General features: G+C 73.9%; 55 protein-coding genes and 1 pseudogene (1 of these 56 running past the window's edge). 39 read left to right on the top strand and 17 right to left on the bottom strand.

What is annotated here, in order from left to right:
• The first annotated feature begins 44 nt into the window (after positions 1-44).
• From rplU to AMOR_RS11540, 7 genes are all read left to right on the top strand, one after another.
• Positions 45-350 carry a 50S ribosomal protein L21 gene (gene rplU / locus AMOR_RS11570; RefSeq protein WP_248361189.1) on the top strand — a complete coding sequence of 102 codons (306 nt, stop codon included), beginning with the start codon at positions 45-47 and terminating at the stop codon, positions 348-350.
• 26 nt (positions 351-376) lie between these two features.
• Positions 377-634 (top strand): 50S ribosomal protein L27, encoded by a 258-nt coding sequence (gene rpmA, locus AMOR_RS11565; RefSeq protein ID WP_248361187.1) that lies wholly within the window; start codon positions 377-379, stop codon positions 632-634.
• A gap of 77 nt (positions 635-711) precedes the next feature.
• Positions 712-1779, top strand: a complete 1068-nt coding sequence (gene obgE, locus AMOR_RS11560; protein ID WP_248361185.1) for a GTPase ObgE — start codon at positions 712-714, stop codon at positions 1777-1779.
• The gene (locus AMOR_RS11555) at positions 1776-2486 is read left to right on the top strand and encodes a TrmH family RNA methyltransferase (protein WP_248361183.1); all 711 of its coding nucleotides are present in this window, start codon (positions 1776-1778) and stop codon (positions 2484-2486) included. The genes obgE and AMOR_RS11555 overlap by 4 nt, the downstream gene beginning before the upstream one ends.
• A 110-nt stretch (positions 2487-2596) precedes the next feature.
• Positions 2597-3370 carry an NUDIX hydrolase gene (locus AMOR_RS11550; RefSeq protein ID WP_248361181.1) on the top strand — a complete coding sequence of 258 codons (774 nt, stop codon included), beginning with the start codon at positions 2597-2599 and terminating at the stop codon, positions 3368-3370.
• A 42-nt stretch (positions 3371-3412) separates the two neighbouring features.
• Positions 3413-4498: an SPFH domain-containing protein gene (locus tag AMOR_RS11545; protein WP_248361179.1), complete on the top strand. Its 1086-nt coding sequence runs from the start codon at positions 3413-3415 to the stop codon at positions 4496-4498.
• Between the two features lies 1 nt (position 4499).
• Positions 4500-5402, top strand: a complete 903-nt coding sequence (locus AMOR_RS11540) for an NAD(+)/NADH kinase (protein WP_248361177.1) — start codon at positions 4500-4502, stop codon at positions 5400-5402.
• A gap of 17 nt (positions 5403-5419) precedes the next feature.
• Here AMOR_RS11540 and AMOR_RS11535 read toward each other — a convergent pair whose 3' ends face one another.
• Both AMOR_RS11535 and AMOR_RS11530 read right to left on the bottom strand, forming a co-directional pair.
• Positions 5420-5788 (bottom strand): hypothetical protein, encoded by a 369-nt coding sequence (locus tag AMOR_RS11535; protein ID WP_248361175.1) that lies wholly within the window; start codon positions 5786-5788, stop codon positions 5420-5422.
• Positions 5785-6816, bottom strand: a complete 1032-nt coding sequence (locus AMOR_RS11530; RefSeq protein WP_404800955.1) for an RluA family pseudouridine synthase — start codon at positions 6814-6816, stop codon at positions 5785-5787. Before AMOR_RS11530 ends, AMOR_RS11535 begins: the two co-directional genes overlap by 4 nt.
• Here AMOR_RS11530 and AMOR_RS11525 point away from each other — a divergent pair.
• A complete protein-coding gene (locus AMOR_RS11525; RefSeq protein ID WP_248361171.1) occupies positions 6815-7546 on the top strand; it encodes a PEGA domain-containing protein in 732 nt (243 codons plus the stop codon). The two genes, AMOR_RS11530 and AMOR_RS11525, sit on opposite strands and share 2 nt — an antisense overlap.
• Here AMOR_RS11525 and wecB read toward each other — a convergent pair.
• Complete coding sequence (gene wecB / locus AMOR_RS11520) at positions 7543-8649, bottom strand: non-hydrolyzing UDP-N-acetylglucosamine 2-epimerase (RefSeq protein WP_248361169.1); 1107 nt, start codon at positions 8647-8649, stop codon at positions 7543-7545. The genes AMOR_RS11525 and wecB overlap by 4 nt on opposite strands.
• Positions 8650-8842: 193 nt before the next feature.
• On the opposite strand from wecB, the gene kdsB reads away from it, so the two are divergent.
• From kdsB to AMOR_RS11440, 16 genes are all read left to right on the top strand, one after another.
• Positions 8843-9577 (top strand): 3-deoxy-manno-octulosonate cytidylyltransferase, encoded by a 735-nt coding sequence (gene kdsB / locus AMOR_RS11515; protein WP_248361168.1) that lies wholly within the window; start codon positions 8843-8845, stop codon positions 9575-9577.
• A 14-nt stretch (positions 9578-9591) separates the two neighbouring features.
• A complete protein-coding gene (locus tag AMOR_RS11510; protein ID WP_248361167.1) occupies positions 9592-11259 on the top strand; it encodes a CTP synthase in 1668 nt (555 codons plus the stop codon).
• A gap of 5 nt (positions 11260-11264) precedes the next feature.
• A complete protein-coding gene (gene kdsA, locus AMOR_RS11505; protein ID WP_248361166.1) occupies positions 11265-12092 on the top strand; it encodes a 3-deoxy-8-phosphooctulonate synthase in 828 nt (275 codons plus the stop codon).
• Positions 12089-12598, top strand: coding sequence for a KdsC family phosphatase (locus AMOR_RS11500; protein WP_248361165.1), 510 nt, complete (start codon positions 12089-12091; stop codon positions 12596-12598). Before kdsA ends, AMOR_RS11500 begins: the two co-directional genes overlap by 4 nt.
• Positions 12599-12675: 77 nt before the next feature.
• On the top strand, positions 12676-13653 hold the full coding sequence (locus tag AMOR_RS11495) for a lysophospholipid acyltransferase family protein (RefSeq protein ID WP_248361163.1): 978 nt from the start codon (positions 12676-12678) through the stop codon (positions 13651-13653).
• Positions 13654-13727: 74 nt separating this feature from the next.
• Positions 13728-14258 carry an LptA/OstA family protein gene (locus AMOR_RS11490; protein WP_248361161.1) on the top strand — a complete coding sequence of 177 codons (531 nt, stop codon included), beginning with the start codon at positions 13728-13730 and terminating at the stop codon, positions 14256-14258.
• A complete protein-coding gene (locus tag AMOR_RS11485) occupies positions 14255-14824 on the top strand; it encodes an LptA/OstA family protein (protein ID WP_248361159.1) in 570 nt (189 codons plus the stop codon). Before AMOR_RS11490 ends, AMOR_RS11485 begins: the two co-directional genes overlap by 4 nt.
• The gene (gene lptB, locus AMOR_RS11480; protein WP_248361157.1) at positions 14821-15576 is read left to right on the top strand and encodes an LPS export ABC transporter ATP-binding protein; all 756 of its coding nucleotides are present in this window, start codon (positions 14821-14823) and stop codon (positions 15574-15576) included. The genes AMOR_RS11485 and lptB overlap by 4 nt, the downstream gene beginning before the upstream one ends.
• Positions 15573-17078, top strand: a complete 1506-nt coding sequence (gene rpoN / locus AMOR_RS11475) for an RNA polymerase factor sigma-54 (protein WP_248361155.1) — start codon at positions 15573-15575, stop codon at positions 17076-17078. The genes lptB and rpoN overlap by 4 nt, the downstream gene beginning before the upstream one ends.
• A gap of 297 nt (positions 17079-17375) precedes the next feature.
• Positions 17376-17933, top strand: coding sequence for a ribosome hibernation-promoting factor, HPF/YfiA family (gene hpf / locus AMOR_RS11470; protein WP_248361153.1), 558 nt, complete (start codon positions 17376-17378; stop codon positions 17931-17933).
• Between the two features lie 153 nt (positions 17934-18086).
• Positions 18087-18545 carry a PTS sugar transporter subunit IIA gene (locus tag AMOR_RS11465; RefSeq protein WP_248361151.1) on the top strand — a complete coding sequence of 153 codons (459 nt, stop codon included), beginning with the start codon at positions 18087-18089 and terminating at the stop codon, positions 18543-18545.
• A gap of 172 nt (positions 18546-18717) precedes the next feature.
• Entirely contained in the window at positions 18718-18945 is a 228-nt protein-coding gene (locus AMOR_RS11460) for a sulfurtransferase TusA family protein (RefSeq protein ID WP_248361149.1), read from the top strand.
• 16 nt (positions 18946-18961) lie between these two features.
• Complete coding sequence (locus AMOR_RS11455) at positions 18962-20932, top strand: 4Fe-4S dicluster domain-containing protein (protein ID WP_248361147.1); 1971 nt, start codon at positions 18962-18964, stop codon at positions 20930-20932.
• The gene (locus AMOR_RS11450) at positions 20932-22452 is read left to right on the top strand and encodes a hydrogenase iron-sulfur subunit (RefSeq protein WP_248361145.1); all 1521 of its coding nucleotides are present in this window, start codon (positions 20932-20934) and stop codon (positions 22450-22452) included. The genes AMOR_RS11455 and AMOR_RS11450 overlap by 1 nt, the downstream gene beginning before the upstream one ends.
• Positions 22449-23933: a Ni/Fe hydrogenase subunit alpha gene (locus AMOR_RS11445; protein ID WP_248361143.1), complete on the top strand. Its 1485-nt coding sequence runs from the start codon at positions 22449-22451 to the stop codon at positions 23931-23933. The genes AMOR_RS11450 and AMOR_RS11445 overlap by 4 nt, the downstream gene beginning before the upstream one ends.
• 67 nt (positions 23934-24000) lie before the next feature.
• A complete protein-coding gene (locus AMOR_RS11440) occupies positions 24001-24462 on the top strand; it encodes a hydrogenase maturation protease (RefSeq protein WP_248361141.1) in 462 nt (153 codons plus the stop codon).
• Between the two features lie 58 nt (positions 24463-24520).
• On the opposite strand, the gene AMOR_RS11435 is transcribed toward AMOR_RS11440, so the two are convergent.
• Positions 24521-25072 (bottom strand): SH3 domain-containing protein, encoded by a 552-nt coding sequence (locus AMOR_RS11435; protein WP_248361139.1) that lies wholly within the window; start codon positions 25070-25072, stop codon positions 24521-24523.
• A 201-nt stretch (positions 25073-25273) separates the two neighbouring features.
• Here AMOR_RS11435 and AMOR_RS11430 point away from each other — a divergent pair.
• Positions 25274-26825 (top strand): annotated as a pseudogene (locus AMOR_RS11430) (ATP-dependent DNA ligase).
• A gap of 227 nt (positions 26826-27052) precedes the next feature.
• Here the strand turns inward: AMOR_RS11430 and lepB are convergent.
• The 10 genes from lepB to AMOR_RS11380 form a co-directional block, all read right to left on the bottom strand.
• Positions 27053-27742, bottom strand: coding sequence for a signal peptidase I (lepB, locus tag AMOR_RS11425; protein WP_248361137.1), 690 nt, complete (start codon positions 27740-27742; stop codon positions 27053-27055).
• Positions 27743-27758: 16 nt separating this feature from the next.
• Positions 27759-28994 carry an ABC transporter permease gene (locus tag AMOR_RS11420; RefSeq protein ID WP_248361135.1) on the bottom strand — a complete coding sequence of 412 codons (1236 nt, stop codon included), beginning with the start codon at positions 28992-28994 and terminating at the stop codon, positions 27759-27761.
• A complete protein-coding gene (locus tag AMOR_RS11415; RefSeq protein WP_248361133.1) occupies positions 28991-30253 on the bottom strand; it encodes an ABC transporter permease in 1263 nt (420 codons plus the stop codon). Before AMOR_RS11415 ends, AMOR_RS11420 begins: the two co-directional genes overlap by 4 nt.
• Positions 30250-30978, bottom strand: a complete 729-nt coding sequence (locus AMOR_RS11410; protein ID WP_248361130.1) for an ABC transporter ATP-binding protein — start codon at positions 30976-30978, stop codon at positions 30250-30252. The genes AMOR_RS11415 and AMOR_RS11410 overlap by 4 nt, the downstream gene beginning before the upstream one ends.
• Before the next feature lie 5 nt (positions 30979-30983).
• On the bottom strand, positions 30984-32354 hold the full coding sequence (locus AMOR_RS11405) for an efflux RND transporter periplasmic adaptor subunit (protein WP_248361126.1): 1371 nt from the start codon (positions 32352-32354) through the stop codon (positions 30984-30986).
• On the bottom strand, positions 32355-33695 hold the full coding sequence (locus tag AMOR_RS11400) for a TolC family protein (protein WP_248361123.1): 1341 nt from the start codon (positions 33693-33695) through the stop codon (positions 32355-32357). It lies immediately after the preceding gene.
• Between the two features lie 12 nt (positions 33696-33707).
• The gene (locus tag AMOR_RS11395) at positions 33708-34322 is read right to left on the bottom strand and encodes a YIP1 family protein (RefSeq protein ID WP_248361120.1); all 615 of its coding nucleotides are present in this window, start codon (positions 34320-34322) and stop codon (positions 33708-33710) included.
• Positions 34323-34740: 418 nt separating this feature from the next.
• Complete coding sequence (locus AMOR_RS11390) at positions 34741-35247, bottom strand: DoxX family protein (protein ID WP_248361117.1); 507 nt, start codon at positions 35245-35247, stop codon at positions 34741-34743.
• 63 nt (positions 35248-35310) lie between these two features.
• A complete protein-coding gene (locus AMOR_RS11385) occupies positions 35311-36279 on the bottom strand; it encodes an N-acetylmuramoyl-L-alanine amidase-like domain-containing protein (protein WP_248361114.1) in 969 nt (322 codons plus the stop codon).
• Positions 36280-36430: 151 nt separating this feature from the next.
• Positions 36431-37936, bottom strand: coding sequence for a Ppx/GppA phosphatase family protein (locus AMOR_RS11380; RefSeq protein WP_248361111.1), 1506 nt, complete (start codon positions 37934-37936; stop codon positions 36431-36433).
• Between the two features lie 270 nt (positions 37937-38206).
• Here AMOR_RS11380 and AMOR_RS11375 point away from each other — a divergent pair, with 270 nt between their 5' ends.
• Genes AMOR_RS11375 through AMOR_RS11345 form a run of 7 tightly spaced genes read left to right on the top strand, consistent with a single transcriptional unit; the run spans position 38207 to position 46161 of the window.
• A complete protein-coding gene (locus tag AMOR_RS11375; RefSeq protein WP_248361108.1) occupies positions 38207-39508 on the top strand; it encodes an inositol-3-phosphate synthase in 1302 nt (433 codons plus the stop codon).
• Positions 39509-39535: 27 nt separating this feature from the next.
• Positions 39536-40297: a CDP-alcohol phosphatidyltransferase family protein gene (locus AMOR_RS11370; protein WP_248361106.1), complete on the top strand. Its 762-nt coding sequence runs from the start codon at positions 39536-39538 to the stop codon at positions 40295-40297.
• Positions 40294-41433 carry a glycosyltransferase family 4 protein gene (locus AMOR_RS11365; RefSeq protein ID WP_248361104.1) on the top strand — a complete coding sequence of 380 codons (1140 nt, stop codon included), beginning with the start codon at positions 40294-40296 and terminating at the stop codon, positions 41431-41433. The genes AMOR_RS11370 and AMOR_RS11365 overlap by 4 nt, the downstream gene beginning before the upstream one ends.
• Positions 41430-42146: a 1-acyl-sn-glycerol-3-phosphate acyltransferase gene (locus tag AMOR_RS11360; RefSeq protein WP_248361102.1), complete on the top strand. Its 717-nt coding sequence runs from the start codon at positions 41430-41432 to the stop codon at positions 42144-42146. Before AMOR_RS11365 ends, AMOR_RS11360 begins: the two co-directional genes overlap by 4 nt.
• Positions 42143-42895, top strand: coding sequence for a lysophospholipid acyltransferase family protein (locus tag AMOR_RS11355; protein ID WP_248361100.1), 753 nt, complete (start codon positions 42143-42145; stop codon positions 42893-42895). The genes AMOR_RS11360 and AMOR_RS11355 overlap by 4 nt, the downstream gene beginning before the upstream one ends.
• Positions 42892-43596 carry a metallophosphoesterase gene (locus AMOR_RS11350; RefSeq protein WP_248361098.1) on the top strand — a complete coding sequence of 235 codons (705 nt, stop codon included), beginning with the start codon at positions 42892-42894 and terminating at the stop codon, positions 43594-43596. The genes AMOR_RS11355 and AMOR_RS11350 overlap by 4 nt, the downstream gene beginning before the upstream one ends.
• A 57-nt stretch (positions 43597-43653) precedes the next feature.
• A complete protein-coding gene (locus AMOR_RS11345) occupies positions 43654-46161 on the top strand; it encodes an MMPL family transporter (protein ID WP_248361096.1) in 2508 nt (835 codons plus the stop codon).
• A 13-nt stretch (positions 46162-46174) separates the two neighbouring features.
• Here AMOR_RS11345 and AMOR_RS11340 read toward each other — a convergent pair whose 3' ends face one another.
• Positions 46175-46543 (bottom strand): response regulator, encoded by a 369-nt coding sequence (locus tag AMOR_RS11340; protein ID WP_248361094.1) that lies wholly within the window; start codon positions 46541-46543, stop codon positions 46175-46177.
• A 91-nt stretch (positions 46544-46634) separates the two neighbouring features.
• Positions 46635-47273, bottom strand: coding sequence for a DedA family protein (locus tag AMOR_RS11335; RefSeq protein WP_248361092.1), 639 nt, complete (start codon positions 47271-47273; stop codon positions 46635-46637).
• Positions 47274-47398: 125 nt separating this feature from the next.
• Between AMOR_RS11335 and AMOR_RS11330 the strand changes: the two genes are divergently transcribed.
• The 3 genes from AMOR_RS11330 to AMOR_RS11320 are packed head-to-tail and all read left to right on the top strand — an operon-like array spanning position 47399 to position 49514.
• Positions 47399-47758: an encapsulin-associated ferritin-like protein gene (locus AMOR_RS11330; RefSeq protein ID WP_248361091.1), complete on the top strand. Its 360-nt coding sequence runs from the start codon at positions 47399-47401 to the stop codon at positions 47756-47758.
• Complete coding sequence (locus tag AMOR_RS11325) at positions 47758-48594, top strand: family 1 encapsulin nanocompartment shell protein (RefSeq protein WP_248361090.1); 837 nt, start codon at positions 47758-47760, stop codon at positions 48592-48594. The genes AMOR_RS11330 and AMOR_RS11325 overlap by 1 nt, the downstream gene beginning before the upstream one ends.
• The gene (locus AMOR_RS11320; RefSeq protein ID WP_248361089.1) at positions 48591-49514 is read left to right on the top strand and encodes a hypothetical protein; all 924 of its coding nucleotides are present in this window, start codon (positions 48591-48593) and stop codon (positions 49512-49514) included. The genes AMOR_RS11325 and AMOR_RS11320 overlap by 4 nt, the downstream gene beginning before the upstream one ends.
• Here the strand turns inward: AMOR_RS11320 and AMOR_RS11315 are convergent.
• A complete protein-coding gene (locus tag AMOR_RS11315) occupies positions 49511-50551 on the bottom strand; it encodes a phosphatase PAP2 family protein (protein WP_248361088.1) in 1041 nt (346 codons plus the stop codon). The genes AMOR_RS11320 and AMOR_RS11315 overlap by 4 nt on opposite strands.
• Before the next feature lie 273 nt (positions 50552-50824).
• Between AMOR_RS11315 and AMOR_RS11310 the strand changes: the two genes are divergently transcribed.
• The 4 genes from AMOR_RS11310 to AMOR_RS11295 all read left to right on the top strand — a co-directional run.
• On the top strand, positions 50825-51406 hold the full coding sequence (locus tag AMOR_RS11310; RefSeq protein WP_248361086.1) for a DUF2378 family protein: 582 nt from the start codon (positions 50825-50827) through the stop codon (positions 51404-51406).
• Positions 51407-51496: 90 nt separating this feature from the next.
• The gene (locus AMOR_RS11305) at positions 51497-53083 is read left to right on the top strand and encodes an alpha-amylase family glycosyl hydrolase (protein WP_248361084.1); all 1587 of its coding nucleotides are present in this window, start codon (positions 51497-51499) and stop codon (positions 53081-53083) included.
• A 141-nt stretch (positions 53084-53224) separates the two neighbouring features.
• The gene (locus AMOR_RS11300) at positions 53225-54316 is read left to right on the top strand and encodes an ABC transporter ATP-binding protein (protein WP_248361082.1); all 1092 of its coding nucleotides are present in this window, start codon (positions 53225-53227) and stop codon (positions 54314-54316) included.
• A 27-nt stretch (positions 54317-54343) separates the two neighbouring features.
• Positions 54344-55463, top strand: the 5' portion of a protein-coding gene (locus tag AMOR_RS11295; RefSeq protein ID WP_248361080.1) for an extracellular solute-binding protein. The gene runs 89 nt beyond the window's last position; 1120 of the gene's 1209 nt are visible here — the first part of the coding sequence; the start codon lies at positions 54344-54346; its stop codon lies off the right edge, out of view.

Genomic DNA, 55463 nt, shown 5'->3' with positions numbered 1-55463 from the left:
TCGCGCGCGGCAGAGAAACCTCCCCAGATTCCAGGAGAAGCGCGATGTACGCGGTGATTCGGACCGGCGGAAAGCAGTACCGCGTCGCTCAGGGCGACCGGGTCAAGATCGAGAAGCTCGCCGGCGACGTCGGCGGGAAGGTGAACTTCGACGTGCTGCTCGTCGGCGGTGACGGCGAGGCCAAGATCGGCAAGCCGGTGATCTCCGGCGCGGCGGTCGAGGGCGAGATCGTCGCCCAGGGCAAGCACAAGAAGGTCATCCACTTCCGGAAGAAGAAGGAAGGCTGGACCAAGAAGCGGGGCCATCGCCAGCCCTACACCGAGGTCCTCATCACGACCGTCCGGGCGTAACCGCCCCGGTCTCGACGGAGTAGATCATGGCTCACAAAAAAGGACAGGGCTCGTCGCGCAACGGCCGCGACTCTCCTGGCCAGCATCGCGGCGTCAAGGTGTACGGGTCCGAGAAGGTCGTGGCGGGGAACATCCTCGTCCGCCAGGTCGGCACCCTCTTCCACCCCGGCGAGAACGTCGGGATGGGGAAGGACTTCACCCTGTTCGCGCTCATCGACGGCAAGGTGAAGTACGCGCGCGCCCGCGGCGATCGCCGCATCGTCTCGGTCCTTCCCGAGGCGTAGGCAGCGCGAGTCACCAAAGAGCACGGCGCCGCGGGCCCCGAGGGTCCGCGGCGCGTCTCGTTTCTGGAGCGCCCACGATGAAGTTCGTCGACGAGGTCCGGATCCACGTGAAGGCCGGCGACGGCGGCGACGGCGCGGTCGCCTGGCGGCGGGAGAAGTTCATCCCCCGCGGTGGCCCGGCCGGCGGCGACGGCGGGAACGGCGGCGACATCGCCCTCGTCGTCGACCCGCAGCTCTCGACGCTCCTCGACTACCGGTACGTGCGCGAGCACAAGGCCCGGAACGGCGAGAAGGGCGGCGGCTCGGACATGAACGGGAAGGACGGCGCGGACCTCGAGCTGCGCGTGCCGCCCGGTACCGTCGTGAAGGACGCCGCGACCGGGGAGACGATCGTCGACCTCGGCACGCCCGGCGAGCGCTTCGTCATCGCGAAGGGCGGGCGCGGCGGCCTCGGCAACATGAACTACGCGACGTCGACGAACCAGTCACCCCGGTTCGCGCAGGACGGCACGCCGGGCGAGGAGAAGGACCTCGTCCTCGAGCTGAAGCTCCTCGCGGACGTCGGCATCGTCGGGTACCCGAACGCCGGCAAGTCCACCCTCATCAGCCGCATCTCCCGCGCGCGGCCGAAGATCGCCGACTACCCGTTCACGACGCTGGTCCCGAACCTCGGCGTGGTCTCCTGGCGCGGGGAGCGGAGCTTCGTCGTCGCCGACATCCCGGGCCTCATCGAGGGCGCGCACTCGGGCGCGGGCCTCGGCCACCAGTTCCTGCGGCACGTCGAGCGCTGCCGGGTGCTCGTCCACCTCGTCGAGGGCGCGAACCCGGAGCCCGGCCGCGAGCCGAAGAAGGACCTCGACGCCATCGACCGCGAGCTCGCGCTCTACTCGCCGGTGCTCGCGAAGAAGCCGCAGATCATCGTGGTGACGAAGGTCGACGTGCCGGAGGCGCGCGCCGCGGGCGAGAAGCTCCGGAAGGCGCTCGCCCGGCGGAAGAAGCCGGTCCACGTGCACCTCGTCTCGGCGGTGACCGGCGAGGGGCTCGAGGAGCTCCTCGACGCCGTCGCGCGGGTCCTGTTCAAGAGCGCCGCGCCGCGCCGCGAGGGGCGCGGGAAGAGGCTCGCGAAGCCGAGGGCGGAGAAGTGAGCGAGGCGGGGCGCGCGGGAGACGAGCCCCGGCTCGGCGATCCGGGCTTCCTCGTCCCGGAGCGGAAGGCGCGCATCGACGCGGTCGTCGCGAACCGCACCCGGACGCTCACCGTCGTGATGGAGGCGTTCGCGGATCCGCAGAACGTGAACGCGGTGCTCCGGACGTGCGAGGCGTTCGGGATCCAGGCGCTGCACGTGGTCGAGGGGCCGATGAAGCCCTACGACCGGAACAAGAAGATCAGCCAGAACGCCGACAAGTGGCTCGACGTCACCCGCTGGCGCTCGACCCGCGAGTGCCTCGAGCGCCTCAAGGCGGACGGGTTCGCGATCTACGTCACCCACCTCGACGAGGGGGCGCGGCCGCTCGCGGAGCTGTCGTTCGCGGGCAAGGTCGCCCTCGTGTTCGGGAACGAGCACCGCGGGGTCTCCGACGACGCCCTCGCCCTCGCCGACGCGAGCTACGCCATCCCGATGCGCGGGTTCGTGCAGTCGCTCAACGTCTCGGTGGCCGCGGCGATCTCGATCGCGAAGGCGGTCGAGCGTCGCGAGATCGACCGCGGCCGGCACGGCGACCTCCCCGAGGCGGACGCGGCGGCGCTGCGCGAGCGCTTCTACCTGCTCGCGGTGAAGCAGCGCGCGCGCATCGCCAAGGCCGAGGCGGCGGTCCTGCGCCGCGAGGCGCGGCGCGGCCGCACGTCCTCGTAGTCTCGAACCGCAAGACCGGTGCCGATTCGCCGCGCTCCGCCGCGCGCCATGGCCTCGCCTTGACTTAGATGCCACATGCATATATTCATGAAGCATCGAAGGGAGGCGCGATGACCGGGACGCGGCGCAGGAGGACCGGGGCGGAGGCGGACGGAGGCGAGCGGGCCTTCCTCGCCGGCTACGACGCGCGCCGGTACCCGCACCCGTCCCTGACGACGGACGTCGTGCTCGTCTCCGCGGCGGAGGGCACCCTCCACACGCTCGTGGTCCGCCGCGGCGACCACCCGGACAAGGGCAAGTGGGCGCTGCCGGGCGGCTTCGTGCGGCTGGAGGAGGGGCTCGACGCCGCGGCCGCGCGGGTCCTCGCCGACAAGGCCGGGCTCGAAGGCGTCTTCCTCGAGCAGCTGTACACGTTCGGCGAGCCGGGCCGCGACCCGCGGACCCGCGTGGTCACCGTGGCCTACTACGCCCTCGTCGACCACGGCCGCTTCCTCGAGGCGAGCCGCCGGTCTTCCGACGTGGTCGTGGCGCGCATCGAGGTGCCCTGGGACGGCGAGACCGGCGGGCCGGTGGCGCTCGCGGGCCCCGACGGCGGCGCGCTGCCGCTCGCGTTCGACCACGCCGAGATCGTCGGGATGGCGGTGAAGCGCCTCCGCGGGAAGCTCGACTACACGCCGGTCGGGTTCCAGCTGCTCCCCGCTGCGTTCACGCTGCTCGAGCTCCAGCGCGTCCACGAGACCGTGCTCGGGCGTCCGCTCAACAAGGACTCCTTCCGCCGCCGCATGCTCGCGTCGGGTGAGCTCGAGGCGACCGGCCGCAGCGAGCGGGAGGTGGACCACCGGCCGGCGGAGCTCTACCGCTTCGCGCGGCGGCGGGCGATCTGACGGCTCCCGGGCGAGGCGCCCGGGACGACGAGGAGGACGGCCATGGCGGAGATCACGAACCTCGGCTTCATCCGGCACCTGCGCGCGGACGCGAGCGTCCACGTGCTCCACTTCCGCGGCGCGCGGCTCGTGCGCGAGGGGCGCGGCCTCTCGTTCCTGTTCGCCCCCCACACAGCCTCGATCGTCGAGGTCCCCGCGGATGACCGCGAGATGGCGCTCGTCTTCCACGGCCGCTCGGCGGACTACCAGGACGTGACGGCACAGGGCGTCCTCTCGTACCGGGTGACGGACCCGCGCACGCTCGCCGATCGCGTCGACTTCACCATCGACCTCCGCACCGGTGCGCTCCGCCGCGAGCCCCTCGAGAAGCTCGCGCTCCGGTTCTCGCAGCTCGCGGAGCAGCACGCGGCCGGGTGGGTGGCCCGCACGCCGCTCCGCGACGTCCTCGCGCTGGGGCCGGAGCGGATCCGCGCGGCGATCGAGACAGGCCTCGCCGCCGATCCGTCCGTGCCGGCGATGGGCCTCGAGGTGGTCTCGGTCCGGATCTCGTCGGTCCGGCCTGCGCCGGATCTCGAGAAGGCGCTCGAGGCCCCCACGCGCGAGCGGATCCAGCAGGCCGCGGACGAGGCCGCGTTCGGGCGCCGCGCGCTCGCGGTCGAGAAGGAGCGCGCCATCCAGGAGAACGAGCTCAAGAACCGCATCGAGCTCGCGCGCCGCCGCGAGGAGCTCATCCTGCAGGACGGCCAGAACGCGCGCCGGGAGGCGACGGAGCAGGCCGAGGCGAGCCGGATCGCCGCGGAGGCCGAGGCCGCGCGGGGCGCCATCGCGGCGCAGGCGGCGGCCCACGAGCTCCGGACGCGCGCGGACGCGGAGGCGCACCGGACGCGGGCGCAGGGCGATGCGGACGCCACCGCGCTGCGCCTGTCCGAGGAGGTCCGCACGGCGGCCGAGGCGGCGCGCATGGCCGCGGTCCGCGAGGTGCCGCCGGCGGTGCTCCTCGGGCTCGCGGCGCAGGCGATCGCGGGCAAGCTCGAGAAGATCGAGCGCGTGAGCGTCGGACCGGACGCGCTCGGCCCGGCGCTGGAGCGGCTCCTCGACGCCGGCGCGACGCGGCTCGCGGGAGGGTGACGTGGCCTCCCCGGTCCCGCGGGTCGTGGTGGTGACGCGTGCGAGCGAGCTCGAGGCCCTCCTCGCGCGCCACGGCACCCGCGAGCAGGCCCGCTTCTTCCTCGAGCGGCGCGGCGACTCGATCGCCGGAGTCGAGGAGCGGCACCGGCGCCGCGAGGAGGCGCTCCGGGCTGTCTCCCAGGCGATCCCCACGCCCTGGCGGCGCGTGCGGATCGATCGCGGCGATCTCGCGACGTTCGTCTTCGAGCCCGGCGATCTCGTCGTCGCCGTCGGACCGGACGGGCTCGTCGCGAACGCGGCGAAGTACCTCTCCGGGCAGCCGGTGGTGGGCGTGAACGCGGACCCGGAGCGCTACGACGGGATCCTCGCCCCGCACCGGCCCGGCGGCCTCCGCGCGCTGCTCCCCGCCGTGGCGGCCGGGCGCGCGCCCGTCGAGGAGCGGACGCTCGCGGAGGCGCGCCTCGACGACGGCCAGCGGCTGCTCGGCGTGAACGAGGTCTTCGCCGGCCACCGCTCGCACCAGTCGGCGCGCTACCGCATTCGCCTCGGCGAGGTCGAGGAGCAGCAGTCCTCCTCGGGCGTGATCGTCACGACCGGCACCGGCGCGACCGGCTGGGCCCGCTCCATCAACGGCGAGCGCCGCCGGCCGCTCGCGCTGCCCGCCCCGGAGGAGCCCCGGCTCGCGTTCTTCGTGCGCGAGCCGTTCCCGAGCGTCGCGACGCGGACCTCCATCGACGGCGCCCTGCTCGCGCCGGGCGCGGGCCTCGAGCTCGTCTCGGAGATGAACGAGGGCGGCGTCGTGTTCGCGGACGGGATCGAGGACGACCGCCTCGACTTCGGCTACGGCGCGCGCCTCGTCGTGGCGCCGGCGCCGGAGCGGCTCCACCTCGTCCGGCCTGCGTGACGCAGGCGGCCCCCGCGTCAGCGCGCTGCGGCGGTCGGCCCGCCGCTCGCCGCGGTCTCCTCCGCCGGCGCGGGCGCCGGCCGCCGCCGCGCCACCCGCCACGTCACGACGGCGCCGAGCACGAGCGCGACGCCCGCCAGCGGTCCGGTCACGTGATCGACGGCACGCCGGAACGGCGCGAGCTCGGCGACCCAGAAGAGCGCCGCGCCTTCCGCGGCCAGGACGCCGCCGCCCGCCGCGAGCCCGCGCGCGACGCGCCCCTTCCCCGGACGGCGACCGGCGACCGCGAGGCGAAGCGCCGCGAAGATCGCGACGAGGACGCCGGCGAGGAACAGCGCCGCCCCGCCGAGGCCGCCCGCGAGGCCGGCGAAGTCGTACACGCTCACGCGATCCTCCGCGCGCGCTCGCAGGCGTCCCAGAAGGCGGCGAGGTCGCCGGGCAGCGCCGCCTCGAGCGCGACGGCGGCGCGCGTGACGGGGTGCGGGAGCTCGAGCTTCCAGGCGTGCAGCGCGTGGCGCGGCAACCGGAGGCGCGCGCGATCGTCGTCGGTCATCTCGCGGCGGGTGAAGCGATCGAAGATGTGCTCGTCCGGCCCGTAGATCTTGTCGCCGACCATCGGGAGGCCAGCATGGAGGAGGTGGGCGCGGATCTGGTGCTGGCGGCCCGTGCGCGGGCGGCAGGCGAGGAGCGCGACGGGAGCGCCATCCGGCGCGGTGCGGCGCTCGAGCACCTCGAAGGCGGTGGTTGAGGGAAGGCCCGCGGCGTCCACGTGCATGCGGACCCTCACCGCGGACGCGCCGGTGAGCGCGAGCGGCGCGTCCACCACGAACCGGTCCTCCGCCGGCGCGCCATGCGCGAGGGCGAGGTACGTCTTCGCGACCCGGCCGTGCGCGAAGTCGCGCTTCAGCACCCGGGTGACCTCCGGCGCGGAGCCGCAGGCGAGCAGGCCGGAGGTCTCGCGGTCGAGCCGGTGCGCGGGATCGACCTTCCGGTCCGGGAAGCGCAGCTTCGCGACCGACGTGAACGTGTGCGCGGCGTAGCGGGCGGTCGGGTGGACCGGGAGGCCGGCCGGCTTGTCCACGACGAGGAGCGCGCCGTCGTCGTGGACCACCTCGAAGTCGAGCGGCGTCTCCGGCTCGGGCTCCTGATCCTTGAGCAGCGCGAAGGTGAGCCCCGGCTGGACACGGGTCGAGGGCTTGAGGCGCCGCCCACCCTCCGCCTCGAGGCGGCTCGAGATGAGGTGCTGGATCCGCTCCCGCGAGAGCCGCCGGATCTTCTCCTGGAGGTACCGATCGAGGCGCCAGCCGGCGTAGTTCGGCTCGACGGTGAACGTCACCCTGACCACCTGCGTCGCCACGGCGCGAACATACCACTTGAAGCGCCCCACCCTCCTTGCCAGGATCGAGGCCTCCATGCGCACGCTCGTCTGCCTCGCCACCCTGCTGGCGTCCGGCATCGCCTCGGCCGCCGCGCCGACCCCGCGGCTCGCCGTCGTCTCCCTGGACGCGCCGCCCGATCTCACCTTCACCGGCAAGAGCCTGTCCGACGCCATCGCGGACGAGGCCCGTCACGGGGGCGGGTTCGAGGTGATGGGCCCCGACGCGGTCGAGCGGACGCTCGGGCGCGAGGGGACGGTCGCGCTCGTGCGCTGCGCCGACGACGCACGGTGCGTCGCCGATCGCGCGGCGCGGCTCGGGGTCGAGCACGTCGTGGCGGGCTGGATCCAGGCATCGCAGGATCGCTACAGCGTCACGCTCGTGCACGTGGACGTCGGCGCGCACCGGCGGGTCGCCTGGGTCCGACGCGACGTCCCGATCGCGTCCCGGAAGCTCCGCGCGGACGTCCTCGCGGCGGTGCCGGGGCTCCTGTCGGGCGAGGCGGACCGCCAGGGCACGCTCGACGTGGAGGCGAGCGTGAAGGACGCCACCGTCACGGTGGACGAGCGGATCGCCGGGACGACGCCGCTCCACCAGCAGCTCCCGCCCGGGCGCCACAAGGTGCAGGTGTCGAAGGCCGGCTACGCCGCCGCGGATCCGGTCTGGGTGGACGTCCCCGCCGGCGGCCGCGCCCAGCACGTGCAGCGGCTGTACGAGATCCCGCCGCGGGACCGCCCGAACAAGACGAGCACCGCCGCGGCGCACTAGCCCGCGCCGTCCCGCGCCGCGAGCGCGAGCACCGCGTCGGCGGCGCGCTCGCCGGCGCGCCCGTCCCAGAGCGCCGGGATCCGGCCGCGCTTCCCGGCGCCGGAGAGCGCCCGGTGCGCGGCGCGCACGATCCGCTCCGGGTCGGTCCCGACCACCTCGTTCGTCCCCTCGGCCACCGTGACGGGCCGCTCCGTGTTCTCGCGGAGCGTGAGGCACGGCACGCCGAGCGCGGTCGCCTCCTCCTGCAGGCCGCCCGAGTCGGTGAGGACGAGCCGCGCCGAGGACGTGAGCGACAGGAACTCGAGGTAGCCCTGCGGCTCGATGAGGCGCAGCGCGCTCGCGGCCTCGGCGAGCCCCGGCCCGGCGAGGCGCGCCCGCGTCCGCGGGTGGACCGGGAAGACCACCGGCAGCTCGCGCGCGACGGCGGCGAGCGCGCCGAGGAGCCGTCCCAGCGTGTCGGGATCGTCCACGTTCGACGGGCGGTGGAGCGTCACGACGGCGTAGCCGCCCGGCTCGAGGCCGAGCGCCCGGGGGACCCCGAGGGCCCGCGCCTTCGGCAGGTGCGTGCGGAGCGTGTCGATCATGAGGTTCCCGACGCGGGCGATCCGCGCGGCGCCGATCCCCTCGCGCGCGAGGTTCTCGTCCGCGTCGGCGCTGGGCGTGAGGAGCAGGTCCGCGAGGTGGTCGGTGACGATCCGGTTCAGCTCCTCCGGCATCGTCCGGTCGAAGCTCCGGAGCCCGGCCTCGAGGTGGGCGACCGGGACGCCGAGCTTCGCGGCGGCGAGCGCGGCGGCGACCGTCGAGTTCACGTCGCCCGGGACCACCACGGCGGAGGGTCGCGGAGCGCTCTCGAGCAGCACGCGCTCGAAGGCGACGAGGATCTTCCCCGTCTGCTCGCCGTGCGAGCCGGAGCCCACGCCGAGGTCGACGTCGGGGCGGGGCAGCCCGAGCTCCTCGAAGAAGACCCCGCTCATCCTCTCGTCGAAGTGCTGGCCGGTGTGGACGAGCCGCTGGGAGACGCCGCGCCTCGCGAGCGCGGCCATGAGGGGCGCCACCTTCATGAAGTTCGGACGCGCCCCGACGACGTGGAGGACGAAGGCCATCGTGCCTTCAAGGTGCGGTCGCGGGCCCGCCGTGCCGACGCCCGCCTTTGGGAACGCCGGACCGGCCGCCGCCTCCGCCGGGGGACTCCCCGGCGAGAGCGGCGCGCGCCCCTCGGAAAAGCGGTGCCACTTCGATCCGTTGCGAACCTGCCATTGACGGGCCCGCCGGCGGCGCGTACTTAGTGGCCCCGGCTTGAGACACGTCGCGGTCATCATCCCGGCCCGGTACGGCGCGACGCGCTTTCCCGGAAAACCCCTCGCCGAGCTGGCAGGACAGCCCCTCATCGCCCACGTCATCGGGCGCGCCCGGGCGGCGCGCGGGGTGGACGTCGTCGCCGTCGCGACGGACGACGAGCGGATCGCCCGCGCCGCCGAGGCGGCGGGCGCCCGGGCGATCATGACGGGGGACGCCGCCACCGGGACGGACCGGGTCGCCGAGGCGGCGCGAAGGCTCTCGCCCCGGCCGGAGCTCGTCGTGAACCTGCAGGGCGACGAGCCCCTCATCGAGCCCGCCGCGGTCGAGACGCTGGTGGAGGCCATGGTCGCGAGCGGCGCGGACATGGGGACGCTCGCCCGCCCGCTCGAGGAGGGGGAGCTCGAGCGGACGCAGGTCGTGAAGGTCGTGACGGATCTCCGGGGAGACGCCCTCTACTTCTCGCGCGCGGCGATCCCGCACCGTCGCGCCGGCGGGACGAGCCCGCTCGCGCGGGCGCACGTGGGCATCTACGCTTTCACCGCGGCGTTCCTGGAGAAGTTCACCTCGCTCCCGCCCGGGCGGCTGGAGGCCGAGGAGTCGCTCGAGCAGCTGCGGGCGCTCGAGCATGGCTTTAGGATCCGCGTGGCCGACACGGGCTACCGCGGTTTCGGGATCGACACGCCGGAGGACCTGGAGCGGGCGAGGGCGCTCCTCGGTCCGGCGCGTCCTTGAACCAGGGGGAACCCATGGTGAAGCGCGGCAAGAAGACGAAGTTCCTGTTCGTGACGGGCGGGGTCGTGAGCTCCCTCGGCAAGGGCCTCGCGGCGGCGTCGATCGGCGCGCTCCTCGAGAACCGCGGCCTCGAGGTCCAGCACCTCAAGCTCGACCCGTACATCAACGTGGACCCGGGCACGATGAGCCCGTTCCAGCACGGCGAGGTCTACGTCACCGACGACGGCGCCGAGACCGACCTCGACCTCGGCCACTACGAGCGGTTCACCACCGCGAAGATGACCCGGAAGAACAACTACACCACCGGGCGCATCTACCAGAACGTCATCCAGCGCGAGCGCCGGGGCGAGTACCTCGGGAAGACCGTGCAGGTGATCCCGCACATCACCGACGAGATCAAGGCGGTGATCCGCGAGGCCGCCGGCGGCGCCGACATCCTCATCGTCGAGGTCGGCGGCACCGTCGGCGACATCGAGTCGCTCCCGTTCCTCGAGGCGATCCGGCAGATGAAGTACGACGTCGGCGAGGAGAACGCGGTCTACGCGCACCTCACCCTCGTGCCGTTCATCGCCGCCGCCGGCGAGCTCAAGACCAAGCCCACCCAGCACTCGGTGAAGGAGCTCCGGGAGATCGGCATCCAGCCGGACCTCCTGCTCTGCCGCTCGGATCGCGAGATCTCGCGGGAGATGAAGGACAAGATCGCGCTGTTCTGCAACGTCGACCCGTCCTCCGTGTTCACCGCCCTCGACGTGAAGTCGATCTACGAGGTGCCGCTCGAGCTCCACAAGGAGGGGCTCGACGACAAGCTCGCCGAGCTCTTCAACATCTGGAGCCGCGCGCCGCGCCTCGAGAAGTGGGAGCAGATCGTCGCGAAGGTGAAGACGCCGAAGCACGGCGAGGTGCGGATCGGGATCGTCGGCAAGTACGTCGAGCTCGCCGAGAGCTACAAGAGCCTCAACGAGGCGCTCGTCCACGGCGGCATCGCCAACGACGTGAAGGTGAAGCTCGTCTTCATCGACTCGACCAAGATCGAGGAGGGCGACTCCTCCGAGCTCGGCAAGGTGGACGCGATCCTCGTCCCGGGCGGCTTCGGGATCCGCGGCACGGAGGGGAAGATCCTCGCCGTGAAGTACGCCCGCGAGAACAAGGTCCCGTTCTTCGGGATCTGCCTCGGGCTGCAGATGGCGGTCATCGAGATGGCGCGGAACGTCCTCGGCCTCGAGCGCGCCAACTCCCTCGAGTTCGACGAGCAGACGCCGCACCCGGTCGTCACGCTGATGGAGGGGCAGCGGGGCGTCACCGACAAGGGCGGGACGATGCGGCTCGGCACCTACCCGTGCGCGCTCAAGGAGGGCACCAAGGCGCGCGAGCTGTACGGGCAGGAGCTCGTCCAGGAGCGGCACCGCCACCGGTTCGAGTTCAACAACGCCTACCGGGCGCAGTTCGAGGCGGCCGGGATGATCTTCTCCGGCGTGAACCCCGACCTGAACCTCATCGAGATGATCGAGGTGAACAACCACCCGCACTTCGTCGGGTGCCAGTTCCACCCCGAGTTCAAGTCGAAGCCGTTCGCCCCGCACCCGCTCTTCGCCGGGTTCGTGAAGGCCGCCCGCGAGCACCGCGACGTGCACCAGCGGCAGCCCGCGGCGGTCACCAAGCTCCCCGTCGAGCGGAAGGCTTGAGCGAGATGGCCCAGGTCCAGGCCCGCGTCGGCGGACACCTCATCGGCGACGGGCAGAAGCTCCTCCTCATCGCGGGTCCCTGCGTGATGGAGGGCGAGGCCCACGCGCTCGCGCACGCGCGCCGCGTGAAGGCGCTCGCCGAGAAGCACGGGCTCCCCGTCGTCTTCAAGGCGAGCTTCGACAAGGCGAACCGGTCGTCGGGGAGGAGCTTCCGCGGCCCCGGGCTCGAGAAGGGGCTCGCCGCGTTCGAGGTGGTGAAGCGCGAGACGGGCCTGCCCTGCCTCACCGACGTCCACGAGACCTGGCAGGCGGAGCCGGCCGGGAAGGTGGTCGACGTGCTCCAGGTGCCGGCGTTCCTCTGCCGGCAGACCGACCTCGTCATCGCCTGCGCGAGGGCCGCGAAGGCGCTCAACGTGAAGAAGGGGCAGTTCCTCGCGCCGAAGGAGATGCGCCACGCCATCGCGAAGGCGCGCGAGGGCGGCAACGAGAACGTGTTCCTCACCGAGCGCGGCGCCACCTTCGGCTACGGCAACCTCGTGGTCGACATGCGCGCCCTCGTGCAGATGCGCGAGCTCGGCGTGCCGGTCTGCATGGACGCGACGCACTCCGTCCAGATGCCGGGCTCGGGCGGCGACACCACCGCCGGCGACCGCCAGTTCGTGGCGCCGCTCGCCCGCGCCGCCGCCGCCGTCGGGATCGACGCGCTGTTCATGGAGATCCACGAGGATCCGGCGCTGGCGAAGTCCGACGGGCCGAACTCGCTCGACTTCGACATGGCCGACCGGCTGCTCTCCGAGGTGCTCGCCGTCCGCCGTGCGCTGGGCTGGAAGTGACCTCGCGCGCCCTCCCGCGAGACGAGCTCCTCCGCCGCGCGGCGGCGATCCGTCTCGTCCTCCTCGACGTGGACGGCGTCCTCACCGACGGCCGGCTCTACTACGGCGCCGACGGCGAGGCGCTCAAGGCGTTCGACGTGAAGGACGGGCACGGGATCGTGCTGCTCCGGGATCACGTGGACTTCGGCGTCGTCTCCGGCCGGCCGGGGAAGGCCTCCGAGAAGCGGCTCCAGGAGCTCCGCGTGAAGCACCTCGTGTTCGGCGAGCGGGACAAGCTCGCGGGCTACGCGAAGCTCGCGCACCTCGGCGTCCCGGACGGCGCGGTGGCCTACATGGGCGACGACGTGAACGACGTGCCGCTCCTCGAGAAGGTCGGCCTCGCGGCGGCGCCGGCGGACGCGCGCGAGGAGGCCCGCGCGGTCGCCCACCTCGTCACGGCGGCGCCGGGCGGCCGCGGCGCCGTGCGAGAGCTCTGCGATCTGATCCTCCGCGCGAAGGGGCTGTAGGACCGGCGCCTCCGCCCTCCGGTGTCAACTCCGGGGAGGCCCTCCATGCGCCGGTAACCCGTGATACTTTCCCCGCCGTGGCACCCCCCCTCCGCAAGCAGATCAAGCGGCGCGCGCGATCGGTGCTGGTGCGCTTCGCCGTCCGGCTCCTCGGGTTCCTCCCGCTCGGCCCGGCCCTGGCGCTCGGCGGGTTCGCAGGAGCGGTGGCCCATCGCCTCGCCTGGAAGACCCGCGGCGTCGCCCTCGCGCACCTCGCGCTGGCGTTTCCGGAGAAGTCCGAGGCCGAGCGCGAGGCGATCGCCCGCGGGATGTTCGTGCACCTCGCGCGGTCCGCGCTCGAGCTCGCCGCGATCCGCTCCTTCGACGACCGCCTCGACGCGTACGTCGAGCTCTCCCCGCCGACCCTGCTCAAGGACGTGATCGCCCGCGGCCGCGGCATGGTGTTCGTGACCGGCCACGTCGGCAGCTGGGAGCTGCTCGCCCGCCGGATCGCGCGCGCCGGCATCCAGAACGCGGTGATCGCGAAGGCCAGCGCCGACGCGGCGCTGAACACGATGGCCGAGCGGTTCCGCGCCGAGGGCGGCGTCACGACGCTCTGGCGAGAAAACCCCGACACCGGCCGCGCGATCATCCGCACCTTCCGCCAGGGCAAGGCGCTCGGCCTCCTCATCGATCAGGACACGAACGTTCAGGGCGTCTTCGTGCCCTTCTTCGGCCGGCTCGCCTTCACGCCCCGGGCGGCGGCGGACCTGGCCATCCGCTTCGGCGCGCCCGTGGTGGTCGGGACCATCCACCGGAAGGGCCCGCACCCGGGCGACGGGCACCTCCTCACGGTGACCGAGATCCCGTTCTCGAGCGACCCGCCCGACCGGGAGGCCGAGGTCGTGCGGTTGACGGCCGCCTGCTCTGCCGCCCTGGAGGCGGCGATCCGTCGCCACCCGGAGGAGTGGGTCTGGATGCATGAGCGCTGGAAGACCCGCCCCGACGAGACCGCGACCGGCGGCGGCCCCCAAGCAAAGGCAGTGCCGAAAAGCGCTGACCTTTCCAACAGGTAGGGCAACCCCGTGCTTAGCAAGGTCTGTGCCCGTCGATCCGGTCGGGAAAGAATGCTATGTTTCAGCGGTTTTAAATGCGCTACGTCGCTCTCCTGCCGTTCGCAATCCTGATCGCCACCGGGCTCGGCTGCGGGTCGGCCCGGCCCGGGGAGGTTCACGAAGTGGTGCCTGAGCTCGCACTCGAGGGGGTCCGGTTCCGCGTCTGGCGCGGTCCGGAGCTGCGCGTCGAGGGGGAGGCGAAGACCGCCACCCTGCGGCGCGACTCGACGGAGCTCGTGGCCCGGGACGTGCTCGCGGTCCTCCCCCGCGCCGGATCGCCGATCCGGATCACCGCCCCGGTCGGCCAGGGCGTCCTCCAGGCCCAGACCTTCGAGGCGCGCGGCGGTGTCCTGGTGGAGCGGGGCACGGACGTCGCCCGGACCGAGACCGCCCGGTACGAGCCGCTCCCCCGGGGCGGCGCGGTCGTCCGGGGCGACCAGCCGGTCGAGCTGACCGGCCGCGGGTACCGGCTCCACGGGACGGGGTTCACGCTCGACCCGGAGAGCGGCGATCTGGACCTGTCCGGCCCGACGCGGCTCGTGGCGGGCCTGCCGGAGGCCCGGTGACGCTCGCCGTGTTCGCCGCGCTTGCGGTCCTCGCCGGACCGGGCAAGCCCGCCGCGCCCGCCAAGGCGCGCCCGCCGGCCGCACGCCCGGTACCGGCCGTCGCCGACGCGCCGGCGGCGCCCCCGGTGCACGTCGACGCCGCCGAGTTCCACTACGCGCCGCGCCGCCGCGAGGTGGTGTTCACCGGCAAGCCCGTCACGATGACGCGCGACGACGCGCGGCTCACCTGCCTCCGCCTCGTCGCGAAGAACGACGAGCGGGGCGAGATCGTCTCCGCGGTGTGCACCGGCGACGTCCGGTTCGTGCGCGGCGAGCGGGTCGTGACCTGCGCGACCGCCACCTACGAGAACGCCGCCGCCCGTGTCACCTGCGAGGGCGCGCCGGTCGTGCTCCACGACGCGGGCACCGAGGCGGAGGGCTCGCGGCTCGTCTACGACCTCGCGACCGACGAGGTGCAGCTCAAGGACGCGAAGGTGAAGATGAGCGGCGAGGAGGTCGAGAAGCGCCGCGCCGAGTACGAGGAGCGCAAGAAGAGCCGCGTCCAGAAGCCGGAGGCCCGCCAGTGACCGGCACGCTCCTCCGCGCCGAGGGGCTCGTGAAGAGCTACCGCGGCCGCCGGGTGGTGGACGGCGTCTCGTTCCACGTCGCGCCCGGCGAGGTGGTGGGGCTCCTCGGCCCGAACGGCGCCGGCAAGACCACGTCGTTCAACATGGTGGTCGGGCTCGTGGTCCCGGATCGCGGCCGCGTGAACCTCGGGAACCACGAGCTCACGAAGCTCCCGATGCACCGCCGCGCCCGCCTCGGCGTGGGGTACCTGCCGCAGGAGGCCTCGATCTTCCGGAAGCTCACGGTCCGCGAGAACTTCGTGGGCGTGCTCGAGGCGCTCGGCGTGTCGCGCGCCGAGCGGAACCACCGGGCCGACGCGCTCATCGCCGAGTTCCGCCTCGAGAAGGTGGCGGGGAGCCTCGGCGAGCAGCTCTCGGGCGGCGAGCGGCGGCGGGCCGAGGTGGCGCGGAGCCTCCTCTCGAACCCGAAGTACATCCTCTTCGACGAGCCCTTCGCGGGCGTCGATCCCATCGCCGTCGGCGAGCTGCAGCGCCTCATCGGCTCGCTCCGCGATCGCGGGATCGGCGTCCTCATCACGGACCACGCGGTCCGCGAGGCGCTCGGCATCTGCAACCGGGCGTACATCCTCTCCTCGGGGTCGATCCTCGAGGCGGGGACGCCCGCCGAGATCGCGGCGAGCCCGAAGGCGCGCGCCGTCTACCTCGGCGAGAAGTTCAGGCTGGACGAACCACACGTCCTGGAGCAGCGATGAGCCTCGAGCTGAAGCAGCACCTCAAGATGACGCAGCAGCTGGTGATGACACCCCAGCTGCAGCAGGCCATCAAGCTGCTCCAGCTCTCGCGCATGGAGCTCGTCGACCTCATCCGCACCGAGGTCACCGAGAACCCGCTGCTCGAGGGCGCCGACGAGCCGGACGAGGAGCCCACCCAGAGTGGCGAGAGCCCGGCCGAGGTCGCCGAGCACGAGGCGAAGCCCGAGCACAAGGAGACGGAGAAGCTCCAGGAGGTGAAGGGCGAGGAGGGCGCGAACGAGATCGACTGGGACCAGTACCTCGACCACTACCAGCTCCAGGGCCACACCGCGCCGTCGAACCGCGGGCTCGCCGACGAGGAGCTGCCGGGGTACGAGGCGACCCTCACGAAGAAGACCGATCTCGTCGACCACCTCGTGTGGCAGCTCCGCCTGTCGGCGTTCAGCCCCGACGAGGAGCGCGTCGCGATGCTCATCATCGGGAACCTCGACGACGACGGCTACTTCAAGATGCCGGCGGTCGAGGGCGAGAGCGAGGAGACGACGACGCGCGACCCGCTCGTGCGCGTGGCGTTCGAGGCCGGCGTCGGGATCGAGTTCGCCGAGAAGGTGCTGAAGAAGGTGCAGCAGTTCGACCCGATGGGCGTCGCGGCCCGTGATCTCCGCGAGTGCCTGCTGCTCCAGATCCGGTACATCAACGCGGACACGCCCGAGATCGTCGCGATCGTCGAGCGCCATCTGAAGCACCTCGAGTCGAAGAACTACGGCGCGATCGCGAAGGACCTCAAGATCTCCATCGAGGAGGTCGTGAAGGCGGTGAAGGTGATCAGCCGCCTCGAGCCGAAGCCGGGCCGCGCGTACACGGGGGAGGAGCCGCAGTACATCACCCCCGACGTCTACGTCCACAAGATGGGCGACAAGTACGTGACCGTCCTGAACGACGACGGCCTCTCGAAGCTCCGCATCTCCGGGATGTACCGGGCCGCGCTCAAGAACGGCGAGGCCGGGAAGGCGAAGGAGTACATCCAGGACAAGCTGCGCTCGGCGGTGTGGCTCATCCGCTCCATCCACCAGCGGCAGCGGACGATCTACAAGGTCACCGAGTCGATCGTGAAGTTCCAGCGGGACTTCCTCGACAAGGGCATCGCGCACCTCAAGCCCCTCATCCTCCGCGACGTGGCCGAGGACATCGGGATGCACGAGTCCACCGTCTCGCGCGTCACGACGAACAAGTACGTGCACACGCCGCAGGGCATCTACGAGCTCAAGTTCTTCTTCAACTCCGCCATCAACAAGACGGGCGGCGACGAGATCGCGAGCGAGGCGGTCAAGAACCACATCAAGCAGATCGTGGCCGCCGAGGATCCGAAGCACCCGCACTCGGACCAGAAGATCGTCGAGCTCCTGAAGACGCAGAACATCGAGATCGCGCGGCGGACCGTCGCGAAGTACCGCGAGGTCCTCGGGATCCTGCCGAGCTCGAAGCGGAAGAAGTACTTCTAGGCCAGCGGCGCGGGGTCCCGCCACCGGGCGCGCCCCGACGGGCGCGATCGGTCGATCTGTAGCGCCGGCGACGAGCGGGCGCCAGCCCCTCGGGACGGACGGCCGCCGCGAGCAGCGAGCACCCGGAAGAGAGCGCACGTTCCGCGAACGCTCGGGCTCGATCCTACCGCCCCTGGGCTATTATGAATCGCGCATGTTGCCATCCGGCAACGTCGGCATCGGCCGCGGAACCTGTGGGAGAGATCCCGCCGGACCGCGGCCGACGCATTTCGACGGTCCTCCAGAGGAGGCGGTTCCATGCAGGTGAACATCACCTTCCGGCATCTCGACCCCACCGAAGCCCTCAAGGCACACGTGAAAGGCCGCGTCGAGCACGTCCAGCGCTACATCGATCGTCCGAGCGAGGCGCACGCCGTGCTGCACGTCGAGAACCTCTATCACCACGCCGAGATCACCGTGAAGGCGGGGCGCTTCCTGCTCCGCGGCACCGCGAAGTCCCAGGACATGTACGCGTCCATCGACCAGGCCGCCGACAAGATCGAGAAGCAGCTCAAGAAGCACAAGGAGAAGATCCACGACCGTCACAAGAGCGCCCCCGGCACGAGCGAGCTCGCCGCGGTCGAGGTCCGTCACGACGTGATCGACATCATCGACCACCCGGAGCGCCCCAGCCACCGCGTCGTGAGGAGCACGCAGTTCCAGGCGAAGCCCATGTCGCTCGACGAGGCGATCCTCCAGCTCGACCTCCTCGACGCGAACTTCTACGTCTTCCAGAACGCGGACGACCGCGCCATCAACGTCGTGTACCGCCGGGACGACGGGAACGTGGGGCTCATCGAGGCCCGCGGCGCCTGACGGAACGCGGCGCTCGCCCCGGGGGTGCCCGCCACCGCGTGCCCCCCGGCGGCGAGGCGCCGCGCAGGTGCGGAGCCGCCCGCCGCATGCTCGGAGCCCGGCTTGCCTTCTTGCCGACGCGTTGCCACATGTGTTAGCTGACGCCGGTCCACCATGAAGATCGTCGAGTTCCTCCGGCCCGACGCAGTGATCGGAACCCTCTCCGGGCAGAGCGGGCAGGCCGTGCTCTCGGAGCTGACCCGGCCGCTCGTGGCGATCCAGAAGGTGGACGGGCAGAAGCTGCTCGACACGCTCCTCGAGCGCGAGAAGCTCGGCTCGACCGGGATCGGCGAGGGCGTCGCGATCCCGCACGGGAAGGTCCCGAACCTCCCCGGCCTGATGGCGAGCTTCGGCCGCTCGATCCCGGGCGTCGACTTCCGGGCGATCGACGGGAAGCCCACGCATCTGTTCTTCGCGCTGTTCGCGCCGGAGAACTCCGCGGGCGCGCACCTCAAGGCCCTCGCCCGGATCAGCCGGATCTTCAAGAACCCGGCGTTTCGCGAGGCGATCCTGAAGGCGGCCAACGAGGCCGAGATCTACCGCCTCATCGAGGCGGAGGACGCCAAGTACTAGCGCTCCGCAGAATTCCTTACAGGATGTCGCACCCTTGGCCGTTTGACGCGGCGGTGTCGGGCCGGTAATGTCGACCGCGAGCGTCCGTGACGGCGACGCCTCTCTTCAACGACACACCGCGCCCCGGCGAGGCCTCGCGCCCGCGGGCACCGCTGCCAAGGAGAACGGCGAAGTGGGACTCAACTTCATGAAGATCGACTGCAGCGGCATGCGCTGTCCCCAGCCGGTGCTGAAGCTGGCGGTGGAGACGGCGGAGACGCCGGCCGGCACGGTGGTCGAGATCATCGGGGACTGCCCCACGTTCGAGAAGGACATCCGCACGTTCTGCGAACGGCGGAAGAAGACGCTCCTGTCCGTCCGCGCGGACGGCCCGAAGTGCGTGATCCAGATCCAGTACTAGCGCAGGCGCAGCCGGTGTGAGCGACGAGGCGAGCGGCGGGCGCGGAGCCCAGGAGCGCGGGACCGGAGGACGGACCGGGCTCTACTTCTGCCGCTGCGGGCCGAACCTCGGGAACGTCGTCCGCCTGCCCGAGCTCGCCGAGGGCGAGGGCTGGCCCGGCGCCGCCGACGTCGCCATCCACGACGTCCTCTGCTCGCCCGAGGGGAAGGCCTGGCTCGCGGCGCGGATCCGCGAGCAGGGGCTCGAGCGCGTCGTCATCGGCGCCTGCTCCCCCCGCGAGCACGAGCACACCTTCCGCGGCGTCCTCGAGGGCGCCGGCCGGTCCGCGTGGCACCTCGCGATGGTGAACCTCCGCGAGCAGGCGGAGTGGATCGCCGGCGGCGAGCCCGGCGCGGTGACGGCGCGGGCCCGCGCCCTCGTCTCCGCGGCGCTCCGCCGGGTCGCGCTGCAGCGGCCCATCGCGCCGGGAGAGGTCGACGTCTCCGCCGACGTGCTCGTCGTGGGCGGCGGCGCCGCGGGAATCTCCGCCGCGCTCGCGCTCGCGCAGGAGCGGCGGAAGGTCGTGCTGGTGGAGCGCGCGTTCGTGCTGGGCGGCCTCGCGAACCAGCTCGACGAGATCTTCCCGGACCTCGAGTGCGCGAGCTGCTTCATGGAGCCGGCGCTCGATCGGGTGCTTCACGACGACCGCATCGAGGTGCTCACCGGGGCCGAGGTGACGCGCGTCCGCGGTGCGGCGGGCCGCTTCACGGTCGAGCTCGCCATCGCGCCCCGGAGCGTCGATCCGGCCGCGTGCCTCGGGTGCGGCGAGTGCGCGAAGGCCTGCCCGGCGGAGAGCCGGGACCCCTACGCGGGCGGCCTCGGCACCCGCAGGGCGATCCACCTGCCGTACGCCGGGTGCCTCCCGCACGTCTCGGTGGTGGACCGGGCCGCCTGCCGTCACCACGGCGGACGCGGGCGCGGCCCGGACTGCGACCTCTGCGCGTCGGCCTGCGCGTTCGGCGCGATCCGCCTCGACGAGGCGCCCGCGGTGCGGAGCGTCGAGGTGGGCGCGATCGTGGTCGCGACGGGCCTCGAGCCCGGCGCCGCGGACGGCCCGGAGGGCGTCGTCTCGAGCTACCAGCTCGAGCGCATGCTCCACCCGAACGGTCCGACGGCGGGTGCGGTGCGGGGCGTGGCGGGCGAGGTCCCGCGGGCGATCCTGCTCGCCGCCACGGCCACCGACGACGGCGCCGAGCTGGCCGCGCGCGAGATCCTGAAGCTCGCGCACCTCGTGAAGGCGCGGCTGCCGGACGCGCGCGTGACCGTGGCGGGCGGGCTCGATCGCGCGCCGCAGCTCGCCCGCGTCGCCGCCGAGCTCGCCGCGGAGGGGGTCGAGCTCGTCCCGGGGGCGCTCGTGGACGGCGGCGTCACGAAGGTGCTGGGCGGCCTCTCGGTGAGGCTCTCCGCGCCCGGCGGCATCGAGACGCGGCACGCCGCGGACCTCGTCGTCGTGCACGCGGCGCCGCGGCCGGCGGTGGGCTCCGCCGCGCTCGCGCGGCTGCTCCGGATCGACTCGGACGCCGCCGGCTTCTTCCTCGACGGGGCGGCGGGCCCCTTCGAGCCCACCGCGACGCGGATCGGCGGCGTGTACGTCGCCGGGGGCGCCGCGGGGCCGCGCACCATCCACCAGGCGATCCGCGACGGCGCCGCGGCGGCGGGCCAGGTGCTCTCGTCCCTGCTCCCCGGAGAGAAGAAGGCGCTCGAGCCGCTCGCCGTCGACGTGGAGGCGGACCTCTGCGGCGGCTGCGGAATCTGCGCGTCGGCCTGTCCGTTCGGGGCGGTGGTGATCCAGCCCGGCGTGGGGAAGGCGAAGGTGGAGGCGGTGCACTGCCGCGGGTGCGGCACCTGCGCGGCCGCCTGCCCGACCGGCGCGGCGAGCGCTCGCCATTACACCCGGGCGCAGATCGAGGCGGAGATCTCGGCGCTCCTCGCGGCCGGCGGCGCGTGATGGGCGGCGATCGGACCGGGCGCGAGCCTCGCATCGTCGCGTTCCTCTGCAACTGGTGCGCGTACTCCGCCGCGGACAAGGCGGGGCAGGCGAGGCTCGCGTACCCGCAGAGCCTCCTCACCGTGCGCGTCATGTGCACCGGGCGCGTCGAGCCGGCGTTCGTGCTCCAGGCATTCCGCGAGGGCGCCGACGGCGTGCTCGTCGCCGGCTGCCACCCCGGCGACTGCCACTACCTCGACGGGAACCTCCGCGCCGCCGCGCGCCACGCGGTGCTGGTCCGCGCGCTCGAGCAGGCGGGCATCGAGCCGGCGCGCTTCCGGATCGCGTGGGCGGGCGCGAGCGAGGGCGAGCGGTTCGCCGGGATCGTCTCCGGGATGACCGAGGAGCTCCGCGCCCTCGGGCCGCTCGAGTACCGCCGGCGCGCCCTCGACGCCATCGTGGATGCGCTGCACCTCGCGCCGCACCGGCTCGACGGCATCGAGCAGCCCTCGCCGCCGCCCGCGCGGGCGGGGAAGCCGAGGGTCGCGTTCTACTGGAACGCCTCCTGCGGCGGGTGCGAGGAGGCGATCGTCGACCTCGGCGACGGCTTCGCGGACCTGCTCGAGAAGGTGGAGGTGGTGCTCTGGCCCGTCGCCCTCGACTACAAGAAGAAGGACGTCGAGGCGCTCCCGGACGGCGGCATCGACGTGGCGTTCGTGAACGGCGCGGTGCGCCTCACCGAGCAGGACGAGTGGGCGCAGCTCCTCCGCCGCAAGGCGCGGACCCTCGTCGCGTTCGGTGCGTGCGCGCACCTCGGTGGCGTGGTCGGGCTCGGCAACATGTCCGGGCCGGACGAGATCCTGGACGCCGCGTACCGGCGGGCGCCGTCCATCGCGAGCGGCGACGGGGTGCTCCCCGGGCAGCCGGTCCGGGCGGGCGGCCACGACCTGTCGCTCCCCGTGCTGCTCTCCCGGACGCTGCCGCTCGCCGAGGTCGTCCCGGTCGACTACACGATCCCGGGCTGCCCGCCGTCGCCGGCGGTGGTCTCCGGCGCGCTCGAGCGGATCCTCGCGGGCGCCCTCCCTCCGCGGGGCGCGGTGCTCGCGCCGAACGCCTCGCTGTGCGAGGCGTGCCCGCGGAAGGACTCGAGGCCGGAGCGGATCGAGGTGCGGGCGCTCCGGCGCTTCGCGACCTCGGCCGTCGATCCGGTCGCCTGCTTCCTCGCGCAGGGACTCGTGTGCCTCGGGCCCGCGACGCGCCAGGGTTGCCAGCCGGGCTGCCTCGAGGTCGGGATGCCGTGCCGCGGCTGCTTCGGGCCGCTCGACGGCGTGCGGGACGGGGGCGCGGCGATGCTCTCCGGGTTCGCGTCGCTCCTGCAGGGCGACGAGGACGGCCTCCGCGCGCTCGCCGCGGCGGTGCCGGACCCGGCGGGCACGTTCTGGCGGTACTCGTACGCGGCGGGGCTCGTGCCGGCGCGGGTGCGGCCCGTGGCGCGCCCTGGCGGCGAGGGCGCGCCGCCGGCGGAGGGCTCCGGCGAATGACGAGGAGGATCACCATCGATCCGATCACCCGCCTCGAGGGGCACGGGAAGATCGAGATCCTGCTCGACGAGCAGGGCAACGCCGCGAGCGCGTACCTGCAGGTCCCTGAGCTCCGCGGCTTCGAGCGGTTCTGCGTGGGCCGCCCGGCCGAGGAGATGCCGCAGCTCACCGCGCACGTGTGCGGCGTCTGCCCGGCGGCGCACCACATCGCGTCGGTCCGCGCGCTCGACGCGCTCTACGGCGTCACGCCGCCCGTCGCCGCGCGCCGCGCGCAGGCGCTCTACTACAACCTGTTCGTCTTCGAGGACCACCTCCTCCACTACTGGTACATGGGCGGGCCGGACTTCTACGCCGGCCCGAAGGCGCCCGCGCCGATGCGGAGCCTCCTCGGCGTGCTCGCGCGGGTCGGGCAGGACCTCGGGAAGCGCATCCTCTCCGTCCGCAAGGAGGCGCGGGATCTCATGGCCGCGCTCGCGGGGCGGACCGTGCACCCGGTCTTCGCGCTCCCCGGCGGGATATCGAAGGCGGTCGACGCCGAGACGGTGGGGCGCGCGCGCGACGCCGCCCCGCGGCTCGTCCAGTTCGCGGTCGATACGCTCGAGTCGTTCCGGGCGGCGGTGCTCGGGAACGCGGAGTACGCGGCCGCGATCTCGAGCGAGGTGTTCCGGGTCCGCTGCCACTCCATGGGGATGGTGGACGAGGCGGGGCGCGTCGCGTTCCTCGACGGGCGGATCCGGGTCGTGGATCCCGCCGGGAACGAGCTCGCGCTGTTCGACCCGCGCGACTACCTCGCGCACGTCGCGGAGCGGGTCGAGCCGTGGACGTACGCGAAGCTCACCTACCTCGCGGACAAGGGCTGGAAGGGGTTCACCGAGGGCAGCGGGAGCGGGATCTACCGCGTCGGCCCGCTCGCGCGGCTCAACGTCGCGAAGGCGATGGCGACGCCGCGCGCCGAGACCGAGCGGCAGCGGCTCTTCGAGATGCTCGGCTGGCCCGCGCACCAGACGCTGGCGTTCCACTGGGCGCGGCTCGTCGAGGCGCTCCAGGCGGCGGAGATGGTGCAGCTCCTCGCGAACGATCCCGACCTCGCCGAGCCCGAGGTCCGGATCGTGCCGGCGCCGCTCGCGGGCCCGGCCGAGGGCGTCGGCGCCGTCGAGGCGCCGCGCGGCACGCTCTTCCACCACTACGCGACCGACGCCGACGGGATGCTCACCGCGGTGAACCTCGTGGTCGCCTCGCAGCACAACGCCGCGCCCGTGCAGATCTCGGTGCGCAAGGCGGCGCGCGGGCTCGTGAAGGGCGGGAAGGTGGACGACGGCCTCCTGAACCTGCTCGAGATGGCGTTCCGCGCTTACGACCCCTGCAACGCGTGCGCGTCGCACGCGCTCCCCGGCGAGCTGCCGCTCGTCGTGACGGTGCGCGGGCCGGACGGTGCGGTGCGCGACGTCGTGCGGCGGCGGGTGTCCGAGGACGAGGGGTGAGGGGCGGCCTCGTGCGGCCCGTTCACCCGGAGCGTAGCGCCCGCGACGCGCGCGGAGTCGAGGGCGCATGACCTCGCCGGGGATCCTCGTCCTCTGCCTCGGCAACCCGCTCCGCCGGGACGACGCCGCCGCGCTCCGGGTCGCGGACGCGCTGGAGGCGGAGCCCGAGCCGGGCGTCACGGTCCGCCGCTCGGCGAAGGCCGGCCTGTACCTGCTCGACGACATGGAGGGCTTCGACCGCGTCGTCGTCGTCGACGCGGTCCGGACCGGCGCGTTCGCCGCCGGCACGGTCCACTCGGTGCCGCTCGAGGAGATCCGCGCGCCGGGCGGACCGTCGCCGCACGCGATCGGGCTCCCCTCCGCGCTCGCGCTGGCGCGCGACGCGGGGGCGCCGGTGCCGTCGCGGATCCACGTCGTCGCCGTCGAGGTCCTCGAGATGGAGACCATCGGCGAGGGGCTCACGCCGGAGGTCGAGCGGGCGATCCCGGAGGTGGTCGAGGCGGTGCGGCGGGCGGTGGCGGCGCTCTGATGACGGCGCTCGACGGCTCGCGTGTCGTTTCCGGCGGGCGCAGGGTCGGGCGTCGCGCTCAACGCAGCAGCTCCACCGCGTCCGCCGCGATGAACGCCGTCGGCCCTCCCTCGTCCCGGAAATGCACGCGGCGGAAGCCGTTCACCACGGTGTCCGCGACGTCGACGAGGGTCCCCGGCGCCAGCGTCCGCCGCACCGGCGACAGCCGGTCCGGCCCTGCGCGCACGGCGATCTCCCCCGTCACCCTCGCCAGGAGGTAGGCCCCGATCGGATCCGGCCAGCAGCGGTATGCGGTCCCCTGGTAAACGTCGGTGGTGTCTTCGTCGGTCACTATTACCTGCGGCGGCCCGACCACCAGAGTGTCCGCGCCGAGCTCGGCGGCGTGGTTCCTCGTGACCCGGAGCGCGTCGTCCAGCACGGCGAAGCCCGACGGACGCGTCCACCCCCCCTCCACCGGTCCGACCTGCTGGCACTGCGGGTCCACCGCGTCGACCACGCGGACCGCGGCACCTGCCGAGGTGAGCGATGGTGGGAAGAGTCTCAGGGGTAGAAGTAGACACCCGCCGAGGGGCGCGACCACTGCGACGGCGAGCAGGGTGGAACGGCGCATGCGCTGCCTCCCGGGGTGCCGGGGGACAGTGCACGAACCGTGCACCGTCCAGGGGCGCGAAACTCCGCGGGCACAGGGTCGATCGAGTGCGGATCCGTTGCCGGACGGCCACAACGCGTGAAAGGGCGTCACTCCCTGCAGCGCGTTCGTGGGTACCGCCAGCGATTCGCTCGCGCCGGCGGCGCCGGTTAGAACTTCCCGATGCTCCTCGCCGACCTCGCCGCCACCTCCCGGGACGTCGCGGGGACGTCCGGGCGTCTCGAGAAGATCGCGAGGCTCGCGGAGGCGCTCCGCCGCCTCGCGCCGGACGAGCGCGCCGTGGGCGCTGCGTGGCTCGCCGGCGACCTCGGCCGCGGCCGGATCGGCATCGGCTACGCCGCGGTCCGGGAGGCGCTCGGGGCGACCTCGCCCGCGGCTGCGCCGTCGCTCACCGTCGCCGAGGTGGACGCGGCGCTCGGCCGGATCGCGGCGGCGAGCGGTGCCGGCTCCGCGCTCGAGCGGCGGCGCGCCCTGGCCGAGCTCTTCGGCCGCGCGACCGAGGACGAGCGCCGGCTCCTCGCCGGGCTCGTCCTCGGCGAGCTCCGGCAGGGGGCGCTCGAGGGCGTCCTGGTCGAGGCGCTGGCGCGCGCGGCGGGGCTGCCGGCGCCGGAGGTCCGGCGCGCGGTCATGCTCGCGGGCGCGCTCCCGCCGGTCGCGGCGGCCGCGCTCGGCGAGGGTGCGGACGGGCTCCGGCGGTTCGCGCTCCGGGTCGGGGAGCCGGTCCAGCCCATGCTCGCGCAGACCGCGGCCGACGTCGCCGAGGCGCTCGCCGCGTGCGGCGGCACCGCCGCGCTCGAGTGGAAGCTCGACGGGGCGCGGGTGCAGGTCCACAAGGGCGGCGACGTCGTGAAGGTCTTCTCGCGCTCGCTCCGCGACGTCACGTCGGCGGTGCCGGAGGTGGTCCGGCTGGTCCGCGCGTCACCGGCGCCGACCCTCGTCCTCGACGGCGAGGCGATCGCGCTGCGGGCGGACGGGACGCCGGAGCCGTTCCAGGTCACGATGCGACGGTTCGGGCGGAAGCTCGACGTCGAGCGGCTCGAGCCCGAGCTGCCCCTCACCGCGTTCTTCTTCGACGCGCTCGTCGTCGACGGCGCCGACCTGCTCGCCGCGCCCGAGCGGGCGCGCTGGGACGCTCGCGCGCGCCATCCCGCCGGACCGGCTCGTCCCGCGGCTCGTCACGGGCGACCTGGCGGCGGGCGAGGCCTTCCTCGAGGACGCGCTCCGCCGCGGGCAGGAGGGCGTGGTCGCGAAGGCGCTCGACGCGCCCTACGAGGCCGGCCGGCGCGGCGCCGCCTGGCTCAAGGTGAAGCGCGCGCACACGCTCGACCTCGTCGTGCTCGCGGCGGAGTGGGGCAACGGCCGGCGGAAGGGGTGGCTCTCGAACCTGCACCTCGGCGCGCGCGATCCCGCGACCGGCGGCTTCGCCATGCTCGGGAAGACGTTCAAGGGGATGACCGACGCGATGCTCGCGTGGCAGACGGAGCGGCTGAAGGCGCTCGCGACCGGGCCGCTCGACGCGTACGAGGTGCCGGTCCGGCCGGAGCTCGTGGTGGAGGTCGCGTTCGACGGGCTCCAGGCGAGCCCGCGCTATCCGTCCGGCCTCGCGCTCCGGTTCGCACGGGTGAAGCGCTACCGCGAGGACAAGCGGCCGGAGGACGCGGACACGATCGAGACGGTGCGAGGGATCTACGAGCGGCAGGGGAGGGCCGGCTAGCCGCGGTGCGGCGTTCGTGCCCATGCCCGTGCCCGTGCCCGTGAGCGTGCCCGAACCCGTGCCCGCCTCCCGCTTCCCGTGGCCCCTGAGACGTGCCCGAGCCGTTCACCGACGGGTTCACGGGTGACGGGGAGAGGCCGGGCCACGGGCCACGGGACCTCGGTTCACGGCCACGGAGAAGCCGGGCACGTGTACGGGCACGGTCACGGGCAGCGCCGACGGCGGCGCTAATGATTCACGAAGTGAAACAGGCGGTCCCACCGCGGTCCGTGCGGACCCCACGAGACGAGCGTCATCTGAGCGCGCCCCTTGATCCGCCCGACCGGCACCGGGCCGAACACCCGGCTGTCGGCGGAGTGATCGCGGTGGTCGCCCGCGAGCCAGACCGTCCCCGCCGGCACGCTCTGCTTCTCCACGTCCCCGCACGGGATGTAGGGCGTGCAGTACGTGTGATACCGGTGCGGGCCGAGCTGCTCGACGAAGTCGATGCAGGGCTCCTGCCGCCAGTCGCCGCCCTCGGGCTTGTTCCAGTAGTCGCACCGGCCGTCGAGGCGCTCGTAGGGCGACGGCGTGCCGTTCACGACGAGGTGCCCGTCCTGGATCTCGACGGTGTCGCCGCCGACCGCGACGACGCGCTTGATGAGGTCGTCGTTCCGCGGGTTCCCGGGCGGCGCGAGCAGCACGACGATGTCGCCGCGCTTCGGGCTGGACCAGGTCGCCTGGGCCGTCTCGGTGAAGGGGAGGCGGGCGCCGTACGCCCACTTCTCGACGACGACGTAGTCGCCGATCTGCAGCGTCGGGATCATCGATCCCGACGGGATGTACACCGGCTCGTAGAGGAAGGTCCGGAAGGCCAGGACCGCGAGGATGGTGAGCGTCCACCCTCGGATCTCCTTCACCAGCTTCGCGCGATCCACTGTGCCCCGCGTCTCCCTATTCGGTCCGCATCGCCTCGACGGGGTCGAGCTTCGACGCCCTCGCCGCGGGGTAGATGCCGAACAGGAGGCCCGCCCCGCCGGCGGAGGCGAGCGAGAGTATCACCGCCCACGCCGGGATGCTCGCCGGAACTTCGAAGACCTCCCGCGCGCCGATGGCGAGGCCTGCGCCGAGCAGCACGCCAGCCAGCCCGCCGAGCCCGGACAGCGCCACCGACTCCACCAGGAACTGGGAGAGGATGCGACGGCGGCGCGCGCCGAGGGCCATCCGGACGCCGATCTCGCGGGTCCGCTCGGTCACCGAGACGAGCATGATGTTCATGATCCCGATGCCGCCCACGAGGAGGGCGAGCGCGCAGACGCCGAACGTCGCCGCGCCCACCATCCGCGCGAGGTTGTCGAAGAGCTCCGCGCTGGTCTCGTTGGAGAAGATCTCGAAGTCGTTCTCGTCGCCCGCCTTCACGCCGCGGATCCGGCGCAGCAGGGCGATGACCTCCTCCATCGCCTTCGGCGCTTCCTCGGGGCTCGTCGCGACGATGGCGATGTTCGTGTTCCGCTGCTTCCCGACCACGACGTCGTAGACGGTCCAGGGGATCACCGCGAACCCGTCCTTCGACTGGCCGAGGATCGAGCCCTGCCGCTGCGCGACGCCCACCACCTCGAAGGTGGCGCCGCGGATGCGCAGCTCCTGCCCGAGCGGATCCATCTTCGGGAAGAGGATGTCGGCGACGTCCGAGCCGATGAAGACCACGCGCCGCGCGAGCAGGACGTCGGTCTGGGTGATGAAGCGGCCCTGGGCGACGGTCACCCCGTTGGCCGCCTCGTAGTCGGGGAGCCCGCCGCAGAGGCCGATGTCGCGCTTCGTCGCGCGCTCGGCGGTGGAGAGCACCTCGAGGCCGTTCCCCTTCCAGTACTCCTCGATGGACACCTGCGCGACGTGCGGCAGCGTCCGGATCGCCTCGCCCTGCTCCCGGGTGAGGTCCGGGCGCTTCTCGTACCGGCGCATGTCGTGCGGTCCGAAGTTCAGGTGCGGCCACTTCTGCACCTGGAACGCGCCCGCGCCGAGCATGGCGAAGTCGGTCGTCATCTTGAGGCGGAGTCCCTCGGTGAGGGACATCATCGCGACGACCGTCGACGCGCCGATGACGATGCCGAGGAGCGTGAGGACGGAGCGGAGGACGTTCCCGCGCAGCGTCCCGAGCGCCATCGCGATCGTGTCGAGGAGCGCGATCATTCGTACCTCAGCGCCTCGACGGGATCGAGCCGCGCCGCCCGCCAGGCCGGCCAGGAGCCGAAGAGGAGGCCCACGCCCGCCGAGAAGCCGAGCCCGAGCGCGACCGCCGACGGCGTGACGGCGGCGGCGAGCGGCGAGACGAGGGCGATGATCTGGCCGATCCCGAGCCCGAGCGCGGTGCCGATCGCGCCGCCGAGCGCCGCCACGAGCGAGGACTCGATGAGGAACTGGAGGAGGATGGTCCGGCGCCGCGCGCCGAGCGCGCGCCGGACGCCGATCTCCCGGGTCCGCTCCGTCACCGAGACCAGCATGATGTTCATGATGCCGATCCCGCCCACGACGAGCGTGATGAGCCCGACGCCGACCGCGACGCCGTAGAGGGCGCCGGTGAGCTGGTTGTACACGCGCAGGAACTGCTCCTGGCGGTTCAGCGCGAAGTCGTCCTTCTTGTCGGGCGGGACGCGGCGGACCTTGCGGAGGATGCCGACGAGCTGATCCTCGAGCGCGGAGAGGTTCTCCGGCTCGGCGGCGACGGCGATGTTGATCGACCGCTTCGACCCGAGGTCGCGGAGGAAGCTCGAGTAGGGCATGAACACGTTCGTGTCCATGTCCATCCCGAGCATCTGCCCGCGGCGGGCCATGGTCCCGACCACCGTGAACGGGTGGCCCTCGACGACGACGCGCTTGCCGACGATCGCCTCGGGCGGGAAGCCGGGGAAGAGCCGCTCCGCCACGCCGAAGCCGAGCACGACCGACGCCCGCGAGAGGTCGACGTCGGTGTCGGAGAGGAAGCGGCCCCACGAGACGGAGCCGCCGCTCGTATCGAGGTAGCGGGCGTTCGTCCCGACGAGCTGGACGCTCGAGACCTCCTGCTCGGCGCGCGTGACCGTGCCGCGCGACATGACCTGCGGCGCGATCGCGGCGGCGAAGGTCGCCTCGCGCTCCACCGTCTCGAGCTCCTCCCTCCCGAGGTCCTTCCGGTTCCGCATCTCCCACCACTCGCCGCGGCCCTGGGCGAACCAGGCGAACTTGGAGACGTAGATGGTGTGGGCGCCGATGTTGGCGATCTGCGCCTCGAACGACGCGTTCAGGCCCTGGATGATCGCGACGATGGCGATCACCGTCATGACGCCGATGACGATGCCGAGCGTGGTGAGGAAGCTCCGGAGGCGCGCGCCGACGAGCGCCGAGAGCGCGATCCGCAGGCTCTCCCCCATCTCGGAGGTGGCGCGGACGAAGCCCCGGCGGAGGCGGTTCATGCGTGCACCACGCGCGCCGCGCCGAGCGTGGCGATCTCGGAGCCGGGGCCGTCGCCCACGACCCGGCCGTCGGAGAGGCGGATCGCGCGGGGGCAGCGGGCGGCGAGCTTCGGCTCGTGGGTGACGAGGATGATGGTGTGGCCGCGGACGTTCAGCTCGCCGAACAGCCGGATGATCTCCTCGCCGGTCTGGGAGTCGAGGTTGCCGGTGGGCTCGTCCGCGAGGAGGATCGACGGCTCCCCGACCAGCGCCCGCGCGATCGCGACGCGCTGCCGCTGCCCGCCCGAGAGCTCGTTGGGCTTGTGCGTCATGCGGTGCGCGAGGCCCACCGACCGGAGCGCCTCCTCGGCGCGCGCCCGGCGCTCGCGGCGGGGCAGCCCGCGGTACACGAGCGGCAGCTCCACGTTGGCGAGCGCGGAGGCGCGCGGGAGGAGCTGGAACGTCTGGAAGACGAACCCGATCTCCTTGTTCCGGAGGTCCGCGAGCGCGTCGTCCGCGAGCCCCTCCACGTCCGAGCCGTTCAGCCGGTAGACGCCGGCGGTGGGCGTGTCGAGGCAGCCGAGCAGGTTCATGAGGGTCGACTTGCCGGACCCGGACTGCCCGATGATGGCGACCCACTCGCCGCGCGCGATGCTGAACGACACGCCGTCGAGGGCGCGGACGGTCTCGCCGCCGACCTCGTAGTGCCGGTGCAGGTCCTCGACCACGATGAGCGGCTCGGCCACGGTCGCTATCCCTTCTTCCCGGCCGGGCCCTTGCCGCCGAGCGGCTGCTCCTCGACGCGCTTGCCGTCGGCGAGCTCGCGGGAGAGGACGCGGTACGGCCCCTCGATCACCTTCTCGCCCTCCTTGATCCCGGAGACGATCTCGATCTCGTTCTCGCTCGCGAGGCCGGTCTCGACCTGCCGCACCTTCGCGACGCCGCCCTCGACCACGAAGACCACCTTCCGGAGCGGCTCGCGCTTCTGCTTCTTGCCGGGCTCGGGCGGCGGCAGCGGGCGCTCGTCGCGGGCCGGGCCGCCCGGAGCGAGGTCGCGGTCGGGCCGTACGGTCACCGCCTGGATCGGCACCACGATCGCCTGATCGCGCGTGTCGGTGGAGATGGACGCCTGCGCGCTCATCCCGGGCAGCGCGCCCTCGACCGGGTGCGTGAGGGCGAGCCGGACGAAGAAGGTGGTCACCTCGCCCTCGGTGCCCTGATTCTTCACGGTGGCGTTCCGCGCGACCTCGACCACCTGCGCCGGGAACTTCTGGTCGGGGAAGGCGTCGATCTCGATCTCGGCCGGGTCGCCCTCCTTCACGTAGACGACCTCGTGCTCGCCGACCTCGATCTTCGCCTCCATCTTGGAGAGGGTCGAGATGACGAGGATGACGTCCTCGGAGAGCTCCGAGCCGCGGACCCGCTCGCCGACCTGCTTCTCGCGCTTGGTGATGACGCCGTCGATGGGCGAGACGAGCGTCGTGAGCGAGAGGCTGTGGCGGGCCTCGGAGAGGAGCGCCTCCGCCTGCGCGACGCGCTCCTGCGCAGCCTGGAGGCGCGCGCGCTCGCCGGAGAGGCTCGACTTCGCCGTGTCCACCTCCGCGGCGCTGGCGTTGCCCGTCTTCGCGAGGGTCTCCACGCGCCCGAGCTCCTGCTCGAGCTGGAGGACCCTCACCTTCTCGCCCTCGACGTCGGCCGCGGCGCTCGCGCGGTTCGCGGTCTGCTGCGCCACCTGGGCGGAGTAGCGGCGCGCGTCGATGCGGCCGAGCACCTGGCCCTTCTTCACGAGGTCGCCCTCGTGCGCGTCGAGCTCGAGGAGATCGCCCGAGACGTTCGCGGAGAGCTTCACCTCGGTGGCGGCCTGGAGCTTCCCGGCGGCGGTCACGACGCGGGTGATGGCGCCCTTCCGCGCGTTCACCGCCTGGATCCCGATGGGCGGCGGCGGGCTCGGCCGGAGCGAGAGGACCGTGATCGCCACGACGGCGACGACGAACAGGGTGGCGACGATGCGCTTCGTCCAGCTCATGCGGACCGGCGGGAGCATGGGCGCCACGGTCGGGGTCTCGGGCGCGGCGCGGCCCGGCTCGGGTGCGGGCTTCGGGATCGGGTTCTGGCTGGCCATCTAGAGGGCTCCTCCCGCCGCGCGCGCGAGGTCGGCGATCGCGACGGCGTGATCGATGCGGGTCTGCAGGAGCGTCAGCTCCGCCTGCGTGAGCTTCAGGTTCGCGTCGCGGAGCTCGAGCTGGTTCGCGAGGCCGGCCTCGAGGCGCTGGGCGGCGAGGTCGAGCGCCTGACGCGCGATCTGCAGCGTGTCGGACGCGAGGGCGATCTGGCGTCGAAGCGAGACCGCCTGGGCGCGGGCATCGGCGACCTCCTTCGCGACGTCGGTCTCGGCGCGGTAGGCGGTCGCCCGCGCGCGCTCGAGCGTGCCCTCGGCGCGCGCGATGCGGGCGCTGGTGGCGCGCCCCTCGAACAGGTTCCAGGAGAGCACGACGAGGGCGCTCGCGTCGTAGGCGCGGGTGGGGTCGCCGACGACGCCGTCGGTGCCGCCGAGGTTCTGGCCGTTGCGGTTGTAGGCGCCCTGGACGGCCACGGCCGGGAGGTAGCCGGCCCGCGCGCCGGAGGCGCTCGCCTTCGCCGCCTCGACGAACGCGCGCTGCGCGACCACCGTCGGCCGGCGCTCCCGGGCCCGGGCCACGAGGGCGTCGAGCGGCGGCGGCTCGCCGGTGGGCACGCCCGGCGCGTCGACCGCCGCCGGCGGGACCACGTCGAGGTCCTCCGCCGTGGTCCGCCCGAGGATCTGCGCGAGGGCGCTCCGGGCCTGCTCGACCCGGATGCGCTGCTGCTCGGCGGCGATCCGGTCGTTCTGGAGGTTCACCCGCGCGGTGTACGTGTCGCTCTTCGGCGCCTTGCCCGCGGTGAAGAGCGCATCGGCGCGATCGACCAGCTCCTGCGAGCGGACGGCGGTCTTCTCGAGGACCGCGAGGCTCCGCGTCTCGCGGACGAGCTCGTAGAACCGGCGCGTCACCTCGAAGGAGAGCGTGAGCGCGGTCTCCTCGTAGAGCCGCTCGTTCCCGCGCACGCTCCAGCCGGACGCCTGGATGCCGGTGTAGGTCTCCCAATCGAAGACCGTCTGCCGGAGCTGCAGGCCCGCCGAGTACTGGGCGACGTTCGTCTCCGGCACGGCGGGGCTCACGAACGTGACGCCGCCGATCGTGACGGCGCGGGCGGAGGTCGCGCCCTGGAACGCGCGTCCGGCGCTCACCGAGAGGTCGAGCCGGGGGAGCACGCCGGAGATCGAGGTCGTCCGGTCGGCGCCGGCGATGGCGACGTCGGCGCGGGAGAGGCGGAGGTCGACGCTGGTGCGCGCGGCCTCGGCGAGGGCGTCGTCGAGCGTGATCGGGGCGGCCGCCCACGACGGGGCGGCGGCGGCGAGGAGGAGCGCGGCGGCGATCGGGCGCATGGGATCTCGGGGCTACCGGGGACCGGGGCCGGGGCCACCGGCCGCGAGCTGCGCGGCGGGGACCACCTTCAGGAGGGCGACGTACGCGAGGAAGAGCACGACGGTGACGGTGAAGGCGCGCGCGCGGGAGGCGCCGGACAGGCGCGCCATCCCGAGCGCCACCAGGGCGACGGACCAGAGGCCGAAGAGATCGAAGGCCGAGAGGAAGGCCCAGAGCGGCGGCGGCGCACCGGGCGGGAGGAGCGCGGCGAGGCTCGAGGGGACGAGGCGGCCGGCCTGCATCGGCGGGATCGGCGCGCGCACGATCGCCGCGGGGATCGCGAGGAGGCCGCCGAGCCATACCGGCAGCATCCCGTGCGCGACCACCGCGAGCGTGCCGCGGAACGGCGGCCGCGTCCCCGCGACGCGGAAGCCGAGCGCGAGGAACCCGGCGGCGGCGAGCGCGAGGAGGGACGGCAGCGCGAGCGCCCCGGCCCACCCGGCGATCTGGCCGAGCTTCCGGGCCGTCACGGCGGCCTGCTCGCGCTCGAAGGGCGTCGGCTCCTGCCCCTCGGGGCCGGGCTGGAGCTTCGCGTCGGCCGCCGCGCCATAGTCGACCCTGGGCACGACGACGGCGGCGGTCGCCACGGCGGCGAGCGTCGCGAGCGCGAGCGCGAGCCCGGCGCGGCGCGGCGCCGCACCGCCACCGCGGCCAGGCCCCGGCCCGGGGCGGCGAGCGTCGACACGAGGACGGCGCCGTCGCTGGAGATCTCGGATGTCGTCATGGACGCCTCGTGCCCGGCCCCTACGGCGGGCGGGCGCGCGGTATTTCACGCGCTGCCGCCACCCTGTCAAACGAACAGGGAGGCAGCCAACGAATTTCCGTGACATTTCAGCGAGGGGGGGTGGCGGCGGACCCGAACGAGCACGGCCTCCAACCCCTCACCCCGTCGTGCCGAGCGCCGCGCCGGCGCGAGCGGGCGCGACCTCCCACTCCGACGCCACGCGTCGCGACCCGGCCGAACGGTGAGGCGGAGGGGAGAGGCGGTACCGGTCTCGGTCGCCGCTAGTGCACGATCGCGAGCGCCCGATCCGCGAACGTCATCGGCAGCTCCCGCCGGAACATCGACGTGAGCCCGCCGAGGCGGCCGCGCCGGAGCGCCGCGCGGTGCAGGGAGACCGCGCCCGGTCGCGTCGCGAGGAGGCCGAGCGACATCGCGATGAGGGCGAGGTTGTACTCCATCCCACCCTTCACGATGTCGTAGCCCTTGGGCGCCTGCACCTTCCAGATCGCGACGGCTTGCGTGACGAGCACGGCGATCGCGGCCGGCCGCGTCGCGATCCCCAGGATCGCGAGCCCCCCGGCGACGGTCTCGGCGATCCCCGTCGCGAGCGCGAGGCCGCGCCCGGGCTTCAGCCCCACGCTCTCGAACATCTGCCCGGTCTGCGACGGCCCCTCGCCGCGCAGCTTCGCGAGGCCGTGGTAGAGCATCGACCCGCCGAGGGCGAGGCGGACGGGAAGGTCAGCGACCTCCTCCGTCCGCCTCGCCCCGGCACCCCCCGCCTCGAACATCGGTCCCCCCCGCTTCCCCTCGGCGAGAGGAAGATCGACACCAACGCAGCGTGGGGCAACCACCTACAGCCGCGGCGCGGGCGCGGAGACGGGCGCCGGCGCGACCGTCGGCTCACCCGGCGGGCGAGCGGCCGCGCGCGTGGTCTCGCCAGCGAGGGTCGTCGCTCGCGCCGTCGAGTCGGCGATCTCGAGCACCAGGAGGCCGTCCACCGGCCAGCGCGGATGGGCCTTCGCCTCGCGCGCGAGGAAGCGGTCCACCGGCTCCTCGATGACGCGAGCGACGCCGAGCGTGGAGGTCGCGTGCCGGACGCGGCGCGCGCCGCCGGGGGCCGTCACGACCAGCCCCGCGTGCGTGATCCGCGTCGCGCGGGCCTCCGCGTGGGCGCGGACGACGAAGACGATCGCGCCGTCCGGGATCGCCGGCGCGACCGCCGCGGCGTCCTCGGCCGGGACGATCCACGCCCCGAAGGTCCCCGCTGGCAGCCGCGCGCGGGGCAGCCCCGGGATGGCCCGGCCGGCGCGGCGGACTGCCTCCCAGCTCGGGACGTCGTACGTCTCCTCGATCCACCGCGCGCGCTCCCCCGCGACCTCCCGGGTGACGTCGCGGACGAACCCCTTCGCGAGCGCCGCCGGGATCCACTGCGAGAGCACCTCGTGGTTCCGGGACGCGAGCGCGGGTGAGCCGGCGTAGCGGACGTCGTCGAGGAGCCGGCGCGCCTCCGCGAGGGTGCGGGCCGAGCCGAGCGCGACCGCCGTCTCGACGAACGTCATGCAGTCGAAGGCGTCGAGCCGGAAGCGCGGGTCGGCGTCTGGCCCGGAGCCCTCGCCGAGCGGCGACGGCGCGTACGGCGCGCCGAGGAGCGGCCGGGTCGCGGCGGCCGCGCGGGGCCCGCCGGGGGGCGCGGCCGCGAGCGCCCGGGCGACGGCGCGGGACGGATCCGCGAACGGCGGCGCGACCGCCGGCGGCTCGGGCGGCCGCTCCCCCGCGACGATGGCGGCCGAGGCGAGCAGGGCGGAGAGCGCGCGGACCACGCGCCCCCGAGCCTACGCCGGGCGGGCGAGCGGTCGCAAACCGGTGCCGACGGGAACCAGTCGAGGATCGTCGACACGACGCCCAGCGCGGAACGACGCGCACGTGGACCGCGCCGATGAGCGGCACGAGCTCCCCGAGGGAGCGCGCCGCCTACACCGCCCGGCGGCCGGGGAGGACCTCGATGCGCCGCCCGAACACGGAGCGGAAGAGCGGCGCCTCGCGGGCGACGTCCCAGAGCTCGAGGTCCACCGCGCCGCGGACGCGGGCGACCACGCGCACGCCGCCGGCGTGCGAGGCGGTCCGCACGTCGTGCACGGGCTGGTGGTGGCTCCGGTCGAGGGCGTCGGCGATCCGGAGGATCGCGACGAGGCGGCGCACGGTGCGGAACTCGGCGGCGGGCAGGTCCGCGAGGTCCTCGCGGTGGCGCTCCGGCGCGCTCCGGCGGTGGTAGCGCGCGACGAGCGCGACGAGCCGTCGCTCGGGATCCGAGAACCCCGGGATGTCGGCGTTCAGGAGGAGATAGTAGGTGTGCTTGTGGTGGCGGCTCGGGGACACCGCGTGGCCGACGTCGTGGAGGAGCGCCGCGGCCTCGAGGATCCCCCGCGCGCTCGCCGGGAGGCCGTGGAGCGTCGTGAGCTGGTCGAAGAGCGAGAGGGCGAGCCGCGCGACCTGCGTCGCGTGCCGCTCGTCGAACGCGAAGCGCCGCCCGAGCGCGAGCGCGGCCTCCGTCCGGTCGGCCGCGGCGGCGGCGACGGCGCCCGGGGATCGCCGGGCGAGGTCGCGGAGGATGCCGTCGCGGAGGCCCGTGTCCACCGCCACGATGTGCTCGAGCCCGAGCTCGCCCATGGCCGTCTCGAGGATGACCGCGCCCGCGACGATGATCTCCGCGCGCTTCGGCTCGAACGTCCTCCGGCGCTCCGCGAGGCTCATCGCGGCCATGTCCTCCACCGCCCGCGAGAGGCGCCGCAGCGAGAGCCGCCGCGCGTCTCCTCGCGCCGCGACGATGGCGTTGATGGTCCCGGAGCTCCCGAGCGCGTGGCTGAAGCGGGGGAAGCCCTTCGGGATGGAGTCGCGGAACGCCTCGGAGGCGAAGCTCCGCATCACCGAGAGGCGCTCGGGCGAGACGCGGTTCGACGACGAGAAGATCTCGGTGAGCCGGACCGCGCCCACCGGCACGCTGTAGAGCGACGACGGCTTCTCGCCGACCGCGGGCGCGATCTCCGTGGAGCCGCCGCCGATGTCGATCACGAGCGCGCGCGCCCCCGCGGGGCGCCCCGCGAGGACGCCGAGGCAGATGAGCCGCGCCTCCTCCCGCCCCGAGACCACCTCGAGCTCGATACCCGCCTCCTCGCGCGCACGGCGCACGATGTCTTCGCGGTTCCTCGCCTCGCGGACGGCGCTCGTGGCGACCGCGCGCACCCGGGCGCGGTACCGGCGGCAGAGAGCGCCGTAGCGGCGCAGGGTCGCGAGGAGGCGGTCGGCGACGGGGCGCGCGAGGGCGCCCGTCGCGAACACGCCCTCTCCCGGCCGGACGGGATCGCGCTCCTGATGCAGCGTCTCGAGCGAGCCGTCCGCGAGCGGGCGCGCGATCTCGAGCCGGACGGCGTTCGTGCCGACGTCGATCGCCGCGAGGATCCGGTCGTGCCCCTTGCGCAAAGCGTCTCGCTCCCGGCGCTGGAGATTAACGGAGATCGCGCCGCGCGCCGTGCCGTGATCTCAGGCAAGGAATGATCTCGCGGAACGTGGGCCTCCCGGGCACGGGTGACGCACGCGCGTCACTCTTCCGCGACGCCGCGCCTTGCGGTAGAAACCCGCCACCGGCAGGGTCTGCCGCGAAGCATCGCGGGGCTCCCACCCACGGAAGCCCGCGAAAACCCGGGCGACGAAAGGCGCCGCGCTCCTCGCGGCCACCGCCCAGAGGTGCACATGAGAGTCGTTCCTGGTCTGAAGCCCCTGCGCAAGGGCGAGAAGCTCGCGATCCTGATGCCGGGGATGGGCGCCGTCGCGACCACCGTCATCGCCGGCGTGGAGGCGGTGAAGAAGAAGCTCGCCGCGCCCGTGGGCAGCCTCACGCAGCTCGGCCACCTCCTCGAGGAGGACGGCCGCCCGGGCCCGCTCCTCAGGGACGTCCTCCCGCTCGCGTCCTTCGACGACCTCGTCTTCGGCGGCTGGGATCCCATCCCCGACGACGTGTACGCCGCCGCCGTCCGCGCGAAGGTGCTGGGCCGCGAGCACCTCGATCCGATCAAGGCCGAGCTCGAGGCGATCCGGCCGATGCCCGCCGTGTTCGACAAGGAGTGGGTGCGCCGCCTCGACGGGCCGAACGTGAAGAAGGGCTCGCTCCGCGAGAAGGCGGAGGCGCTCCAGGCGGACATCAAGGGCTTCATGGAGCGGAACCGCTGCGCCCGCGGCGTGATGGTCTGGACCGGCTCGACGGAGGTCTACGTCGAGGTCGGCCCGGCGCACGAGTCGCTGAAGGCGTTCGAGGCCGCGCTCGACCGGAACGACCCGACCATCGCGCCGTCGATGATCTACGCGTACGCGGCGATCAAGTGCGGCCTGCCGTTCATGAACGGCGCGCCGAACCTCGCCCAGGACACGCCGGCGCTCCAGGAGCTGGCCGAGAGGGAGGGCGTCGCGACCGGCGGCAAGGACTTCAAGACCGGCCAGACGCTCATGAAGACGACGATCGCGCCGATGCTGCACGCGCGCCTCCTCGGCCTCGACGGCTGGTTCTCCACGAACATCCTCGGCAACCGGGACGGCGAGGTCCTCGACGACGCCGCGAGCTTCAAGACGAAGGAGGTCTCGAAGCTCGGCGTGCTCGACCAGATCCTCTCGCCGAAGCAGCACCCGGAGCTCTACGGGGACATCGAGCACAAGGTCACGATCCACTACTACCCGCCCCGCGGCGACAACAAGGAAGGCTGGGACGCCATCGACATCTACGGGTGGCTCGGCTACCCGATGCAGATCAAGGTGAACTTCCAGTGCCGCGACTCGATCCTCGCGGCGCCCCTCGCGCTCGACCTCGCGCTCCTCGCCGACCTCGGCCAGCGCGCGGGCGGGAAGGGGCCGCAGGAGTGGCTCTCGTTCTTCTTCAAGAGCCCCGTCACGGCGTCCGGGAAGCCCGTCCACGACCTCTTCCAGCAGCAGGCCACGCTCCACGCGCAGCTCCGGCGCTTCGCCGAGGCGGCCGCGGCCGCGGCGAAGAGCGCGGTCGGGTAGGGCGGCGGCGGGATGAGCCCGCGGGCCATGAGCGACAGCGCCGCCGTCGCGATCCTCCTGCACGCGGCCCTCGCGGCCGCGACGGTCGTGGCGTACGTCCTCGCCCGCCCGCCGCGGCCCGCGCGCCTCGCCGGCTACCGGGGGCTCATCGCGGTCCTCGGGGGCTGGGCGTACTGGGTGACGCGGCCGATGCACGACGCGGCGGCGCGCCTCGGGCTCACCCCGAACGCGGTCACCGCGTACGGGCTCGTCCTGAACGTGCTCGCCGGCCTCGCCGCGTCCCAGGGCGCGTGGGGGTGGGCGGGCGTCCTGCTGGTGTGGGGCTCCATCGGCGACCTCCTCGACGGCGAGCTCGCGCGCTCCACCGGGCAGCAGAGCCCGGCGGGCGCGTTCCTCGACTCGAACCTCGATCGCGTCTCGGAGATCGCGCTCTTCGCCGGCTTCGCGGTCGCGTTCCCCGACCGCGCCGGCGTGGGCTGGGCGGTGGCGGCGCTCTCCGGCTCGGTGATGGTGAGCTACGCCCGCGCGCGCGGCGAGGGGCTCGGCGTGGCCTGCCCCACCTTCGGGCTCGAGCGGCCGCACCGCGTCGTCCTGCTCATGGCGGCGCTGCTCGCCGCGGCGTTCCTCGAGCCGGTCCGGGCGGTGGCGCTCGTCGAGGGCGCGTGCGCGCTCATCGCGGTGGGCGCCGGCGCGACCGCGCTCGGCCGGATGGTGGTCATCCACCAGCTCCTGCGCCGCGGCGACGCCGGCGCAGCGGCGCCCGGCACGCCGCCCGAGGGCGCCGCGTGAGGATCTGCATCTTCACGCCGTACGACCTCACGCACGAGGGCGGCGTGAACCGGCACGCGGTGAGCCTCTCGCGCGCGCTCGGCGCGCTCGGGCACCAGGCCCGCGTCGTCGGCCCGGCGAGCGGGAAGGTGCCGGAGGGCTGCGAGGGGCTCCGCGGGGTCGTGCCGGTCCGGGCGAACGGCTCGGTGGCCCGCATCGGCCTCCTCGTCCCGCCGCGCGCCACGCGGTCGCTCCTCGAGGCGAACGCGTTCGACGTGGTGCACGTGCACGAGCCCATCGTGCCCGGCCCCGGCCGCCACGCGCTCCGCTTCGCGGGCGCGCCGGTGGTCGCGACGTTCCACGCGAACGCCGAGCGCGAGCTCCCGCTCCAGAAGGTCCTGCGGCGCGTCGCGTCCGGCGGCCTGTCGCGGATCGCGTTCGGCATCGCCGTGTCTCGCGAGGCGAAGCGCTTCTCGCGGACGATCTACCGCGGCCGGACCGCGGTCATCCCGAACGGCGTCGACCTCGGCCGCTTCGCCGCGGCGCTCGATCCCGCGCCTGCGCTCGTCCGCCCGCCGCGGCCGGTGCGCGTCCTCTTCGTCGGCCGGTACGGCGAGCCACGGAAGGGCTTCACCGTGCTGCTCGACGCGATGACGCTGCTCCGCACCCAGGGGCGGGCGATCGAGGTCGACGTGGTGGGCGTCGGCCCGCGCGAGCGGTACCAGCGGCGCGCCGAGCGGCTCGGGGTGCGCTTCCACGGCCGGCTCTCGGACGCGGAGCTCGCCCTCCGTTACAGGGAGAGCGACGTGTTCTGCGCGCCGTCGCTCGGCGGCGAGAGCTTCGGGATGGTGCTCGTGGAGGCGATGGCGGCAGGTTGCCCGGTGGTGGCGAGCGACATCCCGGGGTACGCGGAGGCGGCCCGCGGCGCGGCGCTCCTCGCACCCGCCGGCGACGCGGGCCAGCTCGCGGTGGCGCTCTGGCGCGCCGGGCAGGACCCGGAGCTGCGGCAGCGGCTCGTCGCGCGGGGCCGCGCCCGGGCGGACGCGCTCTGCTGGACGCGCGTCGCGGGGCGGGTCCTGCACATCTACCGGTCGGCGATCCACGCCGCGGAGGTCGCGCCGGCCGCGCTCGCCCACGCCGGCGGTCGGGCTGGATGACGGGCGATCCGAGGAAGTTCCCGCGCACGTGGCGCCAGGAGGCGGTGCTCATACCGCTCGTCCGCGCGCTCAAGCTCTGGTACCGGCCGCGCGTGCACGGGCTCGAGGCCGTCCCCAGGGACCGGCCGCTCGTGTACGTCGCGAAGCACCCGCGCACCTGGCTCTACTTCGAGATCATGCTCCTCGGCCTGCTCACCTTCTGGGACGAGGACCGGGTCCCGTTCCGGCCGATGGAGAAGCGCAACACCTCGCTGCACCGCCTGCCCGGCACGAGCTGGATCCGCCGGCACGTCGGCACCATCGAGGCGACGGAGGAGGCCGCGCTCGGCGCGCTCCGCGGCGGTGAGTCGGTGCTGATGTTCCCCGGCGGCGCGCGGGAGCTGTACGGAGCGGCGGACCGGATCGACTGGAAGGGGCGGCGCGGCTTCGCCCGGATCGCGGCGCAGGCGGGCGCGCCGGTGGTCCCGCTCGCCATCGCCGGCGCGGACCAGCAGCACCCGGCCCGGCTCTCGGTCGGGAAGGGCGGCTCGCTCTGGCTGCCGCTCCTGCCGTTGCCGGTCCCGCTCGACTTCTGGTTCGGCGAGACGCTCGCGCCACCGGACGCCGGCGACGCCGCCGCGGTCGCCGGCTTCGCCGAGGGGGCCGCCCGCGCGACGCAGGCGCTCCTCGACGACGCCACCCGAGCCCGCCGCAAGCCCTGGAGCCTCACGTGAACGATCCCGCGACGCCGGCCGGAACCCCGCCGCGCCTCGACCCGGAGCACTGGTTCTACCGGCGCCTCATCCTGCCCTGGGCCCGCACGATGACGCGGTACCACCGGCTCACGCTCACGGGCGCGCCGCCGCCGAGGGGGCCGTGCATCTACGTGGCGCTGCACGGCGCCGGCTACCTCGTCGTCGACCTGGTCCTCGCCTGCTACATGCTCGGCTGGAAGGAGTTCCACGAGACCGGGCAGGGCTTCACGGGCCTGCGGATCGTCGCTGCGGACTCCAAGATCGAGAAGGCGATCCCCGGGCTGCCGGTCGTGAAGCAGTTCGCGGGCACCATCGGCACGAGCGAGGACGCGTGCGTCGCGGTGCTCGAGCGCGGCGAGCAGCTCCTCGTGACGCCCGGCGGCATGCGCGAGGCGCAGCCGGCGCGGGACTTCTACCGGCTGCGCTGGGACGGACGGTACGGGTTCGTGAGGCTCGCGCTCGCGACGGGGGTGCCGATCGTCCCGATCGCCATCGTCGGGGGCGCGGAGGCCTACCCGGGCTTCCGCTGGAAGAAGCTCTCGTTCTGGTCGCCCGTCCCGCTCCCCGCGCGGTTCGACATGGCCGTCGGGGAGCCCATCCCGGTGGAGCGCGCGCCCGAAGGGCTCCGCGACCTCGACGTGGTGAAGCCCATCCACACCCTCGCCCGCGAGCGGACGCAGGCGCTCTACGACGGGCTCCGGGCGGCGCGCCGCGAGCGGGGGCCGTGACCCTCGTCCGGATCGCGAGCGACTGGCACCTGGCGCCCCGCAGCCCGGCCCGGCACGGCCGCCTCGCCCGCGCCTTCCTCGCCCGCGCCCGGGCCGACGGCGCGCTCGTCGTCCTGAACGGCGACGTCTTCGACGACCTCTTCGCCGGGGCCGGCCGCGGTGAGGCCGCCCACCCGGAGGTCGCGGCCGAGCTCGCCACGCTCCGCGCGGCGGGGCGGCTCCGGCGGACCTGCGGGAACCACGACCCGGACGCGGGCGAGGCGCGCGTGGTCCTCGACGCGCCCGGCGCCGGACGGGTGCTCGTGATGCACGGCCACGCCGCCGATCCGGTGAACAGCTCGGCGCTCGGCCGGCTCGGGGACGGCATCTCGCGCCGCTTCGGGCGGCTCGCCGCCGTCCGCGGCGCGGCGTGGCTGGCGGAGGCCGCCGCCCGCGCCGCCGCCGGGGACCGCATGGTGTCCATCTTCCGGGAGAGGTGCCTCGCGATCGTGGAGCGGGAGGGGTTCGACCTCGGCGTGTTCGGGCACGTCCACGCGGCGTACCTCGCCGCGGGCGACCGCTACGCGAACGCCGGCGCGCTGCACGACGACCGGCTCGAGTACCTCGAGCTCGGCGAGGGCGGGCCGCGCCTCGTCACGCTCCGGGCGGACGAGCTCGCCGCCTCCGAGCGGGCGGGAATCGACGGCCGCCCGCCGCGGTAGGTCACGAGGATCGGAGCTTGCGCCCGGACCGCCGGGCAGGAGAAGAAGACTCCCGCCATGCGCCTCGCCGAACGCTGGGTCCACCTCGCCGACCGCCGCCGCGGCCCCATCCTCGCCGCGTGCGCGATCGCCGCGCTGGTCGGCGTCGTCGGGACCGTGCGGCTGTACACGGACCTGCGGCCGGACATGTCGGAGCTCCTGCCGGCGAACAGCCGGAGCGCCCGCGACCTCGAGACCGTGACCGAGCGCGTGGGCGGCTACGCCGAGGAGACGATCGTCCTCGCCGGGAAGGATCCGCTCGAGCTGCAGCTGCTCGCGGACGACCTCGCCGATCGGCTCTCCGCGGACCCGGAGCACCTCATCCGCTGGGTCGAGTACCGGGTCGACGAGACGCGCGACTTCTTCAAGCCGCGGCTCCTCCTGTTCCTCTCCCGGGGCGACCTCGTCCGGCTCCGCGACACGCTCGGCGCGCGCGTCGCGTGGGAGAGGGCGCGCGCCGCCGGGAAGGCGGAGGGCGCGCCGCCGGACGTGGAGGGGCTCCTCCAGGAGATCGCGGGCGAGCGGAAGGAGCTGCTCGAGCGGTTCCCGACCGGCTACGTCATGGGCGAGGTCCCCGGCCATCGGGCCGGCGAGACGATGACGGCCCTCGCGATGGTGGTCCGGCTCGACGCGCAGCCGGACGACTTCGGGAAGGTCACGGCGCTCGACCGCTACGTGAAGAAGGCGGTCGCCGAGCTCCGGCCCGCCGAGAAGCACGTCGAGGTGGGGTACGGCGGGTACGTCGCGTCGAACATCCTCGAGCACGACGCGCTGGCCGAGGACCTGGTCTGGGCGACGATCCTCGTGCTCGCCGCCGTCGCCGCCGCGGTCGCCGTCTACAACCGGACCTGGAAGGCGATCTTCGCGGTGGGGATCCCGCTCATCTCCGGCACGATGGTGACGTTCGGGATCGCCGAGCTGCTCGTCGGGCACCTCAACTCGAACACCGCGTTCCTCGGCTCGATCGTCGTCGGGAACGGCATCAACGTCGGGCTGATCCTGTTCGCCCGGTACCTCGAGGAGCGGCGCCACGGGTACGACCCGGCGCCCGCGATGCAGACGGCGCTCTCCGCGACCTGGCTCGCCACGCTCACCGCGGCGCTGGCGGCGGGCGTGTCGTACGCGTCGCTCATGTCCACGGACTTCCGCGGGTTCAACCAGTTCGGGCTCATCGGCGGGATCGGGATGACGCTGTCCTGGATCTTCGCGTACCTGATGACGCCGCCGCTCGTGCTCGCGTGGGAGCGGCGCGCGCCGATCCCGCGCGCCGGGCAGCGGCCGGCGCGGCCGGTCTTCACCCGGGTGGTGTCGCACGCGGTCGACCGCGCGCCCCGCGTCACGGCGGTCGGGGCCCTGCTCCTCACCGTCGCGTCCGTCTTCTTCATCGCGCACTTCGCCAGGGACCCGATCGAGTTCGACTTCCGCAAGCTCCGCGACCAGTCCGCGCTCGCGGAGGGCGGACCGGCCTGGTGGGACGCCCGGGTGGACGCGCTGCACGGCGACCACCTGTCGCCGACGGTGCTCCTCGGGCGGGACGAGGCCGAGGCGCGCCGGATCGCCGCCGCGCTCGAGGCGGAGCGGAAGGCCAACCCGGAGACGTTCTTCGGCCAGGTGCTCTCCGTCGCGGCGTTCGTCCCGGAGGACCAGGAGGCGAAGCTCCCGGTGGTGCAGGAGATCCGCGCGCTCGCCACGCCGGAGAACCTGCGCTTCCTCTCGCCGGAGCAGCAGCTCGCGGTGAAGCAGGTGCTGCCGCCCCCCGAGCTCCGCCCGTTCGGCGCGAAGGACCTGCCGGAGGCGCTCCGGCGCCAGCTCACCGAGGTCGACGGCCGCGCCGGCACGCCGGTCCTCGTGTACCCCGCCCAGCGGATGGACGTCTGGAACGGGCGCGACGTGGTGCGCTTCGCCGAGGAGATCCGCCGGGTGCCGTTGCCGCGCGCCGACATCCCGATGGCGAGCTCCACGCTCGTGTTCGCGGACGTGCTGTACTCCATCGAGAAGGACGGCCCGCGCGCGACGCTGCTCTCGCTCCTCGGCGTCGTCCTGCTCGTGCTCGTCGCGTTCGGGCTCGGGCGCCGCACCGTCCGATCGCTGTCCGACGCGGGGTGGGTGCTCGCGTCGCTCGCGGTCGGGGTCATCTGGTTCGGCGGGCTCGCCGGGGCGCTGCACCTGCGCCTCAACATGCTGAACTTCATCGCCCTGCCGATCACCTTCGGCATCGGCGTGGACTACGCGACCAACATCTTCCAGCGCCGGCGCCTCGACCACGCCCGCTCGATCGCGGAGATCGTCCGCACGACCGGCGGTGCCGTGGCGCTCTGCTCGCTCACCACCATCATCGGGTACTCGTCGCTGATCATCGCGCGGAACCAGGCGCTCATCTCGTTCGGCGTCCTCGCGGATCTCGGCGAGGTCGCCTGCCTGGCGGCGGCGCTCTTCGCGCTCCCGGCGGTGCTCCGGTGGCGGGAGCTCGTCCGCGAACGCCGTGCGCAGGCGGCCGAGCGGGTGGACGTGCAGGCGCAGCCGTGAGCGGCCCGAGGCTCTAGCTCGCCCCGACCTCGTGGAGCGCCCACTCGAGCTGCTCGCGCGAGAACGGCTTCTCGAGGAACGCCTCCGCCGCGGGCCGGTCGCGCGTCGCGCGCTCGCCGCTCATGGCGATGATCGGGACCTGCGCGAGGCGCGGGGTGCGGCGGACGCGTGCCACGAGGTCGTGACCGGTCATGCGCGGCGTGTAGAGGTCGACCAGGATCGCGGCCGGGCGCGGTCCCCGTCCGAGCAGCTCCCAGGCCTCGGCGCTGTCGGTCGCGACCGCGACCTGGAAGCCGACGCGCACGAGGAGCGCGCGGATGGCGTCGCGCATGCCGGGATCGTCCTCGACCAGGAGGACGCGGCGGATGAGTGTACCCTCCACGCACATCAACCTAGATAGCCGCCGGTGTCGCGGCGAGGCGCGCCGTTGCTCCAGGAGGGGGGGTGCGGTGGTTTTCCGGGGCCGCGTCGCGTCAGGGCTCGGGCTCGACGCGGACCGTCGCGGAGCTCGCCGCCCGCCGCGAACGGGCGCGCCGGGCGATGACCGCGGCGGCGGCCGCGAGGACCAGGGCGGCCGCCGCCGCCCACAGGGCCTCCGGAGGCACGCGCCCCGAGAGCCGCTCGTACCCCGCGCCGAGCGCGTACCCGAGCCAGAAGTAGATCGTCGACCAGGCGAGCCCCGCGAAGAAGGTCCCGACGACGAACGTCCGGTGCGGCAGGCGCAGCGTGCCGGCGACGACCGTCATCACGATCCGCAGGCCCGGGATGAGGCGGCCCACCACGACCGCGGTCGCGCCGCGGCGGAGGAGCCACGCCTCGAGCCGCTGCTCCCGGGCCTCGGTGTAGCCGAACCGCCGCGCGATCTTGACGAGCAGCGGGCGGCCCGCGTGGCGCGAGACGAGGTAGAGGACCGTCGCGCCGATCACCGTCGCCGCGGTGACGGCCGCGGCGGTCGCGCCGAACCCGGCCCGCTCCGCGTGGGCGAGCACGCCCATCGCGGCGATGAACAGATCCCCGGGGACGGGCAGGGGAACGCCCGCCTCCTCGGCCAGGATGACGAGGAACAGCCCGGCGTAGTGCCAGCGTGCGAGGAAGTCGGCGGGGCTCTGCACGGCGCCTTGTTTCGCACGGACGGGCCGCCCGGCAAAGGGGCCGAGGTGCGTCCGGGGGCCCCAGCGACCCACGCCCCCTGCCACGGGCCTTGGCGCGGACCCAGCGTCGCCCCACCCCTTCGTGCATGGCCGGGGCATCGCAGGGATGGCACGAGAACGAGGCGACGCTTTCGCCGCGAACGAAGGACCTGCACCGGGCGATCGTCTCGCTCCAGGAGGAGCTCGAGGCGATCGACTGGTACCAGCAGCGGATCGACGCGACCCACGATCCGGAGCTGAAGCGGATCCTGGCGCACAACCGCGACGAGGAGAAGGAGCACGCGATGATGCTCCTCGAGTGGATCCGCCGTCACGACGTCGTGTTCGCGCGCCAGATCGAGATGCAGGTCGGCCACGGGGGTCCCATCGTGCGTGAGGAGGAGCTGGAGGAGGCGAGCGGGGCCGCCGAGCTCGAGCAACGCGCCACGAAGAAGAAGGGGGAGTGATGAGCTGGCAGGACCGGGAGGGCGCATCGTTCGGGCAGGAGGTCTGGGACCAGATCGACCGGGTCGCGCGCGCCGCCGCCGACGAGGTGCGCGCGGCGCGACGGCTCGTGACGCTGGTCGGGCCGCTCGGGTTCGACGCGCGCGCCGGCGTCGCCGAGGACGAGCCCGCCCACGGCGGCGAGGACGAGGCGGAGGAGCGGACGCACGTGCACGTCCCGCGCGTCCGCGCCCTGCCGGTGCTGCACCGGACGTTCAGCCTCGGCGCCCGCGCGGTCGAGGCGCTCGAGAAGCGGGGCGAGCCGCTCACGCTCACCGAGACCGCGGAGGCGGCGCGGAACGTCGCCCGCGCGGAGGATCGCCTGCTGTTCCACGGCCACGGCGGCGCCGGGGTCGCCGGGCTCCTCGGGCATCCGGGCGCCCTCGAGCTGCCGCTCGGCGACTGGTCCGACCCGGCCCGCGCCGCCGACGACCTCCTCGCCGCGCTCGCCCGCCTCGACCAGGCCGGCCGGCACGGCCCCTACGCGGTCGCCCTCGCGCCGGCGCGCTACTATCAGCTCCTCCGGCCGCACGCCGGGACCGCCCTCACGCCGTACCAGCAGCTCCAGCCGGCGTTCGAGGGCGGCCTCGTCAAGGCCCCCGCGCTCTCCGACGGCGCGGTCGTCGTGATGCGCTCCGAGTCCGGGCCGCGCGCCGTCGTCGGCCAGGAGCTCACGGCGACATACGACGGGCGCGAGGGGATCTTCCACCGCATCTCGCTCGTCGAGTCGGTGACGCTGCTGCCGGGCGTCCCGGGCTCGGTCGCGGTCCTGCGGGGCTCCGCGGCGTCGCGGTCGTGAGCCGCCGGAAGGCCGCCGCGCGCGGCGCGGACGGGGACGGCCTCCCCGCCGGCGCCGGCGCGCTCCTCGCGCTCTCCGCGGCCGAGTTCACCGCGGCGCGCAACGCCCTCGCCGCGGAGCGCGCCGCGGCCGGCGACCGGTCCGGCGCGGACGCCCTCCGGAGGCTCCGGCACCCCGTCGGCCTCGCCTGGATCCTGAACCGCCTCGCGCGCGCCGAGCCGGCGCGTCTCGCGGCCCTCCTCGAGGCGGGCGACGCGCTACGCGCCGGGCAGCGCGCCGCGCTCGAAGGGAAGGGAAGCGCGGGCCTCAGGGCGGGCGAGGACGCGCTCCGCGCCGCGGCCCGCGCGCTCCGCGAGGCCGCGGCGCCGCTGCTCGCCGACGGCGGTCGCGCCGTCGCCCCGCAGGTGCTCGCCCGGGTCGAGCTGCTCCTCCGGCTCGCCGCGACCGGCGACGACTCCACGCGCGACGCGCTCCGGCGCGGGCAGCTCTCGCGCGAGCCCGGGCCCGGCCCCGGCGAGGGGCCGTTCGTCGCGGGGGCGCCGGCGGCGCTCCCGGCGCGGACGCGCACCCGCCGCGAGCCGGCGCGGGAGGCGCGGCGCGCTGCGCCTCCGCCGCGCCGTGAGGCCCCGGCCCGGGACCGCGCCGGCGAGGCCGCGCTCCGCCGGGCCGAGCGGCAGGCCGCCGCGCGGGCACGGGCGGAGGCGAAGCGCGCGGCGCAGGTGGAGCGCGAGCGGGAGCGGGAGCGGGTGGCCGCGGCGCGGGCGCTCGCGCGGGCGGAGGCGGAGGTGGAGCGCCGGCGGACGGCGCTCACGTCCGCGGAGGACGCGGTCCGGACCGCGCGCGCCCGGCTCACCTCAGCCGAGGCGGAGGTCGCGCGGCGCCGGGCGGCCCACGCCGCCGTGGAGCGCGAACGTTCCTAGTCGCGGGCGGGCCCGACGAGCACCACGTCGGGGCGATCGACGCCCGTCGCCCGGAGCGGCGCCCCGCGCGCCGGCGCCGAGCCTGAGGGCAGGGTGGCGGCCCCCTCACCCCGGCCCTCTCCCCCGGTGGGGGAGAGGGAGGAGTGTCCGCGTGCCGGCGCCAGCGAGCCTCGCGCCGTCTGCGCTGGCCCCGGCGCGGCGCCGCCGGGCTCCAGCGCGGCGGCCGCGGGCCCCGGCGCGGTCTCGCTGGGCTCCAGCGCGGCGGCCGCGGGCCCCGGCGCGGCGGGCGCGGGCTCCGGCACGGCGGGCGCCGCCGCGACGCCGGACGGCCGCCCTCGGACCTCCGCCAGGAACGGACCCTGGAGCACCCTCCGGACGTCGCCGAAGAGCGTCGACACCTGCATCACCACCACGAACGCTGCGGCGTAGAACGCGCCGGGGCGCCGCGCGAGGAGCGCGAGCGGGAGCCGGGCCACCCGGGTCCGGATCGGGGCGGCGACGATGACGGCGGCGAGCGCGATCCCGAGCGCGGCGCCGGCGAGCACATCCGAGGGGTAGTGCCACCCGAGGTAGATCCGCGGCAGGAGGATGAACGCCGCGGCATACGCGTGTGCGGCGAGGCCCACCCGCCGGGAGAGGAAGGCGAGGCCGGTCGCCATCGCGCCGAACAGCATCGCGTGATCGCTCGGGAACGCGCTCCAGTCGGAGAGGACGCGCTCCGCGCCGCCGTAGGGTGGGACGAACCCGAGCGCCGCGTCGTGCACCGGGCGGGGCCGGAAGGGGAAGGCGTGGGCGAGGAGGCGCCCGAGCACGATCGCGAGGCCGGCGGCGGCGAAGGTCGCCACGATGATCTCGCGCCGCCGCACCCGGTCGTGCTCCGGCGCGGCGCCGAACCACCGGGCGAGGAGGACGGCCGCGAGGGGGACGCCCTTCGCGAGGTTCGACTGCGCGAGCTCCGTGACGGCGGCGTCGAGGAGATGCGAGCGCCCGGCGAACCCGTTCAGCCAGGCGAGGACGGCGTGGTCGATCGACGGCATGAGGACGGCTCTCGCCCCGCGCGCCGGGGGGGCGTCGCGCGAGGTGGCGCGGCGTCCGGGGGCGGGTGCTCCGACCGTGAAGGCTAGCCACGAAGGACCAGCGCACAAGCGATGCGGAGGTCGGACACCCGACGGGAAGGATTCCTCGCAGCACGCGGGCGCGACGCCCCGCGGTCCGGGCCTCGCGTCCGGGAACCGCCGCCCTTCCACTGGGCGCCCCGGATGTGGTGGGATGATGCCTCCCCTGTACGGGGGCGACAGGAGGGGGAACACGTGCCGGCCGATCCGAAGGAGCTCGAGCGACGCGCAGGGGCCGCGACCGATGCGGACACCTCGCGCGGCCTCAACTTCAACACGCTGTTCACGCTGGTGCGCGAGACCGTCGGCGACCCGGCCGCGAAGGCGTGCGATCCGCAGGGGAAGGGATCGCGGATCGACTTCTTCTCGTACCCCGTGGCCGAGTACCTCCGGATCGCGTGGGCCGCCGCGGACCGCCTGGAGCCGCGGCTCGGCTCCGTCGACGCGGTCTGGCGCGAGCTCGGCCGGCGGACGATCGCGAACTTCCTCTCGTCGACCATCGGGCGGACCGTGTTCGCGATGGCCGGGCGCGATCCACGCAAGGTCGTCGCCGCGGCGCCCGCGGGCTACCGGACGGCGGTGAGCTACGGCGAGCGCAAGGTGCAGTGGCTCGACGAGCGGCACGCGCGCGTCGTCTTCCGGCACGACTTCATGCCCGCCGCGTTCCACGCGGCGGTGATCCAGGCCGGCCTCGAGGCGACCGACGCGCGAGCGCCAGCGGTGACCGGGCGCGAGCTCGCGTTCCTCGAGACCGAGTACGACGTGCGCTGGGAGTGACGCCGCCCCGCTCGCTGCGACGGATGGCGTAGCGGCCCGCACCCAACGGAGTCCGCGCGGGCGGCGCACCGCGGCGCGATCATGCGCGCCATGCGCCCCTCCCTCCGCACGCCGCTCGCGCTCGCCGCCGCCCTCGCCGCGCTCGCCTGCGCGTCGCGCGCGCCTCGGCCGCCCGCCGCTCCGCCGGTCGCCCCCGCCACGGCCGCCGCCCCCGCGGCGCAGCCCGCCCCCCCGCCGCCGCGGCCGCTCCCGCAGCGCCCGTGGGAGGACGAGATCCTCTACTTCGTCCTCGTCGATCGGTTCGCCGACGGCGATCCCGGCAACGACCGCAACGTCGACCGCGGCGCGAAGGGCGCGTTCCACGGCGGCGATCTCGTGGGGCTCACCGCAGAGCTCGACGAGATCGCCTCGCTCGGCGTCACCGCGATCTGGGTGAACCCGCTCGTCAAGAACATCGACGACTACGTCACCGGGGCCGGGTTCCCGGACTGGGCCTACCACGGCTACTGGATGGACGACCTCTCGAGGCTCGACGCCCGGTTCGGGACCGAGCCGGAGCTCGCCGCCTTCGTGAACGCCGCCCACGCGCGCCGCATCCGCGTGCTGCTCGACGTCGTCTACAACCACTGCGGCTACGACTGCGCCTACGTCCGCGATCCCCGGACCACCGACTGGCTCCGCTCGCCCCAGCACGGCGGGTGCGGCGACGACGACCTCACCACCTGCCTCGCCGGCCTGCCGGACTGGAAGACCGAGCGGCCCGACGTGCGGAAGCTCCTGCTGGACGCGCAGCTCGGGTGGGCGCGGCGCTCCGGCGTGGACGGGTTCCGGCTCGACACGGTGAAGCACGTCGAGCACGACTTCTGGCAGGAGCACCGGCGGCGCGTGCGGGCGGAGCTCCCGCCCGGCTTCTTCCTCCTCGGCGAGGTCTGGGGCGGCGACCGGGACGTCCTCGATCCCTGGTTCGAGCCCGACGAGCTCGACGCCGGGTTCGACTTCGGCTTCCAGGGGAGCGCGGTGGGGTGGCTCCTCGGCCGCGGGCGCACCGTCGCGTACGAGCACTACCTCGAGTCGCGCCACAAGGTCCGGAAGGGACACCTGCTCTCCCAGTTCCTCTCCTCGCACGACGTCCCCGGCGCGCTCCACCTGCTCGGCGGCGATCGCCAGGCCTTCCGCCTCGCCGCGCTGCTCGAGCTCACCACGGTCGGGATCCCGGTCGTGTATTACGGCGAGGAGGTCGCCCGTGACATCGGCGAGTGGCCAGACAACCGGAGCGACATGCCGTGGGGCGACCGGCCGGTCCAGCCCGGAGCGGGCAAGCCGCGCGACGAGGGCATGCGGGCCTGGTATCGCAAGCTCATCGCGCTACGGCGCGCGCATCCGGCGCTCTCGCGCGGCGCGCATCGGGCGCTCTCGACCGAGGGCGACCTGCTCGTCTTCGCGCGGGAGGAGCCGGGCGGGGAGGCGGTCGTGGTCGCGGTGAACCGCGGAGCGGCGCCCGCGTCGGCCCGCGTGCCGGCCCCTGCGAGCTGGACGGCGGGGCGCGTCGAGGACCTGCTCGGCGGGGAGACCGTCCCGGTGACCGACGGCACGGTCGACGTCGCCGTTCCGCCGCGCGGTGCCCGCGTCCTCGGTGTGGCCGCAGCGCGCGCGACGGACAGTCACCAAAGGCGTTAAACCCATCGTGAAGCAAGCGACGCGGAGCGTCGAACGGGGCGTCGCAGCACCCAATTTGGCTCCCCCGGGTCGCGGTCAAGCGGCTTAGACAGTGACCCATCGTTGACGTGACGAGTCGGTGACGCGTCGCCGAGGTGCGGCATGGCGGGGGTCGTGCTCAGGGAGGTCGCGAAGCGGTTTGGCGACGTCCGGGTGATCGAGAAGCTGGATCTCGACGTCAGGGATCACGAGTTCATGGTGCTGGTCGGCCCGTCCGGCTGCGGAAAGTCCACCGCGCTCCGGATGATCGCCGGCCTGGAGGAGATCACGGGCGGCACGATCTCCATCGGCAACCGCGTCGTGAACGACGTCCCGCCGAAGGATCGCGACATCGCGATGGTCTTCCAGAGCTACGCGCTCTACCCGCACATGACGGTGCGGGAGAACCTCGAGTTCGGCCTCAAGATCCGGAAGACCGCCCGCCCGGAGATGGAGCGGCTGGTGGGCGAGGCCGCGCAGATTCTCGGGATCGACAAGCTCCTCGACCGCAAGCCGAAGGAGCTCTCCGGCGGGCAGCGGCAGCGCGTCGCGCTCGGGCGCGCCATCGTCCGCAAGCCCGCGGTGTTCCTCTTCGACGAGCCGCTCTCGAACCTCGACGCGAAGCTGCGCGTGCAGATGCGCGCCGAGATCAAGAAGCTGCAGGCGCGCCTCGGCACGACCGCCATCTACGTCACGCACGACCAGATCGAGGCGATGACGATGGGGAACCGGATCGCCGTCCTGAACGAGGGGCGGCTCCAGCAGGTGGGCGCGCCGCTCGAGCTGTACGAGCGCCCGGCGAACCTGTTCGTCGCCGCGTTCATCGGCAGCCCGCCCATGAACCTCTTCAAGGGGACGCTCGCCGAAGGCGGCACCGCGATCGCCACCTCCGACTTCCGCCTCCCGGTCCCGAGCAGGCTCCGCTCCGCGACCGTCGGGAAGGACGGGACGGCGGTCGTGGCGGGCATCCGGCCCGAGGCCGTGCTCCAGCCGGGCCGCGCGGCGAAGGGCGAGTCGGCGCGGATCCCGGTGACCGTGGAGATCGCGGAGCCCCTCGGGGACGAGGTCGTCGTCCACGCGCGGGCCGGCGAGGACCTGATGGTGTTCCGGCAGGACCCGCGCCCGGTCCCGGGCATCGGGGACAAGCTCGAGGTGCTGGTCGAGCTCGACCACCTGCACCTCTTCGACGCCGCGAGCCAGCAGCGGATGGAGTGACGCGCCGGCCCGCGTGGAGGACCGATCATGACGAAGCTGCTCGCCATCCTGCTCGCCGCCGCCGTCCTTCCGGCGCGGTCGCTCGCCGCCGAGCTCGTGGTCTGGCACGCGTACCGGGGCGCCGAGAAGACCGCGTTCGAGAAGGTGGTCGCCGCGTACAACGCGCGGCCCGGGGCGCAGAACAAGGTGACGACGCTCGCGGTCCCGTACGACGCGTTCGCGGACAAGATCACCGCCGCGGTGCCGCGCGGGAAGGGGCCGGACGTCTTCATCTACGCCCAGGATCGGCTCGGCGGCTGGATCGAGGCGGGCAACACGGTCGAGCCGATCGACTTCTACGTCGACGACGCCCTCAAGGGCCGGTTCATCCCGACGACGGTCGAGGCGCTCACGTACCGCGGGAGCCTCTGGGGCCTGCCGCTCAACTACAAGGTCGTGACGCTCATCTACAACAAGAAGCTCGTCACGCAGCCGCCGAAGACGACGGACGAGCTCGTCGCGCTCGGGAAGAAGCTCACGAACCGCGCCGCGGGCCGCTTCGGCCTCGCCTACCCGTACAACGACTTCTACTACGACTCGGCCCTCTTCAACGGCCTCGGCGGCGGCGTGTTCGACGCGAAGGGCGCGCCGACGCTGGACGCCCCGGAGAACGTGAAGGCGTTCGAGCTGCTCATGAAGTGGGTGAAGCAGGACGGGTTCCTGCCCGCCGAGCCGTCCTCCGCCCTCATCACCTCGCTCTTCAACGAGGGGAAGGCGGCGATGGTCTTCTCCGGCCCGTGGTTCCTCGGCGAGGTGAAGCCGGGCATCGACGTGGGGCTCGCGCCGCTCCCGACGATCACCGAGGCGGGTGGGAAGCCGATGAAGCCGTGGATGACGGTGGAGGGCGTGTACGTCGCGGCGCCCTCGAAGAACAAGGAGGCCGCGTTCGACTTCGTGAAGTACGTGACCGACGTGGGTTCGGCCCGGACCCTCGCGCTCGAGGGCCGGCAGAGCCCGGCGAACAAGCAGGTCTACGAGGACGCGAAGGTCTCCTCGGACGTCCTCCTCGAAGGGTTCCGCAAGCAGGTCGAGGCGGCGGTCCCGATGCCGAACGTCCCGGAGATGACGATGGTCTGGTCGCCGGCGACGACCGCGCTGAACACGCTCA

Origin of the sequence: Anaeromyxobacter oryzae, from assembly GCF_023169945.1 — a bacterium.
Lineage (GTDB): Bacteria > Myxococcota > Myxococcia > Myxococcales > Anaeromyxobacteraceae > Anaeromyxobacter > Anaeromyxobacter oryzae.
Note: the sequence above shows the minus strand (reverse complement) of the source record. Positions and strands in the feature narration are given on the sequence as shown.

What these genes read in the sequence shown, in the direction of transcription:
- AMOR_RS11390 (WP_248361117.1), bottom strand. Translation starts at nt 35,247, where the DNA reads ATGTTCGAGGCGGGGGGTGCCGGGGCGAGGCGGACGGAGGAGGTCGCT.
- AMOR_RS11345 (WP_248361096.1), top strand. Translation starts at nt 43,654, where the DNA reads ATGCGCCTCGCCGAACGCTGGGTCCACCTCGCCGACCGCCGCCGCGGC.
- AMOR_RS11450 (WP_248361145.1), top strand. Translation starts at nt 20,932, where the DNA reads ATGGGCGGCGATCGGACCGGGCGCGAGCCTCGCATCGTCGCGTTCCTC.
- AMOR_RS11490 (WP_248361161.1), top strand. Translation starts at nt 13,728, where the DNA reads ATGCGCTACGTCGCTCTCCTGCCGTTCGCAATCCTGATCGCCACCGGG.
- AMOR_RS11465 (WP_248361151.1), top strand. Translation starts at nt 18,087, where the DNA reads ATGAAGATCGTCGAGTTCCTCCGGCCCGACGCAGTGATCGGAACCCTC.
- AMOR_RS11550 (WP_248361181.1), top strand. Translation starts at nt 2,597, where the DNA reads ATGACCGGGACGCGGCGCAGGAGGACCGGGGCGGAGGCGGACGGAGGC.
- AMOR_RS11360 (WP_248361102.1), top strand. Translation starts at nt 41,430, where the DNA reads ATGACGGGCGATCCGAGGAAGTTCCCGCGCACGTGGCGCCAGGAGGCG.
- hpf (WP_248361153.1), top strand. Translation starts at nt 17,376, where the DNA reads ATGCAGGTGAACATCACCTTCCGGCATCTCGACCCCACCGAAGCCCTC.
- AMOR_RS11445 (WP_248361143.1), top strand. Translation starts at nt 22,449, where the DNA reads ATGACGAGGAGGATCACCATCGATCCGATCACCCGCCTCGAGGGGCAC.
- AMOR_RS11530 (WP_404800955.1), bottom strand. Translation starts at nt 6,816, where the DNA reads ATGGAGGCCTCGATCCTGGCAAGGAGGGTGGGGCGCTTCAAGTGGTAT.
- AMOR_RS11510 (WP_248361167.1), top strand. Translation starts at nt 9,592, where the DNA reads ATGGTGAAGCGCGGCAAGAAGACGAAGTTCCTGTTCGTGACGGGCGGG.
- obgE (WP_248361185.1), top strand. Translation starts at nt 712, where the DNA reads ATGAAGTTCGTCGACGAGGTCCGGATCCACGTGAAGGCCGGCGACGGC.
- AMOR_RS11375 (WP_248361108.1), top strand. Translation starts at nt 38,207, where the DNA reads ATGAGAGTCGTTCCTGGTCTGAAGCCCCTGCGCAAGGGCGAGAAGCTC.
- AMOR_RS11415 (WP_248361133.1), bottom strand. Translation starts at nt 30,253, where the DNA reads ATGAACCGCCTCCGCCGGGGCTTCGTCCGCGCCACCTCCGAGATGGGG.
- AMOR_RS11420 (WP_248361135.1), bottom strand. Translation starts at nt 28,994, where the DNA reads ATGATCGCGCTCCTCGACACGATCGCGATGGCGCTCGGGACGCTGCGC.
- AMOR_RS11435 (WP_248361139.1), bottom strand. Translation starts at nt 25,072, where the DNA reads ATGCGCCGTTCCACCCTGCTCGCCGTCGCAGTGGTCGCGCCCCTCGGC.
- rplU (WP_248361189.1), top strand. Translation starts at nt 45, where the DNA reads ATGTACGCGGTGATTCGGACCGGCGGAAAGCAGTACCGCGTCGCTCAG.
- AMOR_RS11525 (WP_248361171.1), top strand. Translation starts at nt 6,815, where the DNA reads ATGCGCACGCTCGTCTGCCTCGCCACCCTGCTGGCGTCCGGCATCGCC.
- AMOR_RS11315 (WP_248361088.1), bottom strand. Translation starts at nt 50,551, where the DNA reads ATGCCGTCGATCGACCACGCCGTCCTCGCCTGGCTGAACGGGTTCGCC.
- AMOR_RS11545 (WP_248361179.1), top strand. Translation starts at nt 3,413, where the DNA reads ATGGCGGAGATCACGAACCTCGGCTTCATCCGGCACCTGCGCGCGGAC.
- AMOR_RS11330 (WP_248361091.1), top strand. Translation starts at nt 47,399, where the DNA reads ATGGCCGGGGCATCGCAGGGATGGCACGAGAACGAGGCGACGCTTTCG.
- AMOR_RS11325 (WP_248361090.1), top strand. Translation starts at nt 47,758, where the DNA reads ATGAGCTGGCAGGACCGGGAGGGCGCATCGTTCGGGCAGGAGGTCTGG.
- rpmA (WP_248361187.1), top strand. Translation starts at nt 377, where the DNA reads ATGGCTCACAAAAAAGGACAGGGCTCGTCGCGCAACGGCCGCGACTCT.
- AMOR_RS11305 (WP_248361084.1), top strand. Translation starts at nt 51,497, where the DNA reads ATGCGCCCCTCCCTCCGCACGCCGCTCGCGCTCGCCGCCGCCCTCGCC.
- AMOR_RS11400 (WP_248361123.1), bottom strand. Translation starts at nt 33,695, where the DNA reads ATGCGCCCGATCGCCGCCGCGCTCCTCCTCGCCGCCGCCGCCCCGTCG.
- AMOR_RS11405 (WP_248361126.1), bottom strand. Translation starts at nt 32,354, where the DNA reads ATGGCCAGCCAGAACCCGATCCCGAAGCCCGCACCCGAGCCGGGCCGC.
- AMOR_RS11370 (WP_248361106.1), top strand. Translation starts at nt 39,536, where the DNA reads ATGAGCGACAGCGCCGCCGTCGCGATCCTCCTGCACGCGGCCCTCGCG.
- wecB (WP_248361169.1), bottom strand. Translation starts at nt 8,649, where the DNA reads ATGGCCTTCGTCCTCCACGTCGTCGGGGCGCGTCCGAACTTCATGAAG.
- AMOR_RS11300 (WP_248361082.1), top strand. Translation starts at nt 53,225, where the DNA reads ATGGCGGGGGTCGTGCTCAGGGAGGTCGCGAAGCGGTTTGGCGACGTC.
- AMOR_RS11440 (WP_248361141.1), top strand. Translation starts at nt 24,001, where the DNA reads ATGACCTCGCCGGGGATCCTCGTCCTCTGCCTCGGCAACCCGCTCCGC.
- rpoN (WP_248361155.1), top strand. Translation starts at nt 15,573, where the DNA reads ATGAGCCTCGAGCTGAAGCAGCACCTCAAGATGACGCAGCAGCTGGTG.
- kdsA (WP_248361166.1), top strand. Translation starts at nt 11,265, where the DNA reads ATGGCCCAGGTCCAGGCCCGCGTCGGCGGACACCTCATCGGCGACGGG.